The sequence below is a fragment of the Alcanivorax sp. HI0007 genome, assembly GCF_001635525.1.
GTDB lineage: Bacteria > Pseudomonadota > Gammaproteobacteria > Pseudomonadales > Alcanivoracaceae > Alcanivorax.
In genome coordinates this window covers 1-57671 of sequence record NZ_LWEJ01000117.1, presented here as the reverse complement: position 1 = coordinate 57671, position 57671 = coordinate 1, and the positions used below count along the sequence as shown (strand labels likewise).

At 59.9% G+C, this 57671-nt stretch carries 53 protein-coding genes, 1 other RNA gene and 1 pseudogene (1 of these 55 running past the window's edge); 26 read left to right on the top strand and 29 right to left on the bottom strand.

Annotation, left to right across the window (positions count from 1 at the left end; genetic code table 11):
• From glmM to rlmE, 4 genes are all read right to left on the bottom strand, one after another.
• Window positions 1-873, bottom strand: the 5' portion of a protein-coding gene (glmM, locus tag A3714_RS06820) for a phosphoglucosamine mutase (protein ID WP_063508986.1). 462 nt of this gene lie to the left of the window's left edge; the window shows 873 of its 1335 coding nt (coding positions 1-873); the start codon lies at window positions 871-873; its stop codon lies beyond the left edge, outside the window.
• Window positions 874-890: 17 nt separating this feature from the next.
• A complete protein-coding gene (gene folP / locus A3714_RS06815) occupies window positions 891-1688 on the bottom strand; it encodes a dihydropteroate synthase (RefSeq protein WP_082850714.1) in 798 nt (265 codons plus the stop codon).
• Window positions 1689-1748: 60 nt separating this feature from the next.
• Window positions 1749-3653 carry an ATP-dependent zinc metalloprotease FtsH gene (ftsH, locus tag A3714_RS06810; RefSeq protein WP_197461919.1) on the bottom strand — a complete coding sequence of 635 codons (1905 nt, stop codon included), beginning with the start codon at window positions 3651-3653 and terminating at the stop codon, window positions 1749-1751.
• Between the two features lie 125 nt (window positions 3654-3778).
• A complete protein-coding gene (rlmE, locus tag A3714_RS06805) occupies window positions 3779-4405 on the bottom strand; it encodes a 23S rRNA (uridine(2552)-2'-O)-methyltransferase RlmE (protein WP_062817082.1) in 627 nt (208 codons plus the stop codon).
• 159 nt (window positions 4406-4564) lie between these two features.
• Here rlmE and A3714_RS06800 point away from each other — a divergent pair, with 159 nt between their 5' ends.
• Window positions 4565-4879, top strand: a complete 315-nt coding sequence (locus A3714_RS06800) for a YhbY family RNA-binding protein (RefSeq protein ID WP_062817190.1) — start codon at window positions 4565-4567, stop codon at window positions 4877-4879.
• An 89-nt stretch (window positions 4880-4968) separates the two neighbouring features.
• Here the strand turns inward: A3714_RS06800 and greA are convergent, their stop codons facing one another.
• The 9 genes from greA to hrcA form a co-directional block, all read right to left on the bottom strand.
• Complete coding sequence (greA, locus tag A3714_RS06795; protein ID WP_082810870.1) at window positions 4969-5445, bottom strand: transcription elongation factor GreA; 477 nt, start codon at window positions 5443-5445, stop codon at window positions 4969-4971.
• A 65-nt stretch (window positions 5446-5510) separates the two neighbouring features.
• Window positions 5511-8729: a carbamoyl-phosphate synthase large subunit gene (carB, locus tag A3714_RS06790; protein ID WP_063509471.1), complete on the bottom strand. Its 3219-nt coding sequence runs from the start codon at window positions 8727-8729 to the stop codon at window positions 5511-5513.
• Between the two features lie 66 nt (window positions 8730-8795).
• Window positions 8796-9929 (bottom strand): glutamine-hydrolyzing carbamoyl-phosphate synthase small subunit, encoded by a 1134-nt coding sequence (carA, locus tag A3714_RS06785; RefSeq protein WP_062817085.1) that lies wholly within the window; start codon window positions 9927-9929, stop codon window positions 8796-8798.
• Between the two features lie 211 nt (window positions 9930-10140).
• Window positions 10141-10968 (bottom strand): 4-hydroxy-tetrahydrodipicolinate reductase, encoded by an 828-nt coding sequence (gene dapB / locus A3714_RS06780; RefSeq protein WP_062817086.1) that lies wholly within the window; start codon window positions 10966-10968, stop codon window positions 10141-10143.
• Between the two features lie 70 nt (window positions 10969-11038).
• A complete protein-coding gene (locus A3714_RS06775; protein WP_231866078.1) occupies window positions 11039-12124 on the bottom strand; it encodes a hypothetical protein in 1086 nt (361 codons plus the stop codon).
• A 227-nt stretch (window positions 12125-12351) separates the two neighbouring features.
• Window positions 12352-13479, bottom strand: a complete 1128-nt coding sequence (gene dnaJ / locus A3714_RS06770; protein WP_062817088.1) for a molecular chaperone DnaJ — start codon at window positions 13477-13479, stop codon at window positions 12352-12354.
• A 119-nt stretch (window positions 13480-13598) separates the two neighbouring features.
• On the bottom strand, window positions 13599-15527 hold the full coding sequence (gene dnaK, locus A3714_RS06765; protein ID WP_062817089.1) for a molecular chaperone DnaK: 1929 nt from the start codon (window positions 15525-15527) through the stop codon (window positions 13599-13601).
• A 125-nt stretch (window positions 15528-15652) separates the two neighbouring features.
• Window positions 15653-16255 (bottom strand): nucleotide exchange factor GrpE, encoded by a 603-nt coding sequence (gene grpE, locus A3714_RS06760; RefSeq protein ID WP_063509856.1) that lies wholly within the window; start codon window positions 16253-16255, stop codon window positions 15653-15655.
• A gap of 239 nt (window positions 16256-16494) precedes the next feature.
• Window positions 16495-17544, bottom strand: coding sequence for a heat-inducible transcriptional repressor HrcA (hrcA, locus tag A3714_RS06755; RefSeq protein WP_062817091.1), 1050 nt, complete (start codon window positions 17542-17544; stop codon window positions 16495-16497).
• Window positions 17545-17685: 141 nt separating this feature from the next.
• Between hrcA and A3714_RS06750 the strand changes: the two genes are divergently transcribed.
• Together A3714_RS06750 and recN are read left to right on the top strand one after the other, a co-directional pair.
• A complete protein-coding gene (locus A3714_RS06750; RefSeq protein WP_062817092.1) occupies window positions 17686-18204 on the top strand; it encodes an RDD family protein in 519 nt (172 codons plus the stop codon).
• 34 nt (window positions 18205-18238) lie between these two features.
• On the top strand, window positions 18239-19906 hold the full coding sequence (recN, locus tag A3714_RS06745) for a DNA repair protein RecN (RefSeq protein ID WP_062817093.1): 1668 nt from the start codon (window positions 18239-18241) through the stop codon (window positions 19904-19906).
• 160 nt (window positions 19907-20066) lie between these two features.
• Here recN and fur read toward each other — a convergent pair whose 3' ends face one another.
• On the bottom strand, window positions 20067-20468 hold the full coding sequence (gene fur / locus A3714_RS06740; RefSeq protein ID WP_035248394.1) for a ferric iron uptake transcriptional regulator: 402 nt from the start codon (window positions 20466-20468) through the stop codon (window positions 20067-20069).
• A gap of 175 nt (window positions 20469-20643) precedes the next feature.
• Between fur and bamE the strand changes: the two genes are divergently transcribed.
• Entirely contained in the window at window positions 20644-21141 is a 498-nt protein-coding gene (bamE, locus tag A3714_RS06735) for an outer membrane protein assembly factor BamE (protein WP_082844804.1), read from the top strand.
• A 9-nt stretch (window positions 21142-21150) separates the two neighbouring features.
• Here the strand turns inward: bamE and A3714_RS06730 are convergent, their stop codons facing one another.
• Both A3714_RS06730 and A3714_RS06725 read right to left on the bottom strand, forming a co-directional pair.
• A complete protein-coding gene (locus A3714_RS06730) occupies window positions 21151-21450 on the bottom strand; it encodes an RnfH family protein (RefSeq protein WP_062817095.1) in 300 nt (99 codons plus the stop codon).
• Window positions 21450-22988 (bottom strand): sodium-dependent transporter, encoded by a 1539-nt coding sequence (locus tag A3714_RS06725; protein ID WP_082844805.1) that lies wholly within the window; start codon window positions 22986-22988, stop codon window positions 21450-21452. Before A3714_RS06725 ends, A3714_RS06730 begins: the two co-directional genes overlap by 1 nt.
• 141 nt (window positions 22989-23129) lie before the next feature.
• Between A3714_RS06725 and smpB the strand changes: the two genes are divergently transcribed.
• Window positions 23130-23612 carry an SsrA-binding protein SmpB gene (gene smpB, locus A3714_RS06720; RefSeq protein WP_062817096.1) on the top strand — a complete coding sequence of 161 codons (483 nt, stop codon included), beginning with the start codon at window positions 23130-23132 and terminating at the stop codon, window positions 23610-23612.
• A gap of 63 nt (window positions 23613-23675) precedes the next feature.
• On the opposite strand, the gene A3714_RS06715 is transcribed toward smpB, so the two are convergent.
• Window positions 23676-23960 carry a hypothetical protein gene (locus A3714_RS06715; RefSeq protein WP_062817097.1) on the bottom strand — a complete coding sequence of 95 codons (285 nt, stop codon included), beginning with the start codon at window positions 23958-23960 and terminating at the stop codon, window positions 23676-23678.
• A gap of 398 nt (window positions 23961-24358) precedes the next feature.
• Here A3714_RS06715 and ssrA point away from each other — a divergent pair.
• The 7 genes from ssrA to A3714_RS06680 all read left to right on the top strand — a co-directional run bounded on the left by ssrA (window position 24359) and on the right by A3714_RS06680 (window position 28982).
• Window positions 24359-24715: a transfer-messenger RNA gene (gene ssrA, locus A3714_RS06710) on the top strand.
• Window positions 24716-24879: 164 nt separating this feature from the next.
• Entirely contained in the window at window positions 24880-26100 is a 1221-nt protein-coding gene (locus tag A3714_RS06705) for an integrase arm-type DNA-binding domain-containing protein (protein ID WP_063509249.1), read from the top strand.
• 25 nt (window positions 26101-26125) lie between these two features.
• Window positions 26126-26455, top strand: a complete 330-nt coding sequence (locus A3714_RS06700; protein ID WP_063509250.1) for a hypothetical protein — start codon at window positions 26126-26128, stop codon at window positions 26453-26455.
• Between the two features lie 91 nt (window positions 26456-26546).
• Entirely contained in the window at window positions 26547-27356 is an 810-nt protein-coding gene (locus tag A3714_RS06695; RefSeq protein WP_063509251.1) for a hypothetical protein, read from the top strand.
• Between the two features lie 107 nt (window positions 27357-27463).
• Window positions 27464-27751, top strand: coding sequence for a hypothetical protein (locus A3714_RS17515; protein ID WP_082844737.1), 288 nt, complete (start codon window positions 27464-27466; stop codon window positions 27749-27751).
• Window positions 27748-28092, top strand: a complete 345-nt coding sequence (locus A3714_RS06685) for a hypothetical protein (RefSeq protein ID WP_063509252.1) — start codon at window positions 27748-27750, stop codon at window positions 28090-28092. The genes A3714_RS17515 and A3714_RS06685 overlap by 4 nt, the downstream gene beginning before the upstream one ends.
• A 326-nt stretch (window positions 28093-28418) precedes the next feature.
• The gene (locus A3714_RS06680; RefSeq protein WP_197463382.1) at window positions 28419-28982 is read left to right on the top strand and encodes a hypothetical protein; all 564 of its coding nucleotides are present in this window, start codon (window positions 28419-28421) and stop codon (window positions 28980-28982) included.
• 878 nt (window positions 28983-29860) lie between these two features.
• On the opposite strand, the gene A3714_RS06675 is transcribed toward A3714_RS06680, so the two are convergent.
• Both A3714_RS06675 and A3714_RS06670 read right to left on the bottom strand, forming a co-directional pair.
• A complete protein-coding gene (locus A3714_RS06675; protein WP_063509254.1) occupies window positions 29861-30409 on the bottom strand; it encodes a hypothetical protein in 549 nt (182 codons plus the stop codon).
• 43 nt (window positions 30410-30452) lie between these two features.
• A pseudogene (locus A3714_RS06670) lies at window positions 30453-30680 on the bottom strand (tyrosine-type recombinase/integrase); the annotation flags it as partial.
• Between the two features lie 113 nt (window positions 30681-30793).
• On the opposite strand from A3714_RS06670, the gene A3714_RS06665 reads away from it, so the two are divergent.
• The 6 genes from A3714_RS06665 (at window position 30794) to A3714_RS06640 (ending at window position 36553) form a co-directional block, all read left to right on the top strand.
• Window positions 30794-31075 carry a hypothetical protein gene (locus A3714_RS06665; protein WP_063509256.1) on the top strand — a complete coding sequence of 94 codons (282 nt, stop codon included), beginning with the start codon at window positions 30794-30796 and terminating at the stop codon, window positions 31073-31075.
• Window positions 31076-31332: 257 nt separating this feature from the next.
• A complete protein-coding gene (locus tag A3714_RS06660) occupies window positions 31333-32301 on the top strand; it encodes a calcium/sodium antiporter (RefSeq protein WP_063509257.1) in 969 nt (322 codons plus the stop codon).
• A gap of 278 nt (window positions 32302-32579) precedes the next feature.
• Window positions 32580-32825, top strand: coding sequence for a type II toxin-antitoxin system Y4mF family antitoxin (locus A3714_RS06655; protein ID WP_063509258.1), 246 nt, complete (start codon window positions 32580-32582; stop codon window positions 32823-32825).
• On the top strand, window positions 32822-34075 hold the full coding sequence (locus A3714_RS06650; protein WP_063509259.1) for a HipA domain-containing protein: 1254 nt from the start codon (window positions 32822-32824) through the stop codon (window positions 34073-34075). Before A3714_RS06655 ends, A3714_RS06650 begins: the two co-directional genes overlap by 4 nt.
• Before the next feature lie 127 nt (window positions 34076-34202).
• Window positions 34203-34559: a roadblock/LC7 domain-containing protein gene (locus A3714_RS06645; protein ID WP_063509260.1), complete on the top strand. Its 357-nt coding sequence runs from the start codon at window positions 34203-34205 to the stop codon at window positions 34557-34559.
• A gap of 173 nt (window positions 34560-34732) precedes the next feature.
• The gene (locus A3714_RS06640) at window positions 34733-36553 is read left to right on the top strand and encodes a S8 family serine peptidase (protein ID WP_063509261.1); all 1821 of its coding nucleotides are present in this window, start codon (window positions 34733-34735) and stop codon (window positions 36551-36553) included.
• Window positions 36554-36627: 74 nt separating this feature from the next.
• Here A3714_RS06640 and ahpF read toward each other — a convergent pair whose 3' ends face one another.
• From ahpF to A3714_RS06615, 6 genes are all read right to left on the bottom strand, one after another.
• Window positions 36628-38250 carry an alkyl hydroperoxide reductase subunit F gene (gene ahpF / locus A3714_RS06635; protein WP_063509262.1) on the bottom strand — a complete coding sequence of 541 codons (1623 nt, stop codon included), beginning with the start codon at window positions 38248-38250 and terminating at the stop codon, window positions 36628-36630.
• Between the two features lie 99 nt (window positions 38251-38349).
• Window positions 38350-38913, bottom strand: coding sequence for an alkyl hydroperoxide reductase subunit C (gene ahpC / locus A3714_RS06630; protein WP_062817103.1), 564 nt, complete (start codon window positions 38911-38913; stop codon window positions 38350-38352).
• 133 nt (window positions 38914-39046) lie between these two features.
• Window positions 39047-40552, bottom strand: coding sequence for an FAD-binding domain-containing protein (locus tag A3714_RS06625; RefSeq protein WP_063509263.1), 1506 nt, complete (start codon window positions 40550-40552; stop codon window positions 39047-39049).
• Window positions 40549-41973 carry a DASH family cryptochrome gene (locus A3714_RS06620; RefSeq protein WP_197463381.1) on the bottom strand — a complete coding sequence of 475 codons (1425 nt, stop codon included), beginning with the start codon at window positions 41971-41973 and terminating at the stop codon, window positions 40549-40551. Before A3714_RS06620 ends, A3714_RS06625 begins: the two co-directional genes overlap by 4 nt.
• On the bottom strand, window positions 41970-42125 hold the full coding sequence (locus A3714_RS17510) for a DUF2256 domain-containing protein (protein WP_082844739.1): 156 nt from the start codon (window positions 42123-42125) through the stop codon (window positions 41970-41972). Before A3714_RS17510 ends, A3714_RS06620 begins: the two co-directional genes overlap by 4 nt.
• Window positions 42122-43642, bottom strand: a complete 1521-nt coding sequence (locus A3714_RS06615; protein ID WP_063509264.1) for a cryptochrome/photolyase family protein — start codon at window positions 43640-43642, stop codon at window positions 42122-42124. Before A3714_RS06615 ends, A3714_RS17510 begins: the two co-directional genes overlap by 4 nt.
• 118 nt (window positions 43643-43760) lie before the next feature.
• Between A3714_RS06615 and A3714_RS06610 the strand changes: the two genes are divergently transcribed.
• Complete coding sequence (locus tag A3714_RS06610; RefSeq protein WP_063509265.1) at window positions 43761-44069, top strand: hypothetical protein; 309 nt, start codon at window positions 43761-43763, stop codon at window positions 44067-44069.
• Window positions 44070-44118: 49 nt separating this feature from the next.
• Here A3714_RS06610 and A3714_RS06605 read toward each other — a convergent pair whose 3' ends face one another.
• Window positions 44119-46701, bottom strand: a complete 2583-nt coding sequence (locus A3714_RS06605; protein WP_063509266.1) for an EAL domain-containing protein — start codon at window positions 46699-46701, stop codon at window positions 44119-44121.
• A gap of 199 nt (window positions 46702-46900) precedes the next feature.
• On the opposite strand from A3714_RS06605, the gene mtgA reads away from it, so the two are divergent.
• Genes mtgA through A3714_RS06590 form a run of 3 tightly spaced genes read left to right on the top strand, consistent with a single transcriptional unit; the run spans window position 46901 to window position 49680 of the window.
• Window positions 46901-47635 (top strand): monofunctional biosynthetic peptidoglycan transglycosylase, encoded by a 735-nt coding sequence (gene mtgA, locus A3714_RS06600; RefSeq protein WP_063509267.1) that lies wholly within the window; start codon window positions 46901-46903, stop codon window positions 47633-47635.
• Window positions 47632-48960 (top strand): META domain-containing protein, encoded by a 1329-nt coding sequence (locus A3714_RS06595; RefSeq protein ID WP_063509268.1) that lies wholly within the window; start codon window positions 47632-47634, stop codon window positions 48958-48960. The genes mtgA and A3714_RS06595 overlap by 4 nt, the downstream gene beginning before the upstream one ends.
• A 30-nt stretch (window positions 48961-48990) precedes the next feature.
• Window positions 48991-49680, top strand: coding sequence for a type 1 glutamine amidotransferase (locus tag A3714_RS06590; protein ID WP_062817111.1), 690 nt, complete (start codon window positions 48991-48993; stop codon window positions 49678-49680).
• A gap of 171 nt (window positions 49681-49851) precedes the next feature.
• Here the strand turns inward: A3714_RS06590 and A3714_RS06585 are convergent, their stop codons facing one another.
• Window positions 49852-51531 (bottom strand): 2-isopropylmalate synthase, encoded by a 1680-nt coding sequence (locus tag A3714_RS06585; protein ID WP_063509269.1) that lies wholly within the window; start codon window positions 51529-51531, stop codon window positions 49852-49854.
• Between the two features lie 301 nt (window positions 51532-51832).
• On the opposite strand from A3714_RS06585, the gene A3714_RS06580 reads away from it, so the two are divergent.
• Together A3714_RS06580 and A3714_RS06575 are read left to right on the top strand one after the other, a co-directional pair.
• A complete protein-coding gene (locus tag A3714_RS06580) occupies window positions 51833-52327 on the top strand; it encodes an Lrp/AsnC family transcriptional regulator (RefSeq protein WP_062817113.1) in 495 nt (164 codons plus the stop codon).
• A gap of 311 nt (window positions 52328-52638) precedes the next feature.
• Complete coding sequence (locus A3714_RS06575) at window positions 52639-53100, top strand: flavodoxin family protein (protein ID WP_062817114.1); 462 nt, start codon at window positions 52639-52641, stop codon at window positions 53098-53100.
• 187 nt (window positions 53101-53287) lie between these two features.
• Here the strand turns inward: A3714_RS06575 and A3714_RS06570 are convergent, their stop codons facing one another.
• Window positions 53288-54055: an enoyl-CoA hydratase-related protein gene (locus tag A3714_RS06570; protein WP_231866177.1), complete on the bottom strand. Its 768-nt coding sequence runs from the start codon at window positions 54053-54055 to the stop codon at window positions 53288-53290.
• Window positions 54056-54192: 137 nt separating this feature from the next.
• Here A3714_RS06570 and A3714_RS06565 point away from each other — a divergent pair, with 137 nt between their 5' ends.
• On the top strand, window positions 54193-54990 hold the full coding sequence (locus A3714_RS06565; protein WP_063508995.1) for a RimK family alpha-L-glutamate ligase: 798 nt from the start codon (window positions 54193-54195) through the stop codon (window positions 54988-54990).
• Here A3714_RS06565 and A3714_RS06560 read toward each other — a convergent pair.
• The gene (locus A3714_RS06560) at window positions 54933-56126 is read right to left on the bottom strand and encodes a hypothetical protein (RefSeq protein ID WP_063525864.1); all 1194 of its coding nucleotides are present in this window, start codon (window positions 56124-56126) and stop codon (window positions 54933-54935) included. The two genes, A3714_RS06565 and A3714_RS06560, sit on opposite strands and share 58 nt — an antisense overlap.
• 249 nt (window positions 56127-56375) lie before the next feature.
• Here A3714_RS06560 and serB point away from each other — a divergent pair, with 249 nt between their 5' ends.
• The gene (gene serB / locus A3714_RS06555) at window positions 56376-57611 is read left to right on the top strand and encodes a phosphoserine phosphatase SerB (protein ID WP_063527110.1); all 1236 of its coding nucleotides are present in this window, start codon (window positions 56376-56378) and stop codon (window positions 57609-57611) included.
• Window positions 57612-57671 lie beyond the last annotated feature (60 nt).

Here is a 57671-nt window from a genome sequence, read left to right as displayed (position 1 = left end):
GGCCAGCTCAAGACCGAAATTGGACATCAGGGTACCGACTACGCCGGGCAGTTCCGCCCCGCTCTCCTTGCGATCGCGGGCCACTACGAACAATAGCTGATCGCCGTCCACCAGATTACCGCTGTGATCCACCATGATCAGCCGGTCCGCATCGCCATCCAGCGCCACCCCGAGGTCCGCTTTTTCCTCAATCACGCGCTGCTGCAGCTTTTCCGGATGCGTGGAGCCGCAATCGCGGTTGATATTGAAGCCGTCCGGCGTGTTGGCCAGGGCCACCACCTCAGCACCCAGCTCCTCGAACACATCCGGGGCAATGTGGTACGCCGCACCATTGGCGGTATCGACCACAATCTTCATGCCATTCAGGTTCAATCCGGGCACCGTGCTCTTGCAGAATTCAATGTACCGACCTCGGGCATCATCAATCCGGCGCACTTTGCCAAGCTGGTCAGTGGCCACGACCGACATCTCTTCATCCAGAAGCCGCTCAATTTCCAGCTCAATGTCATCACTGAGCTTGCGCCCGTCCGCGCCAAAGAACTTGATGCCGTTATCGGTGTAGGCGTTATGGGAGGCGGAAATGACAATACCTGCCTGGGCCGATAGCGTCCGGGTCAGATAGGCAATGCCCGGTGTCGGCAGAGGGCCGAGCAGACGCACATCAACACCCGCCGCAGAAATGCCCGCTTCCAGGGCCGACTCGAACATATACCCGGAAATACGGGTATCCTTGCCAATCAGAATCTTGCTGCCGCCGCGGGCAGCCAGCACTTTACCGGCCGCCCAACCCAGTTTGAGCACGAAATCCGGAGTAATGGGGAATTCCCCTACCGTGCCCCGCACGCCATCTGTCCCGAAATATTTACGCGCCATGACGACTCCTTGTGCAGTTATTTTGTGCGCTCACCGCCACTTGACTGTCGAACGGCATGTGCGAGACGCACCACATCCACGGTTTCCTTCACATCGTGTGCGCGAACGATCATTGCACCGCGCTCAACACACATCACGGCCGCTGCCAGACTGGCGGGCAACCGCTCATTCACGTCCCGACCGAGCAGTTTACCAAACAGAGACTTGCGTGAGATACCGATCAGAATTGGCAGTGCCAATTCCTGCAAAGCGGCCATTTCATGCATTAGCGTGAGGTTGTGTGCCACGGTTTTGGCAAAGCCAAAACCCGGATCGACAAGCAGTCGTTCGCGGGGAATGCCCACCTGCCCACAGGCGGCAATGCGTTGGCGCAGGAAATCAACCACCTCGGCGGTGACGTCCTGGTAACGGGGATCGTCCTGCATGTTGCCGGGCTCTCCTCGCATGTGCATCAGACACACAGGTAACCCGCTGGCAGCCGCAGCGTCCAGGGCCCCGGATCGGCGCAGGGCACGGACATCATTGATCATGCCTGCGCCTGCTGCCGCGGCACCATGAATCACTGCGGCAGTGCTGGTATCCACAGACACAAGGGCATCAAGCTCCGACGTCAGCGCCTCGACGACCGGCACCACCCTGTCCAGCTCCTGCTGTTCGGACACCGGTGCCGCACCGGGACGGGTGGACTCGCCGCCCACGTCAATAATGGCCGCACCATCCGCCAGCATTCGCTCCGCCTGACGCAGGGCAGCATCCCGCTCGGTAAAGCGGCCACCATCGGAAAAGGAATCCGGGGTTACATTCAGTATCCCCATAACGACAGGCGCGGACAGGTCTAGTGTCCGCGCCCCACAGGTCAGCGTTTCAATCATGGATCAGTGAGTATTGGCAGGCCCACCGATGGCATCGTCACCCGGCTCTTTATCCCCGGTGGCGGCACCATTGCCCGGCCCCTGATCGCGCCAGTCTTTCGGCGGACGAGGCTTGTGGCCAGCCATGATGTCGTCGATCTGACCGGCATCAATGGTTTCGTATTGCATCAAGGCTTCCGCCATCAGGTCCAGCTTGTCGCGGTTGTCCTCGAGAATCTGCTTGGCCCGGCCATAGCAGCTATCAATGATAGCCCTCACCTCGCGATCAATCTCTTCAGCGGTCTGCTCGGACATGCTCTTGCGCTGGGACATTTGCTTGCCCAGGAAGACCTCGCCCTCTTCTTCCTCGTAGGCCAGCGGGCCCAGCTTCTCGCTCAGCCCCCACTTGGTCACCATGGCACGGGCAAGCTTGGTAGCACGCTCAATGTCGTTGGAGGCACCGGTTGTGACACCGTCGAAGCCCAATGTCATTTCCTCGGCCAGACGACCGCCGTAGAGCGAACAGATGGAAGATTCCAGACCGCGCTTGGACTGGGAATACTTGTCTTCTTCCGGCAGGTACATGGTCACACCCAGAGCCCGGCCCCGGGGAATGATGCTGACCTTGTAGACAGGATCATGTTCCGGCACCAGACGCCCGACAATGGCGTGACCCGCCTCGTGATAGGCAGTATTCAGCTTTTCTTTCTCGCTCATCACCATGGAGCGGCGTTCGGCGCCCATCAGGATCTTGTCCTTTGCTTTCTCAAACTCCTCCATGGACACCATGCGCTTGTTGGCGCGGGCAGCGAACAGCGCAGCTTCATTGACCAGGTTGGCCAGGTCCGCGCCGGAGAAACCGGGAGTACCACGGGCAATCACACTGGGGTCCACATCTTCGGAGATAGGCACCTGACGCATGTGTACCTTGAGCACGTGTTCGCGGCCACGGATATCCGGCAGCGGCACCGTTACCTGACGGTCGAAACGGCCCGGGCGCAACAGCGCCGGGTCCAGCACGTCGGGACGGTTGGTGGCGGCGATCACGATAATGCCCTCATTGCCATCAAAGCCATCCATTTCCACCAGCAGCTGGTTCAACGTCTGCTCACGCTCATCGTGACCACCGCCCAGGCCGGCGCCACGGGAGCGCCCCACCGCATCAATTTCGTCGATGAAGATAATGCAGGGAGAATGCTTCTTGGCCTGCTCGAACATGTCGCGCACACGGCTGGCACCCACACCCACGAACATTTCCACGAAATCAGAGCCGGAAATACTGAAGAACGGCACCTTGGCCTCACCGGCAATCGCCTTGGCGAGCAGGGTCTTACCGGTACCCGGAGAGCCAACCATCAGCACACCGCGGGGAATCTTGCCGCCCAAGCGCTGGAATTTGGCCGGATCGCGCAGGAACTCCACAAGCTCCTGCACTTCTTCCTTGGCCTCTTCCACGCCCGCCACATCGGCGAAGGTGGTTTTGATCTGGTCTTCGCCCAGCAATTTCGCCTTGGATTTACCAAAGGTCATCGGGCCACTGCCACCTCGGCCCCCGCCCTGCATCTGGCGCATGAAAAAGATAAAAATAGCCAAGATGATCAGAATCGGCAGTACGGACAGGAACAGCTGCATCAGGAAACCCTGACGCTCCGGCTCCACACCCACCACATTCACCTTGTTCTGGATCAACGTGGGCATCAGGTTGGTGTCCAGAGTCGGCGGTTTGACCGTCTTGAACTGGCTGCCATCCTTGTAGGTGCCGGTAATCGCACTTTCGCCGATCTTGGCTTCCTGCACGTCACCACTCTCTACCCGCGAGATGAAGTCCGAGTAGGGAATACTGGTTGTTGCAGGCTGGGTGCTGATGCTGGACGCCACCACGTAAAGGACGCCGGCGATAACCAGCCACAGCACAATATTCTTGGTCATGTCGTTCAAGGGAGACCTCGATCAATTCCGGGCGCTTGACGCGCACAATAACGAACTTACACCTTACACCATTTGCCGAACCCTGAGTAATGCCGGTTCGGACAGCAAAACGGCCATTTTACGGCTTATTTCAGACCACTTGCCAGCTGGTACACCTCGGTGGATCGGGCCCGGCTGGCGGCCGGCTTGCGGCTGACAACCCGGTCAAAACGCTGCAGCAGCATTTGCCGGTACTCGTCAAACCCTTCGCCCTGGAATACCTTGACCAGAAACTGGCCATCCGGTTCCAGTACCCGCTCGGCCATATCCAGCGCCAACTCCGCCAGATACATGGCCCGCGGCTGATCCACGCCCTTGTTACCACTCATATTGGGGGCCATGTCGGACATTACAAGGTCTGCCTTGCGATCCCCGAGGGCCGCCAGGATTTGCTCATACACCGCATCTTCGCGGAAATCCCCTTCGATGAAGGTCACATCCGGCAAGGCGTCCATGGGAAGGATATCGCTGGCGATGACAGTGCCGTGTGAACCCATCAGCCGGCCCGCCACCTGGGACCAGCCACCCGGCGCGGCCCCCAGGTCCAGCACTGTCATACCGGGCCGGAACAGGCGGTCCTTCTCATGCATTTCCAGCAACTTGAAGCTGGCGCGGGAGCGGTAGCCCTCCGCCTGGGCCTTCGCCACCCACTGGTCGCTGAAATGCTCCTTGAGCCAGGCCTTGCTGGTTTTGGAACGGCTCGATTTCGCCATCAGAGATTACCTCACCCACCCGGTTTGCCGTTCCTGTGCGTAACGGCTGCTTTTCAATTTGCTAACCCGTAGAATACGCCCACTGTCGGGGCAACCCGGACATTCCCTTATTTCCGGTGTCGCCCCGCTGGTGACACCTTGCAGCTCTGGAGCCACACCGTGCCGCTATCGCAACAGGACATCAAACGGCTGCGCCGTATTGGCCACCACCTCAAGCCCGTGCTCATTTTCGGTGGCAAAGGCCTTACCGAAACCTTTATCGAAGAGCTGAACCTGCGCCTGGAAGACCACGAATTGATCAAGGTGAAGGTCAATGCGGAAACCCGTGACGACCGGGCCGCCATCGTCCAGGCCCTGAGCGAAAAGGGTAGCGCCGAGCTGATCCAGCGCATCGGCAACATTGCCCTGCTCTACCGGCCGGCACAGAAACCCAACCCGAAACTATCCAATATCCTGCGCTATCAGGACGCATAACTGCCGCCTGACTTCCTCGCAGGCCTTATGAAAAAGGCGACGTTAAACGTCGCCTTTTCCCTTGCAACTTGAACCTTTCAACTTGCAACTCAGATGTGCTCGACCTTGTCGACCTCATACTCGCGGGTGCCCCCGGGAGTATCGATCTGCACCACATCACCTTCTTCCCGGCCGATCAGGCCGCGGGCGATGGGAGAATTGACGCTCAACTTGCCCTGCTTGATGTTGGCTTCGTCGTCACCCACGATCTGGTAAACCTTCTCTTCGTCGGTATCCACATCAATGATGGTGACGGTCACGCCAAAGATCACCTTGCCGGTGTTTTCCAGCTCGGTGATATCGATGATCTGCGCGGCGCCCAGCTTTGACTCGATCTCGTTGATCCGCCCCTCGCAGAAACCCTGCTGCTCACGGGCCGCATGGTATTCCGCGTTTTCTTTCAGATCGCCATGCTCACGAGCCTCGGCAATGGCAGCCGTAATGCGCGGGCGATCTTCCCGCTTCAGCTTCTCCAGCTCCGCACGCAGGGCATCGGCCCCTTTGGCGGTCATTGGTATGCGTTGCATAGTTGTCCTCGTCTTTTTATGGAAACCGCCCGGAGCACTCGGCTCCGAGCGCTCCATGGGACGATTTACTGCATTTGGGCGTGCAAATCCTGCAAGCGGCGAACCGTCGGCTCGCCACTGATACCCAGCGCCTGACACACCGCATGGGCCGCCGTAATGGTGGTGGTATAGAACACCCGGTGCTGCAGGGCAGAACGACGGATGGCGAAGGAATCACGAATCGCCTGTTTGCCCTCGGTGGTGTTCACGATCAGGGCAATCTCGTCATTCTTGATCATGTCGACGATATGCGGACGCCCTTCCAGCACCTTGTTGACCACTTTCACTTCCAGACCAGCGTCGCTGATCACCTTGGCAGTGCCGCGTGTAGCCACCAGGTTGAATCCACGCTCGATCAGCATACGCGCCACATCAATGGCTGCCGGCTTGTCCACTTCCCGCACGGAAATAAAGGCGGTACCTTTTTCCGGCAGTTTTTCGCCAGCACCCAGGGACGCCTTGCCAAAGGCTTCCGCAAAGGTGGCACCCACACCCATCACTTCCCCGGTGGATTTCATTTCCGGGCCCAGGATCGGGTCTACCTTCGGGAACTTGGCAAACGGGAAGACCGCTTCCTTCACGAAGTAGTGCTGCGGTTTGACCTCTTCAGTGAAGCCCTGTTCCTTGAGGCTGGTACCGGCCATGCAACGGGCGGCCACCTTGGCCAGAGACACGCCGATGCACTTGGACACGTAGGGCACGGTCCGTGATGCACGGGGATTCACCTCCAGAACATACACCTCACCGCTCTTGACGGCGAACTGCACATTCATCAGGCCGATCACGCCCAGCTCCAGCGCCATATCGGCGGCCTGCTGGCGCATCACGTTCTGCACCTCTTCGTCCAGGGAGTACGGCGGCAGCGAACAGGCGGAGTCACCGGAGTGCACGCCAGCCTGCTCGATATGCTGCATGATGCCGCCGATTACCACGTCGGTACCATCACAGACCGCATCCACGTCCACCTCGATGGCGTCATCCAGGAAGCGATCCAGCAGCACCGGCGAGTCGTTGGACACGGAAACCGCGTTCATCATGTAGTTGCGTAGCTCGGCCTCGCTGTAGACGATTTCCATGGCACGACCACCCAGCACATAGGAAGGACGCACCACCAGCGGGTAACCGATTTCCTCCGCCAGACGCACCCCATCTTCCATGGAGCGGGCGGTACGGTTGGGCGGCTGCTTGAGGCCCAGCTTGTTGACCATCTGCTGGAAACGCTCCCGGTCTTCTGCCTCGTCAATGGCATCCGGCGGGGTACCGATAATGGGCACACCGGCGGCCTGCAGGGCACGGGCCAGCTTCAGCGGCGTCTGGCCGCCGTACTGCACGATCACACCCTTGGGTTTTTCCTTGGCGACGATGGCCAGCACGTCTTCCAGGGTCACCGGCTCAAAATACAGGCGATCGGAAGTGTCGTAATCCGTGGACACGGTCTCCGGGTTACAGTTGACCATGATGGTCTCGTAACCGTCATCCTTCATGGCGAAGGCGGCGTGCACACAGCAGTAATCGAACTCGATCCCCTGACCGATCCGGTTGGGGCCACCACCGATAACCATGATCTTGTCACGGTCGGACGGGTTCGCCTCGCACTCTTCGTCATAGCTGGAGTACATGTAGGCGGTGTCGGTGGAAAATTCCGCCGCACAGGTATCCACTCGCTTGTAGATGGGCTGCACACCCAGCTCTTCGCGTTTGCCGCGCACGTCCGCTTCCTTCACCCCCAGCAGCTGGGCTAGACGGGCATCGGAGAACCCCTTGCGCTTGAGTGCGTAAAGACTGTCACGGCTCAGGTCGCTGAAGGTAGTGGCTGCCAGCTGCTGCTCGGCGCGCACCAGATCTTCAATCTGCACCAGGTACCAGCGGTCGATCTTGGTGATATTGAACACATCATCCACGGTCATACCGACCCGGAAGGCATCACCGACGATCCAGATCCGCTCCGGTCCTGGCGTGGCCAGCAACTGGGCCACCTGCTCGCGGGCATCCGGCGCGGACGGATCCACGCTGGGATCAAAGCCCACGGACTCGGTTTCCAGACCGCGCAGGGCTTTCTGTACGGATTCCTGGAAGTTGCGGCCGATGGCCATCACTTCGCCCACGGACTTCATCTGGGTGGTCAGCACCGCGTCGGCTTCGGCGAACTTTTCAAAGTTGAAGCGCGGAATCTTGGTAACCACGTAATCGATGGACGGTTCGAAAGAGGCCGGAGTCTTGCCGCCGGTGATCTCGTTCTGCAGTTCGTCAAGGGTGTAACCAACCGCCAGCTTGGCGGCCACCTTGGCAATCGGGAAGCCGGTGGCCTTGGACGCCAGCGCTGAAGAACGGCTCACCCGCGGGTTCATTTCGATCACTACCATGCGGCCGTTGTCCGGGTTGACCCCGAACTGTACGTTGGAACCGCCGGTTTCCACACCGATCTCGCGCAGCACCGCCAGGGAGGCGTCGCGCATGATCTGGAACTCTTTATCGGTCAGGGTCTGCGCCGGTGCCACGGTGATCGAGTCACCGGTGTGCACGCCCATGGGGTCAAAGTTTTCGATGGAGCAAACGATGATGCAGTTGTCCTTTTTATCGCGGACCACTTCCATCTCGTACTCTTTCCAGCCCAGCAGGGACTCGTCGATCAACAGCTCGTTGGTGGGCGACAGGTCCAGACCACGCTGACAGATTTCCTCGAACTCTTCCCGGTTATAGGCAACACCGCCACCGGAGCCGCCCATGGTGAAACTGGGCCGGATAATGCAGGGAAAGCCCAGATCTTCCAGGGCCGCATTGGCCTCTTCCATGTTGTGGGCGATGGCAGAGCGCGGGCATTCCAGACCGATGGCTTTCATGGCCTGGTCGAAACGGTGCCGGTCTTCCGCCTTGTCGATGGCATCCTGGGTGGCGCCGATCATTTCCACACCGAACTCGGCCAGCACACCGTGCTTGTCCAGATCCAGGGCGCAATTCAGGGCAGTCTGCCCGCCCATGGTGGGCAGCAGGGCGTCCGGGCGCTCTTTTTCGATGATCTTGGCCACGGTTTGCCAGGTGATCGGCTCGATATAGGTGGCATCGGCCATGGCCGGGTCGGTCATGATGGTGGCCGGATTGGAGTTCACCAGGATGACCCGGAACCCTTCTTCACGCAGGGCCTTGCAGGCCTGGGCACCGGAGTAGTCAAACTCACAGGCCTGACCGATCACAATCGGGCCAGCGCCAATGATGAGAATGCTTTGTATGTCAGTTCTTTTCGGCATAGTTCACTAACCGTCAGACGTAAATGGCTGCATCAGGGACCCGGCGAAGCCGGGTCTGGCTCTGGCTTACTTTTGGCTGCTGGCTTCCATCAGTTCGATGAAATGATCGAACAGCGGCGCACAGTCTCGCGGCCCCGGGCTGGCTTCCGGGTGCCCCTGGAAACTGAAGGCCGGCACATCGGTGCGGTGAATACCCTGCAAGGTGCCATCGAAGAGGGACACATGCGTCACCTTCAGATTATCGGGCAGGGAGTCCATATCCACGGCAAAACCATGGTTCTGGCTGGTAATCATCACCGTGTCGTCGGCCAGGGTTTTCACCGGGTGGTTGGCACCGTGGTGGCCCGTGCCCATCTTCATGGTTTTCGCCCCGCTGGCCAGCGCCAGCAGCTGATGGCCCAAGCAGATACCGAACACCGGCTTGCCGGTGGCAACAATCTCCTTGATGGCCTCGATGGCGTAATCACAGGGCTCCGGATCACCGGGGCCGTTGGACAGAAAGATGCCATCAGGATTCATTGCCAGCACGTCAGCGGCCGGGGTCTGCGCCGGCACCACCGTGAGCTTGCAACCGCGCTCCACCAGCATGCGCAGGATGTTGCGTTTGACGCCGTAATCATAGGCCACCACATGGAAGCGGCTATCGACGCCCTCCGTGTGGCCCTTTTCCAGATCCCAGGTGGACTCGGTCCAGGTATAGGCATCACTGACGGTGACTTCCTTGGCCAGGTCCATGCCCTTGAGCCCCGGGAAGGCCTTGGCCGCTTCCAGTGCCTTGGACTCATCCAGGTTATCGCCGGCAAGGATGCAGCCGTTCTGGGCACCCTTGTCACGCAGGATACGGGTCAGGCGGCGGGTATCGATCTCCGCAATGGCCACGATATTGTTGTCGCGCAGGTAGTCCGGCAAGGACTGCTGGCTACGCCAGTTGCTGACCGTCATGGCCAGATCGCGAATCACCAGGCCGGACGCCCAGATCTGCGCGGACTCTTCGTCCTCGGGCGTCACACCGGTGTTGCCAATATGAGGATAGGTCAGGGTCACAATCTGTTTGGCGTAGGAGGGATCCGTAAGGATTTCCTGGTAGCCGGTCATAGCGGTGTTGAACACCACTTCACCCACGGTCTGACCCGTGGCACCGATAGCAACACCCCGAAAGATGCTTCCGTCTTCAAGAGCGAGAATGGCGGGAACCGTCAACGCAACCTCCAGGCTGGTAAGAATATAGGGAGATATGCGGCAGGGCACATTCGCAAAAAAGCGAGATGGATTGCTCCACCTCGCTTTTTCATGAAATTCGTCATCAGTGCCCCGCACGCCCATCACGGGCTGCGCGCTATTTTAGGGGCTCAGCCGGCAAATGTCACCCTTTGCCGGGCGCAACCGACCGCTGGCAGCCCCCGGGGCTTTCTCAGGCCTTGCCCCAGCCGGCGCTTTCACCCGCCAGACCAAGCACATCCTGCATGTCGAACAATCCCTTGTCGTGGCTGGCCAGCCAGGCTGCGGCCCGGACCGCCCCGCGACCAAAGGCCATGCGACTGGAGGCCTTGTGGGTGATTTCCACCCGCTCGCCGTCTGCGGCGAACATGACGGTGTGATCGCCAACAATGTCCCCGGCACGAATGGTCTCGAAACCGATGGTCTGGCGATCGCGCTCACCGGTACGACCTTCACGCCCATAGACGGCGCATTCGTTCAGGTCACGTCCCAGGGTCTGGGCCACCACCTCCCCCATACGCAGCGCCGTACCGGAGGGCGCGTCGATCTTGTGGCGGTGATGGGCCTCAATCACCTCAATATCGGCCTCTTCCGCCATCACCCGGGCGGCAGTTTCCAGCAGCTTGAAGCACAGATTCACACCAATGGAGTAGTTGGGCGCGAAGCAGATGGCGATCTCTTCACTGGCGGTCCGCAGGGCAGCCTTCTGGTTTTCATCCAGCCCGGTCGTCCCGATCACCAGCTTGGTGCCCGCCGCGCGGCAGATTTCCACATTGCGGGCAGTGGCTTCCGGCACGGTAAAGTCAATAAACACATCGGCATCCCTGACCACCTTGTTCAGGTCATCCGCCAGCCGCACGCCGCTGGCTTCCTGCCCCACCAGCTCACCGGCATCGGCGCCGATCAGACTGGAACCGGGCACATCCACCGCCGCTGCCAGCGTGGTATCCGGGTTGGCCAGAGTGGCCTCAATCAGAATCCGGCCCATGCGACCGGCCGCACCGATAATGCCTACTTTCATGCTACTTCCTTGGAAATTGCACTGCGGCAGACTCCTTCGAGCCCGGCCACAGCAAAACGACTGAAGGCCGCTAGTCTACCAGAAAGGGCGGGCGGGTCACCGCGTAGAGATTGATGTTCTCCTTGCGCATGAACTTGCGCCGCTTGCGGTCAAAACGCCGGAAACTCATACCGCTGTCACGCCAGGCCTGCACCTCCTGCAAGCGCTTGCGGGCATAGGCCCGATCCAGCCACTCCATGGAAAACCGTGCCGGCAAATCGGCGGCCTTCTGTAATTGTGCCAACGCCCGCCCCGCGGCCTCATCCTGGTAGGTATAAAGCAGGCTGTTGGCATACTCATACCGCACAATCGCCAGATCCGGCACTGCCGCCAGCGACAACTCAAAAGGCTGCGTGGCATCCTCGCTATCCGCCGCCAGTGTCAGCCTGCCCGCCGCTTTGCCCACCCGGCGCAGCACATTGGCCTCAAAGGCGGCGCTCAGCGACAGCGCCAACGGATGGGACGGCTCCACTGCCAGAATCTCGGTGGCTGCATTGATCACCATGGCCGCGTAATTACGCTGCAATGTGGCCGGCACCGACTCATCCTCCGCCAGCCGCGCCACCGCATAACCAAACCCCAGACGCAGCATGCAGTAATCCGCTGTCAGGGACTCTTCCCCTGGCAGGATCGCCACCTGCTCACCAAACCAGGCCATCTGATCAATGGCCTCCTGGAGCAGCTGCTGTTTCTCGGTGTGGCTCGGCGCCAGGTAGGTGGCATAGATAATCTGCGCCACCAGCCCCGGCACCCGGGCATACCCGCCATAGCGTTTGCCGAGCTCGCGGGCATGGCGGAAGTCGCCCCGGAAAAAGGCCTGCCAGACCTCAAGCACATTGCGGCTGTGCTGCTCCCAGTTGTCATCCTGGTAACGCAGGTCCCGATAGAGGGAAGGGAACCGCTGATAACGTGCCTTCAAGTAGTCCGGCGACGGGAACGGGATGCGCAGGCCCCGCATAAAGGTGGACCAGTGTTGACGAATTTCATCGAAGGTGTAGGTGTACGCGGAAGCCTCGAAGGGCGCCGACACCCAGGGCGCATCCAGCACCTGGTCATCCAGCGCCAGCGGCGCCTTCTGGGCAAAGGTAGCCCGTGCACGCTGGTGAGCCTGATCCACAGGCGCCGAATATAAAGAAAGGGGAAGACAACACAACATAGTCCCCAGCATCCCTGCCAGTCGCCGCGCAGCCATGATTACCTCTGTTATTGTTGTTTTTATGCACAATATCGCAGGGAAGGATAAAGCGGCAACGAAAGCGGTCAAATTTCAGACTATTGCCTGATCACCATAAAAAAAGCCCGGGCTTGGGGCACCGGGCTTTTTTATCAGGCTGGGAGAAAGGATTATTTGGCGTCGAAGAAACGCTTCACCCCTTCGAACCAGCTGCTCTTGCGCGGGTTATGGCGATTGCCCCCGCTTTCCAGGGATTCCTGGAATTTGCGCAACAGGTCTTTCTGCTCACCGGACAGTTTCACCGGTGTTTCGATTACTACCTTGCAGAGCAGATCCCCCGGGCCACCGCCGCGCACCGGAGTCACCCCCTTGCCGCGCAAACGGAACAGCTTGCCACTCTGGGTTTCCGCCGGGACTTTCAGTTTGACCTTGCCATTCAGGGTGGGCACATCGAGCTCGCCCCCCAGGGTGGCATCGACAAAACTGATCGGCACTTCGCAGAACAGGTTGGCCCCATCGCGCTGGAAGATATCGTGCTCGCGCACTGCCACCTGAACATACAGATCGCCGGCCGGAGCACCGTGCATACCCGCTTCGCCTTCCCCTGCCAGACGGATCCGGTCACCGGTGTCCACACCGGCAGGGATTTTCACCGACAGGGTCTTGGTGTTCTGCACCCGGCCCTGGCCACCACAATTAGTGCAGGGGTCCTTGATGATCTGCCCCTCACCCTTACAGGTTGGGCAGGTCTGCTGCACGGTAAAGAAACCCTGCTGCATGCGCACCTGGCCCATGCCACCACAGGTGTTACATGTAACTGGCTGGGACCCCTCTTTCGCACCACTGCCGTGACAGACCTCGCAGCTATCCCAGGTGGGGATGCGAATTTTCTCTTCGCAGCCGCGCACTGCCTGTTCCAGGGTTAGCTCCAGGGTATAACGCAGATCCGCACCCCGAGCCGGGCCACGACGACCACCGCCGCCGCCACCGAAGATGTCGCCGAAAATATCGCCGAAGATGTCACCAAAGCCACCCCCGCCGAAGCCGCCGGCTCCGCCAGCACCGGCCTGGCCATCCACACCGGCATGGCCGAACTGGTCATAGGCTGCCCGCTTCTGCTCATCGGCGAGCACCTCGTAGGCTTCCTTGGCTTCCTTGAACTTGGCCAACGCCTCCTGATCATCCGGGTTACGGTCCGGATGGTATTTCATGGCCAGACGTCGATAGGCCTTTTTCAAATCCTGCTGACTGGCATCCTTGGACGCCCCCAGCACTTCATAATAATCACGTTTGGACATAGTGGGCCTTTTTGAATCAGTCCCGTCACACAAAAACGCCGGCAGGTCGCCGGCAATAAAGAAGTTGCGCGGACCTCCCGGCTACCGCGCCTGGGCGCGGCACCGGGATGTCCGACGGCTTACTTCTTCTTGTCGTCGTCCACTTCTTCAAACTCGGCGTCGACCACGTCATCACCGGACGCTTTCTGCTGACCGGCTCCCGCATCGGCAGCGCCCTCGGCCTGCTGCGCCTGTTCGGCGTACAGCTTCTCGGCCAGCGGCGCAGAGACCTCGGACAGCGCCTTGATCTTGGCCTCGATGTCATCCTTGTCGCTACCTTTGGCGGCGGCTTCCAGCTCATCAGCGGCCTTGGTGATGGCTTCCTTCTCTTCGTCGGTGGCCTTGTCACCGGCCTCTTCCAGGGTCTTCTTGGTGGCGTGCACCAAGTGGTCCGCCTGGTTGCGGGTCTGCACCAGCTCTTCGAACTTCTTGTCTTCGTCCGCGTGGGCTTCGGCGTCCTTCACCATTTGATCTATTTCCTCATCGGTCAGACCGGAGGAGGCCTTGATCTGGATGGACTGCTCTTTGCCGGTCGCCTTGTCTTTCGCGCCCACGTGCAGAATACCGTTGGCGTCGATGTCGAAGGTCACTTCGATCTGCGGCATGCCGCGCGGTGCCGGCGGAATGTCTTCCAGGTTGAACTGGCCCAGCGACTTGTTCTGTGCCGCCTGCTTACGCTCACCCTGCAGCACATGCACGGTCACAGCGGTCTGGTTGTCATCCGCAGTGGAGAACACCTGGGACGCATTGGTCGGGATGGTGGTGTTCTTCTCGATCAGCGGTGTCATCACACCGCCCATGGTTTCGATACCCAGGGTCAGCGGGGTCACGTCCAGCAGCAACACGTCGGTGACATCACCACTCAATACCGCACCCTGAATGGCTGCGCCCATGGCAACGGCTTCATCCGGGTTCACGTCCTTGCGCGGCTCTTTGCCGAAGAACTCGGTCACTTTCTTCTGCACCAGCGGCATACGGGTCTGACCACCCACCAGAATCACGTCGGTAATATCGGCAGTTTTCACGCCCGCATCAGTCAGTGCCGTCTTGCACGGTTCCAGAGAACGGCTCACCAGGTCACCCACCAGGGATTCCAGCTTGGCACGGGTCACTTTCACCACCAGGTGCTTGGGACCAGTGCTGTCTGCGGTGATATACGGCAGGTTCACTTCGGTCTGCTCGGCGGAGGACAGCTCGATCTTGGCTTTCTCGGCCGCTTCCTTCAGACGCTGCATGGCCAGCGGATCACCGCCCAGGTCGATACCGGAATCTGCCTTGAACTGATCCGCCAGGAAGTTGATCAGCGCCAGGTCGAAATCCTCACCACCCAGGAAGGTGTCACCGTTGGTGGCCAGCACTTCAAACTGGTGCTCGCCGTCCACTTCGGCAATCTCGATGATGGAAATATCGAAGGTACCCCCACCCAGATCGTAGACCGCGATGGTGCGATCGCCGCCTTTCTTGTCCAGGCCATAGGCCAGGGCAGCCGCGGTGGGCTCGTTGATAATACGCTTCACGTCCAGGCCGGCGATGCGACCGGCATCCTTGGTGGCCTGACGCTGGGAATCGTTGAAGTACGCGGGCACGGTGATGACGGCCTCGGTAACGGCCTCACCCAGATAGTCTTCCGCGGTCTTCTTCATTTTCTTCAGCACCTGCGCAGAAATCTGCGGCGGCGCCATTTTCTCGCCCTTCACTTCCACCCAGGCGTCGCCATTGTCGGCCTTGGTGATCTTGTAGGGGACCATTTTGATGTCTTTCTGAACGACGCTGTCTTCAAAGCGACGGCCGATCAGACGCTTCACCGCGTACAGGGTATTTTCCGGGTTGGTCACCGCCTGACGCTTGGCAGACTGACCGACCAGGGTTTCCTTGTCGTCGGTGTAGGCGATGATGGACGGCGTGGTACGCGCGCCTTCAGCGTTTTCAATAACCTTGGCTTTATCCCCTTCCAGTACGGCCACACAGCTGTTGGTCGTACCCAGGTCAATACCGATAATCTTACCCATGTCTCTCTTTCTCCTTCACACCAGCCGGTTCCCTGACGGCAAACCGGGCAGTTGAATTGTCAACTCGTCTGGCCTCTATATGGCGGTGCTTCATGCCGTTTCAAGGGGCCAGAGTGCCTTTTTGCTTACTCGGCAGCCTTGCTGACCACCACCCTGGCCGGACGGATCAGGCGACCATTCAGCTGATAGCCTTTTTCCAGCACCTCAATCACGGTATTGGGCTCCACATCGGGCACCGGCACCATGGTCATGGCCTCATGCAACTCGGGATTGAACGGCTCGTCCGACGGACTGATCTGCTCCAGGTTGTACTTGGCAAAGGCATCCAGCAGGGATTTGAGGGTCAGCTCGATACCTTCACGGGCGCCTTGCAGGACATCGTCGTTGGCATCCAGGGCAGCCAGGCCACGCTCCAGGTTGTCCGCCACGCTCAGCAGATCGCCGGCAAATTTCTCCAGGGCGAACTTGTGGGCGTGCTGCACATCCCGCTCGGCGCGCTTGCGCACATTCTGGATTTCCGCCTGGGCACGGATATCCGCCTCACCCAGGGCTTTTTTCACCTTGGCCAGCTCAGCTTCCACTTCAGCCAGCTGTTCTTCAGCCGAGGGCTGCTCAGGCGCAGGGGCCTCGGCTTCCGCATTGGCAGCCTCAGCCTGGGCCGCCTGCTGCTCTTCGGCAGTCTCTACCTGCGGCTCGGCGTTTTTCGGGTCTTTTTCCTGCTCACTCATTGTTAACTCCACATCCCAATCCGGGCTTTTCCAGGAAAGCGGGCAAAGATATGGGAACAAACGGGCGGGATTCAAGGGGGCAAGAAAGGCAGTTAACCGTTAATAGTGAATAGTTAACAGCTGCGCGGAATGACAGAGGGTGGCTCTGAAGCGCTGATGGCCGCGCACAAACGCTCGGGAGAATGAGCTGGCGAACTGCTTAAATCGCAAATAATCCGTGGGAGCCAGCAGGCTGGCTCCTAAAGCTGGGTCAGGGCCGCCGAGAGGATTTTGGCGGTGATATCCACGGTGGGAATGACCTTTTCGTAATCCATCCGCGTGGGCCCCACCACGGCGAGGACACCCACCGGGCCGTTATCTGCCTTGTAGGGGGCGGAGATCAGCGAGTAATCCTCGAACGGCTGGAAGCCGGATTCCCGGCCGATGAAAATCTGCACCCCGTCCGCCTTCATGGAGCGCTCCAGCAGATGCAGGATATCGCGCTTGTGATTAAAGGCGTCGAACAGGTCCCGCAATTGATGCAGATTGTCCGCTTCCGCGGACTTGAGCAGGTTGGATTCGCCGGAGACCACATAATCCGAACTCTCCGGCTCACTGCGCAGGGCCTTGTCGGCCACCTCCATGGCGGTACGCATCAACACATCCATCTGCGCCCGGTCCGCGTTCATGGTGTTCAGCAGGCCATCGCAGATGCTGTTCAGATCGCAGCCGCCGTAAGTGTGATTGATATAGTTGGCGGCCTGGCGCAATTCCGCTTCGTCGTAGTCCCGATCGGTATGAATGATGCGGTTCTGCACCTCGGAGCGGTTGACCACCAGCACCACCAGAACCCGCTTGCCCGATAACGGCAAGAATTCCACCTGCCGAAGGGTGGTCACCTCCCGGCGTGGCACCGCCACCAACCCGGCCATGCGGGTCAGCTCCGCCAGGGTCCGTGACGCCTGGGCAATCAGCTCCTGGGGGGATTGCTCCGGGGCCAGCAGCTGGCGCAACTCCTTTTTCAGGGACTTGTGATCCGGGCGTTCCATGACACTGGAGGCCAGCAAGGAATCCACATACAGCCGGTAGCCCAGTTCCGTGGGGACACGACCGGCAGAGGTATGAGGGCTGGCCAGTACGCCCAGATCCTCCAGCTCCGCCATGATGTTACGGACAGTGGCCGGACTCACCGTCAGCCCGCTACCCGCTGCCAGCGTCTTGGAACCCACCGGCTGCCCATCGCGGATATGACGCTCCACCAGCGCCATCAGCAGTCGTTGTTTGCGTTCGTTGAGATCCAGCTTCGTCATAGCGGTATATGTAACAGAAAATCAGGACGACATTATATAGGGTTATCGTCAGGAGTTGAGCGGGGCTTACACTCACGCCCGGAATCCCCTACTATTAGAAACACTGACCAAACGAACAGTTGTCACCACAAGGATGTCACCATGACCGACAGCAACAACCCCTACCAGAGCCCCGCCGCCGAAGCGCCACCTCACCCGTCGGCGGACAATGCGGTGCTAGCCAGCCGCTGGCACCGATTTTTCGGCGCCCTCATTGATGGCCTGGTCCAGCTTGCCATTATTGCCCCCATCGTGTTTTTTTCCGGCGCCTGGGCCGACATGATGGCCAATAGCGGCGTGCTCGATCTGACCACCACCCTGGTCTGGTTTATCGTCGGCGAAGTGATCTTCCTGGCCGTGCAGGGCTGGCTGCTGTTCAATCGCCAGCAGACAATCGGCAAATGGCTGCTGGGCATGAAAATCGTCGGCATGGAGCAGAACGCGGTGCCTGTCGGTAAACTGTATGGCCTGCGCTACCTGCTGTTTCACGTGCTGGCTCAGGTGCCCGGCGTCAATCTGATCATGCTGATTGACCCGCTAATGATCTTCCGCGGTGATCGCCGCTGCCTGCATGACTTACTGGCCGGCACCCAGGTGATACAGGCCCCGGCCAACCGCTAGTCGCCACACTGTCTGCCCGTTTCGGAGAGATACCATGCTGACCCATTTGAGCGTTCGTCACTTTGCCACCGTGGACCAGTTGGAGCTGGAGCCGGAAAACGGTCTCACCGTGATCAGCGGGGAAACCGGGGCGGGCAAATCGGTAATCATTGATGCCCTGGGCCTGACCCTCGGCGACCGGGCCGACTCCAGCATTGTCCGTCACGGCCATGACCGGGCGGAAGTGCTCGCCACCTTTGATCTCAGCGACAACCCGGCCGCTCGCCAATGGCTGGCCGACCGGGAGCTGGACGATGATAACCAGTGTCTGCTGCGCCGCACCGTGCGTGCCGATGGACGCTCACGGGCCTACGTGAATGGCACCCCCACCCCCCTGGCGGAAGTGCGTGAGCTCGGCGAACGGCTGATCAGCATCCACAGCCAGCACGAGCACCAGGCACTGATGAAAAAGGACGCTCACCGGCAGCTTCTCGACAACTTCGCCGAGGCCCGGGAGCTGGCCAACACCGTCCGCGATCACTGGCGCACCTGGCAAAAAGCTCGCCGTGCCCACGACGACGCCCTGAATCAGGCCCGCGAGCAGAACGAAAAGGAGGAGCTGCTGCGCTTCCAGCTGGAAGAGCTGGATAGTCTGGCCCTGCAGGAAGGCGAACTGGAGCAGCTGGAACAGGAACAACAACGGCTTGGCAATGCGGAAAGTCTGATTCGTACTTGCCAGCAGTCCCTGAACGCGCTTTATGAGGGCGAGGACGGCACCTGCAACGACCATCTGAGCCAGGTCAGCCACTGGCTGGACGAGGCCCGCAATCAGGATGAAGGCCTGGCCACCATCGCCGATACCGTGGAGTCTGCCCGCCTGCAGGTGGAGGCCGCCGCCGACGACCTGCGGCATTACCTGGAACGGCTGGACCTGGATCCGGAACGCCTGGCCCAGGTGGAAGAACGGCTGAGCCAGAGCTACACCCTGGCACGCAAGCACCGCATCCGTCCGGAAGAGCTGGTGGAACACCATCGCCAACTGCTGGCGGAATCCGACGCCCTGGGCAATGTGGACGCGCACCTGCATGCCCTGTCTGAGCAAGAAGCTGCGGCCCAGCAGCAGTACATGGACAGCGCCCGCAAGCTCAGCAAGGCCCGCCGCACCGCCGCCCAGACTCTTACCCAGCAAGTTCAGAAACAGCTCACCGCCCTGGGCATGAAAGCGGCCAAACTGGACGCCCAGCTAGGCGAATGCGCCCCTGGCGCCGATGGCCTGGAAGAGGTGGAGTTCCTGTTCTCTGCCAACCCCGGCCAACCCCTGAAACCGCTTGGCAAGGTGGCCTCCGGCGGGGAACTGTCACGGGTAAGCCTGGCCATCCAGGTGATCTGCGCCCGCAACCTGACCGTGCCGAGCCTGGTGTTCGATGAGGTGGATGTGGGCGTGGGCGGCGGCGTGGCCGAGATCGTCGGCCGCCTGCTGCGCGAACTTGGCGGCCACGCCCAGGTGCTGTGCATCACCCACCAGCCCCAGGTAGCCAGCCAGGGGCACCAGCACTGGCAGGTGCACAAGATTCAGGGGGACGACACCACCCACACCCGTATCCAGGGACTGGACGACAACGCAAGAATCGAAGAGCTGGCGCGCATGCTGGGCGGTGTGGAAATCACCGAATCCACCCGCAACCACGCCAAAGAGATGCTGAGCAAGGCCCAGGCCGCGTAGAAAGGCAGTGGACCGCTAATAGTGAAAGCGGCGCCGAACTCACTGAGGAGCTTTCGCCATGCCAGCATGGCTCCAACGGCGTTGCGGGCGTGTCAGGGTGAGGCCCGCATCACACCACATGCAGGCATGCTCCCGCGTGTGGCATGAAACCGGCTCCCCGCTACTTCTTCGGCTTGACGTACAGCACCAGCGAATGGTCCATGATTTCGTAGCCGTGCTCCTCGGCAATGGCGTGCTGGCGCTTTTCGATCACGTCATCCATGAACTCAATGACCTGACCGGTTTCCATACACACCATATGGTCGTGATGGTCTTCGTCCGCCAGCTCGAAAACCGCAGAGCCGCCCTCGAAGTTGTGGCGCAGCACCATGCCCGCCTGCTCGAACTGGGTCAGTACCCGGTAGACGGTGGCCAGTCCCACATCCTCGCCGGCGTCCATCAGCGACTTGTAGATGTCTTCCGCGCTCAGGTGGCGCTCTTCGGACTTCTCCAGTTGCTGCAGGATTTTCACCCGCGGCAGGGTCACTTTAAGGCCCGCTTTTCTGAGATCCTGATTATCCAATGCGTATGCTCCAATATGCCAAAAGGTGGCGATGCCCCTGAATCCGTCACTTTAGCGCGGCGCCGGACCCAAGTCCGGGCCGCCCCAGATTCAGGGCGATGAAAAAAAGCGGGAAACTTGTACCGCTACTGCAAGTCTGTATTATCGCCCGAACACTTAGTGAAGTCGAAAAACCATGCCACGAATTCCAGTTGCCCTCATTCTGACAACCCTGCTGACCGTCACTGGCTGCAGCAGCCTGCGCTTTCCCGGTGTCTACCGGATCGATATCCCGCAGGGTAACTTTGTCACCGAGGAAATGCTCGGCGAGTTGCAGCCTGGCATGAGCCCGGAGCAGGTGCGCTATGTGCTGGGCGCCCCAACCCTGGTAGACCCTTTCACGCCTGACAAATGGTTTTATCTGATGACCTACCGCCCCGGCAAGGGCGACAACGTGAGTCAGCAGATTGTGTTGCACTTCGAAAACGGCAGTTATAGCCGGCACGAAGGCGAAGTCATCGACGACTTCCGCAAGAAAACCAGCTCGCAACAGGACCGGGAGTTGCAGCGCAAACTGGAAGAGCGCAAGCGGGAAGACGTCACCCCGGAGCCGGCCCCTGCCACCCAGCAACAGGCCCCGGATCCGGAAACCCAACCTCAGGAACCCAGCGACCCGGGCCAGCCTGCAGCCTGACAGCCTGGATCAACGGGCCTTTTCCGCCGCCCGCTTCTTGCGATTCAGCTTCGGATCCGCCTGCAGCGGGCGGTAAATCTCCACCCGCTCACCGGGTTTGAGCACCTGCCCAGCCGGATTGGCCACCACCTTGCCAAAAATCCCCATGGGCGCCTTGTCCAGTACCAGCCCCTCGAACTGCTCCTCAATACCGGACAGCTTGGCCGCTTCCAGCATGGTGGTACCCTCCGGCACATCCAGGCCAATCAGACGCTGCTTGTCCGGCAGGGCATAAGCCACTTCCACATGAATTCGCGCATCGTCCGCCATCAGGGAGACTCCTGCTCCACGGGCACGTCGCTGCCACCCTCTTCCGGCAAAGACGCAGCAGAGGCCTGTGCCGGCGCGTCCCCAGTGGTCGCCTCCATCTGCTCCTGAGCCGGAGGCTCTTCGGCCCGGGCCTCATCCTCCGGCGTAAAGGTCGCCCAGATGGAATAGACAAACAGCACTACAACCGCTGCCGGAGAGAAAATCCGTACCAGTGCCCGCCATACCAGATACAGCTTGAAGTTCTGCATGGCCAGCTCCTTGCGCGCCTGGGTCTCCTTCATCACCCAGCCGGCAAAGATGGCGATCAGCAGCCCACCCAGCGGCAACATCACCGTGGTGGACAGGAACTCCATATTGTCGAAGAAGGTACCTACCAGGAAGGTATGGTCTTTCCAGACATTGAAGGACAACACCGATCCCACACCCAGCAGCCAGGCTCCCAGGCCCACAACCAGCGCAGCCATTGACCGCTTCAGCCCCCGCTCCACCAGCCAGGCCACCACCGGCTCACCAAGACTGATGGACGAGCTCCAGGCGGCACACACCACCAGCACAAAGAACAGGGAACCGAACAGCAGACCGCCCGGCATCTGACCGAAGGCCAGCGGCAGGGTCACAAACATCATCCCCGGGCCCTGACTCACTTCCAGCCCGCTGGAGAATAACAGGGGGAACATGGCCACACCGGCACCCAGCGCCACAAGCGTATCCAGCAGGGCAATGATCGCCACCGTGGACATGATCGACACGGGTTTGCTGCGACCGGTCTTCTTGTCCTTCACCGCCTTGGGCATATAGGCCCCGTAGGCCATGATCGCGCCCATACCCAGACTCAGGGTAAAGAAGGCCTGCCCCACGGCCACGATGATCGCCTGCCCGGTGAGTTTGGAAAAATCAAAGGCGAACAGGAAGCTCACCCCTTCGTTGAACCCCGGTGTGGTGGCTGCGTACCCCACCAGCACCACCAGCAGCACGAACAGCAGCGGCATGAGAATCTGCACCGCCTTTTCCAGCCCGCCTTTCACGCCCCGGGCCACCACCACCATGGTCAGCACCATAAAGAGCGTGTGGTATCCCAACAGCAAACCCGGGTTGGCCAGCATATCGTTGAAATGGGCTTCCGACTGGGTGGCGGTAATGCCTTCAAACACACCCCGCGCGGCTTCCCAGGCGTAATACAGCGCCCAGCTTGCCACCGCGGAATAGAATGACAGGATCAGAAACGCCGACAGCGCGCCCAGGTAGCCAATGCCGGCCCAGCGCTGACTTACCTTGCTGTCCGCCGCCACCTTGCGCATGGAGTTGATCGGGCTCAGCCCGCCCTTGCGACCCAGCATTACCTCTGCCGCCATGATGGGAATCCCCACCACCGCAATACAAAGCAGGTAGAGCAACACAAAGGCACCACCGCCGTTCTCGCCGGTGATATACGGGAAACGCCAGATATTTCCCAGGCCCACGGCCGACCCGGTCGCCGCCAGAATAAACACCCAACGGCTGGCCCACATGCCATGGACCGGCTTGATCTCTTGCTTCATAACAGGATTACCCTCGATAGCGTGGCGCTATTGTCTTTTTTTTAACTGGGCGGCTCAAGTAAGGGGCTGTCACAACTCTCACCCGCTCAGACAGACAAAGCCCTGTCAGCCGCCAAACGCATGCTCTATAATCGCCCGCCTATGGGAAACGCCAAGAAAAAAGCCAAAGCGCCGTCGGCCACCATTGCGCAAAACCGCAAGGCACGCCACGAATATCATCTGGAAGAGCACTTCGAAGCCGGCCTGGTTCTGGAAGGCTGGGAGGTGAAGTCACTGCGTGCCGGTAAAGGCAACCTGACCGAAGCCTATGTGCTGTTAAAGGATGGAGAAGCCTTCCTGTTCGGCGCCCGCTTCGAGCCCCTGATCACCGCCAGCACCCACGTCAATCCGGATCCGGTACGCAGCCGCAAGCTGCTGCTGCACCGTCGCGAACTGGGGCGCATCTTTGGTGGCGTACAGAAAGAGGGCTACACCTGTGTACCGGTGAGCCTGTATTGGAAAAAAGGGTTCGCCAAGTGCGATATCGCACTGGCCAAGGGTAAGCAGAAGTTTGACAAGCGCGCCACCGAAAAGGAGCGCGACTGGAACCGTCAGAAGCAGCGTCTGATGCGGCAGGGTGGCTGACCCGGGTTAACGGGCCGCCCCCTGCACGCGTGACACTGTCTTCAGACTGTACCGGTTACGGCGTTACACCGACTGGTGGGGGTTTACACCCTGAGCCCGGCTGTCGCCGCGCAGCTGCCAGTAAAACTGCAGCCAGGCGCGGAGCACCGCAGGCAGGAAGTAAACGGCGAACAGTACAACCGGAAGACGGGCTTCCGGCGTCGCCATTTCCACCAGGTACACACCGCCAGCATACGCAGCCAGCGCGAATACCAGTTGCAACGCTCTGTAGAGCAGCGGCTGAGCCTTCAAAGGCGACAGTGCCTTCTCGGAAACTTGCCCTGCTGACCGAAAGATCGTGTTCATCATCTTTCTCCTTTAATGAACGACAATGCTTTGATCAGCGGCCTTCATATAACGTCTATTTCAAGGCTCGCTGTAAAGCCATTGTGTGGTACACAATTTTGAGCAGGATGTTTCGTGGTGGCTTATGGCTACCTGAGCATCGCTTGCTCAACCTCACCATCGGACAATGACACAATGCCGCGGTGACACTCGTATAGTGCGCCTGAAAAATGACAAAACAAGCATTCCGGGTCTGATTGTCAGACAAGATATGTGTATTCGGGTAACACTTTTCACAATCTGATTACACTTCGAACCTTATTCATGCCGTTTACCCCCACAACATGGTCGATCCGGAACGGCTCTGCCCCCACTTGTTAATCGACTTCCCCGCCCCCATCACCTACAATGAATCCATCACAGGGGCCGACCTGGATTCGACGCCGGTACTGAATTCTGTGGTGCATGCCGAGAAGGTCACGAGTCTCGTAAAACATTTGTGGCACACTAAAGTAATCGCAAACGACGATTCTTACGCACTAGCAGCTTAAACCCTGCTTATCGCCAATCGACCCTGCCTGTGGGGAAGAGCGGCGAGCATCGCAACACAGGCTCGCAGCAAAGTCCGCCCCGGATGGCGCTGTTAAAACCCTTAGGGGCTCGGCTTTCACGTCCTGCCAGTTGGGCTGTGAAGGCTTAAATCAATAAACATGGCTAAGCATGTAGATCTGCAGATGGATTGCTGACGGACGCGGGTTCGATTCCCGCCGGCTCCACCAAATCCAACTCTAAAGCCGCCTAGCGCGGCTTTTTTGTTGCCTGAAATCCGCATATTTACTGGCCTCACCTCATCATCCCGCTATAATCAACTCTATTGCCATCCGGGGGCACATGGGGGCATATTTGGGGGCACACATGATGTCCGCAGCGGAGATGCCCCCAAATGCCCCTCACTGATACCAAGATCCGGGCCGCCAAACCGGCGGACAAAACCTACCGCCTCAGTGACGAGAAGGGCATGTACCTGGAAGTCACCAAGGCCGGCGGGCGCTACTGGCGGATGAAGTATCGGTATCAGGGCAGAGAGAAGCGTCTAGCCCTTGGCGTTTACCCTGACGTATCGCTGGCCGATGCCCGCGCCAGACGGGATGAAGCCCGCGCCCTGCTGGCCGCCGGCACCGACCCAGGGCAAGCCCGGAAGGCGGCCAAACACGAGAAAGCCAAGACTGCAGCCAACAGCTTTGAAGTCATCGCCCGAGAGTGGCACGGAATACAGGCGGCAGGCCGCTGGACAAAGGGACACGCCACCAAGACCCTGCAAGGCTTGGAAAAGCATATCTTCCCCGAACTGGGACACCGCCCCATATCCGAAATCACCGCCGGGGAGCTGCTGGCGGTACTGAAAGCCATGCAGGCAGGGGGCACCATCGACCGGGCCAACCGCCTACGGCAGACCTGCGGCGAGGTTTTCCGCTATGGGATCGCTACAGGCACCAACGAGGGCAATCCCGCTGCCGACCTAGTGCGCACCCTGCAAGCAAGCCCACAACGCCACTTTGCCGCCCTGACCAAGGAACAGCTACCGGACTTCCTGCAAGCCCTCAAGAAGGAACACCGAGCCTCACCGGTGACCTGTCTTGGCCTCAAGCTGCTGGCTCTCACCTTCGTGCGCCCCGGCGAGCTACGGCAGGCCAAGTGGGAGGAATTCGATATTGAGGCCGGCATGTGGGAGGTGCCCGCCGAACGCATGAAAATGCGGGTTTCCCATCTGGTGCCCCTCTCCCCGCAAACTATCGCCACCCTTGAGCAACTGCGAGAGCTGACCGGCAATACCGACCTGCTATTCCCTGGCCGCTCCAATATCCGCAAGCCCATCAGTGACAACACTTGGCGGCAGGCTCTTCACGCCATGGGCTACAAGGTCACCGCCCACGGTTTCCGCGCCACCGCCAGCACCCTGCTCAACGAAATGGGCTACCGGGCCGACGCCATCGAGCGCCAGCTTTCCCACGGGGAGCGCAACAAGGTGAGGGCCGCTTACAACCGGGCCGAGTACCTGGAGGAACGCCGGGAAATGATGAATTACTGGGGAGGCTATCTCGCCGCCCTGGAGAACGGGCAAAAGGTTGTGCCCATCCACCACAAGAAGCAGCAAGCCTCTTGAAATTAACCGGCAAAGGAAGGCGACCATGGGACTCAATAACCGCGCGTATACCGTTGAAGTGCTAGAAAACGGCAAAGTGGCAAAGTCATACGGGCCATTCATCGGCAGCCAGCAAACCCGAGATATGGCGGAATCTATCGCTCTTGCAAATCCCTACTCTGATATTGCAATGCGCAAGTGCCGGCGCGCATCACCTCAGCCCCCTATCTCAGCCCCTAGATACAAGGTTATGTATCTTGTAGACGGGAAAGAACGGCAAAGCGCCTGGCTCTACAATGAAGCACATGCACAGAAAGGACTTGCGATTATGAGAGCCAAGTACGGCGAGAAGAACGCCATCATTTACGTCGATTAACCGAGTTTCGTCAGTCTAGGGTAGCTCCCGAAAGGCCGGTAACCCCACCGGCTTGGCTGGCGGATTTATTGGGGTGTCATAGGGGTATGACATGAAAAACAGGGAATACCTCCCTTCCAAGATAGAGCTACTCTCATTGGACTGTGTGAACAGTTTTTCTTCAGGCTCGAATGGAGAGAAAGAGCAAAAAATCATCAGCCAAAATTCTCCGGAAACGCAGCTAAATTCCCTGTGGCCAATGGGGAAAAAAGCCTTCGACTACCTTCTGGAAAATATGGAAATTGAGGGCGTAGACACCAAGTCAAACGAATTCATCTATTACGCCCTTTCAGGGTTACATACATTCGTTCTCACACCACTCGCATTTGCCTTGGTAATCGAAATTTATCAAGGAAAGGCGAACTTTGTCGTTGAGGGAAGCGGCGCATCCGATTGGGAAGAGTTTAGGAAAATTTGGTGGACACATGACTACGTTGGCCAAGCACACTTTTTCACTCAGAACGGATTTCGGGATATAGCACTTGATGAAGAGTCCAGGCTTCCTTTGGTCTTTGCCGCAGCCATCCTATGGGGCTTGGATACCGCTATGGTTTGCACAGATTTCGGCGGCTCCTTCCCTGCTGATTTGATTTTGGAAATGAATGAGCTTTTTCGCTTTATCAATGGGGAATACAAACAGATTCGCTCCCTATCGGCGCAGAAAGCGGCCAGGGGCTACCATGCAAAGAATACTGCTCCAGAAAAAAACAGGGCTAGAGAGCTATTTATACACTACCGGGAATTACCAAATTTCCAGGCAGTTAGCCGCTCAGAAATGGCTAGAAAAATAAGCGAAGACCCATCTATAACCAAAACCATAAGAACAATTACTGATTGGGTTAAAGAGTTTGAGTCAATGTGATTACGGTTTGCGCGCAAACCGTACAGTCCGCGCGCACACTGATCTTTTGCACAGTACCAACAGCAAGCAGCATGAAGGCACTCCAAACGACACTGAGAGCCTAAGACATGCAAACCGAACTACCCGCCACAGGCTACCTTCGCCTCTCCCAAATCATCGGCCAAGCCGAAGTCACCGAGGAGCAGGCCGCCAGCAACCGCAAGACCGGCAAGGGCATCAAACGCGCCCGCCCCGGCATTCCCGCTTTAATCCCAGTTAGCGCGGCAACATGGTTCGCTGGCTGCAAATCTGGCCGCTTCCCCAAAGGAGAAAAGCCCTTTGGGGGTAATGTCACCATGTGGCGGGCCGAAAGCATACGCACCTTGCTGGAAGATTCACGGGAGGATGCGGCATGACAGAAAAACTAAAAGCCCCCGCCCCGGTTACCGCCGGGAGCGAGGGACAAGGCATAGCCAAACACTGTCCCCAGCATCTTACCATAGGCCCCCGCCATCGCCGGTTGCTGGCGGCTCTGGAGCGCAGAACCGCCGTTACCCGTGAACAGGCCGACCGGATCGCCCACGCCAGCAACTCGCCCCACTATGTTGGGGAGCTGCGAAAGCGATACGGCATCCCGGTACAGCTACTCATGGCCTCAGGCACCGACTATGACGGCCAGAAGATCCAATACGGGGTGTACTGGCTGGACGGTGACGGCAAGGCCGCCGCCCGTAAGCTACTCAGGGAGGCCAGCTAATGCGCTTCCTCATCGAGCTAGAGCTAACCACGGTTGTGCCCCTGGTTATCGACGCTGATAGCAAGGAGGACGCACTAGACGCCCTCAGAACCGCCACAGCGGACGAATTGCCATCCGGCGACCCGATCCCACAGCCTACGACCGTGAAACGCATCACCGCACTGGGAGAGTGAATACCCGTGCCCACCCTTACCCAGCTACTCGCCCGTGGCGATGCCGTGGCGGTCGAACAAGGCCGCCTCACGCTCACCCCAGCCAGTGGCCGCCCTGTTCCCGCTGATTGGCTAGCCGCCCACAGCACTAACCTGATTACTCAGGCCGCCAGCATGGCGGAAGTGACAGCCCTGGAATATACCGGCTACTCATTGGGCCACTATTCCCCCAAGCTGGCAGGAGGCGTCACCCTGCAATTTCGCTGCCTGGCTAGTGGTCAAGAGCTATTCGCTATATTCAACGTCTACACAGCGCGCGCCCGCAACACAGGAAAAGGGCGAGCTGGCGACCCATTGCCCTCCGGGAAATTTAGGGTAGGTGAGCGCAGCGGCTTCCTACGCTTCTGGCGTAGCACCGGGCTGCCTGTGCGGCGCCTGAGTGACTTCCACGACTACATGGGCAAACTGCGCGGACTGACCTTCACCGGCACCCTGAGCAAAGGGGAAAAGCTGGACGCAAAAACACTCCAGCCTCTGACCATTTCCGGGGAGACCATGAGGGCGCTTGTCGGGCCAAGTCTTCCCGACAACTCCCCGACAACTCCCCGACAAGATCCCGACAACGTCCCGACAAGGCCCCGACAAGCATTCCCGACAAGGAAATCCAGCAACGCCAGCAACCACGGGGCATACAGCCGAACCCAACTACGGGTGAACCAAACCACGGTAATAAGGTAATAAGGGAGTACGGGTACACGGGTAAGCCCTCCTCTCCTTTAGAGCAGTCAGTAGATGATTGGTTGGCTGATTATGAGGGGGCGGGCTGAATTCATCTGCGGGCCGGATCGCCACAGCCTGGAGAAGGGAATTTCTTTAGTCCTAAAAAAGGGGCGAAGTTTTCGGAGCAGTACGCGGGCGAGATGCAGGCGCAGAGTTTTGAGACAAGTACGCGCGCATAAGGGGTGCGAACCAAAGTGCGAAGTTTTGGCCGACCACTTGAAAAGGTATCAACATTTTTCAACCGGGCACCAAAGCGTTACAGCAAGGTTATAGCAAGGTTGCGGCGATACAGAACCGTAAGGTTACCGTAAGGGTCGCCGCCCCCAGGGGGAGGGGTGGGCGCAATCTCTCCAGCCAACCCCACAGGAAACCGCGCCCTCTCCTGTTCACAGATTATTTCCCTGTTAACCCCCGTGTTAACTCTCGCACCACCGCACAGAGCGCAACACAGCGCCGCCAGCACCAACATGAGGGGGTATGCGAAAACTCCAAGGGATTCACCCACCAGACCGCCCGCCCAATCGTTTTCTATTGCTAACCCACCTCTACCAGCCGGCCAAATGTAAAACCTTGATGTTGATAAATGGCAAGGTCAGAACCTTACAAAACCTGACATGGGAAACAGAGCACTTTGCCCTGCTGGGGGCACATTTGGGGGCACATTTGAAAATCGAATCCTAGATAGTCTTTGCATTTCAGTTATTTATACCACCATTTCAATTGACGCCGGCCCACCAAACAAAGAAGGCGCAAGCCCTTGATAGCTAAATTTTTTTGCTATCCTGGACTTGCGCTTTTTTTTATGGACGTCGAGAAAGTGTCGAACTTTACTGTTGCTAAGATAGCTTCTGATCCCGCACCAGCTTATAGGCACGATAATCCAAGTACTGATCCCTAAAATGAAAAAGAAACCCCACGAAGAGAATAGACGCCAAAACGATCAATACGACAGCTTCAGGGCCCTCATAGAATAATGCGGCTATAAAGCTGACTATCACCCACCCACCAAGCGCAAAGCCTATAACTGCTCCGAAGATATACGAAACCCTACGAAACCAAACAAAGCGGCTCAAATCACGAAACTGGAAAACACCAGAGCTATATTCGACAGCCCCCTTTCTCTTCCTCAGGACAAAGATAGCGAAGGCGGAGTCATCTCTGGCGATCAAAGACGCAACATCTGAAGCTCTTAACCTGAAGCCGTGCAGGAGATAGAACAATTGAGCAGCAGTGTAATGCTCATTATTTTTAACCGCCTCCTCCAGCTTCTGCAGAAGTTCTGCTTGAACCCCCTTTCCCTTCCATCTATGTAGATGCGTAACGAACAGCGCCCCCAAGATAGCTACAAGTCCCGAAGAGACCTTAACAAGGATATCCATTTCCATATCAACTCCAATTAGAGATCAGCAACCAATACAGCCATGGACTTTAAACAATGCGTAAAGGGTTGAGGAGTTTTACTTCTACCAAATGGTCAGGAGACAGATGCGCATAACGCATAGTCATATTAATGGTGGAATGGCCTAGAACCTTCTGCAGGGTCAGGATGTTTCCACCATTCATGACGAAGTGACTGGCGAAGGTATGGCGGAGGGCATGGGCTGCCTGGCCTTTGGGTAGCTCGATACCGGTTCTGGCGAGAGCCCTACGGAATGCAGTTATGCTGGACGTCATATGACGGCGCATAATAGGGGACAGGCACACCTTCCCTCCCCGTAATCCATAACCCACAATAAAAACCAACAATCTCCCACGGGAAGGGAAGACAAATGCCTACAGTCAGCCTGAAAGCCGTATTGCTATTCGTCCTCGTATTCGCCGCGTCTGCTCTCTTTGCCAACGACCCGGCCAAGGAGCAGCCAGACGCCCACATCGACCCTTCGGTGATCGAAAACCTGCTAACTCCGGATCATTCCCTGCTGGATATGATCGATACGGATATGGCGGCGGGCTGCTGCAAGGTGTGCCGTAAAGGCAAAGCCTGTGGCGATTCCTGCATTAGCCGGAAATACAGCTGCACCCGGGGCAAGGGGTGCGCTTGCGACGGCTGACTGTGTTGCAATCAATACGGTCTCGACACCGGGCGCCCCTCCTCCTCTGGAGGCTCGCAGACCCCGCCTTCGCCTCCGAAGAAACTCCATTAATCGCTTTAATTCCGGCGCCTCTCAGCCTTAAGCTAGCGGGCAGACTGACAGCTTTGGAGCGCACTTCGGTTTCTGCCCTTTGCGCAGCAAGCGGTGAACGCTTACCCATCCAATGACTGACACAACCCGTCTGTCCACCAACGCTTAAAGGAGCGCCTGCCCCCATGCTTCTGGCCACTGCCGCTATCGCTGTTGGTTTGCTGCTCTTGGTATGGAGCGCTAACCGCTTTGTGGAAGGCTCCGCCTCCACCGCTTCCCATTTCGGTATGCCACCGTTGTTGATCGGCATGGTGGTGGTCGGTTTTGGTACCTCCGCGCCGGAGATGGTGGTGTCCGCGCTGGCGGCTTCCCAGGGCAACCCGGGCATCGCTTTGGGTAACGCCTACGGCTCGAACATCACCAACATTGCCCTGATCCTTGGGATTACCGCGCTGATCAGTCCCATCGCGGTGCATTCGCAAGTGCTGCGCAAGGAGCTTCCCATCCTTGCGCTGGTGACCGGCCTGGCCGCGTGGCAGCTGCTGGACGGCGAAATCACACGGCTTGATGCGCTGGTGCTGCTCGGTGTGTTTGGTGCGCTGATGGTCTGGACGGTCTGGCAGGGGATGAAGAAGAAAGAGGATGCGCTGGCCAGCGAGATAGAACAGGAACTGGACGTGCGGGCCATGCCCCTGCGACAGGCCATTTTCTGGCTGGTGGCGGGACTGGTGCTGCTGATTGTCAGCTCCCGCGTGCTGGTCTGGGGCGCGGTAGAGATCGCTCATGGTTTCGGGGTGAGCGATCTGATTATCGGCCTGACCATTATCGCGGTGGGCACCTCGCTACCGGAGCTGGCGTCGTCGATCATTGCCGCCAGGAAAGGCGAGCACGACATCGCCCTGGGCAACATCCTGGGTTCCAATCTGTTTAACACGCTCGCCGTGGTGGGGATCGCCGGGACTATTCATCCATTGTCTGTCGGCCCGGAAGTCTTCAATCGGGACATGCTGGTCATGGCGGCGCTGACCCTGTCACTGTTCGTCATCGGTTACGGGTTCCGGGGGCAAGGCCGTATCAACCGTATGGAAGGCGCCTTGCTGCTGGCGGCTTATGTGGGGTACACGGCTTACCTGATCAGTACCGTTTTCGGGTAGCCGTCATTCAGGATGTCGTCCCGGTGGCCAAGCCAGCCTCTGAAACAGAAAGCGAAGGCAGAGAGCCTTCGCTTCCCACGTCAGGCTCTCCCCCATCTGGCCGCTATGCAGCCCTTATGCATGCCCTCTCTCCCGTCCTCTTTCCTTCATTCCCGATCGGGATTATTTCTGGGGCAAGTCAGTTAATTCGCCAATTTATTACCGATCGGTAATAAAGCATGGAAAATTCCCACAATTCATGTAAATGTTACCGCTCGGGATTATTTCAGGTCATTCACATGAAACCGGATCAAGACCACTCTCTGGTACGCTCACCCGCCGATTTCGGCCAGCAGATTCGCCAGGCCCGCAAAGCCCAGGGACTGACCCAGGCGGAGCTGGCCGCCATTGCCGGTGTGGGCCCCCGGTTTGTGTCCGAGCTGGAGCGCGGCAAGGACACCGCCCGCCTGGGACTGGCGCTGGAACTGGCCCGGCTAGTGGGTGTGGATCTACTTGCCCGGCCACGCAGGAGCCCGGCGTCATGAGTCAGGCATTGACCGTATGGTATGACCAGCAGCGGGTGGGCCGGCTTATTGCGACGCCGTCGCGGCAGATGGCCTTTGTCTATGACGAGGCCTGGCTTGCCAGCGGCTGGGCGATTTCCTGCTCACTGCCATTGAATGAAACCGGCGATTTTCTGCCTCCCGACCTGCGTGGGCATCATTTTTTTGCCAACCTGCTACCGGAAGGGGGAGCCAGGGATCGTCTGGTCCGCCGCCTGGGTGTGGCGGATGATGACTTTCTGCTGCTCGAGAAACTGGGGGGCGATTGTGCTGGCGCCCTGCAGTTGCTTCCGGAAAATCAGGCGCCTGCTGCCGATGCAGAGACACTGCAGCCCCTTGAAGACAACCTGCTGGAAGAGGCTATCCACTCCGGTCGTGGACAATGGGTTACTGGCGATACACCGCCACGCCTGTCGCTGGCCGGCGCTCAGGACAAGCTGGCGGTCAGAGCAAAGCGGGTGAACGGAAAGTGGCTGTTCTCTCTGCCAACATCCGGAACGCCCTCCACGCATATCCTCAAACTGCCCGTTCAGGATCTGAAAAACGTGCCGCTCTATGAAGCCTATACAACGTACCTGGCGACACGGCTCGAACTCCCCGCTGCACCGGTGGAACTGGTTACCCTGGGTGACCACCTGCTCTCGGTCAGCCAGCGTTTTGATCGAAGCCATCAAAGCGATCTTGTTGTTCGGACACACCAGGAAGACCTTTGCCAGGCACAAGGACTCTCCCGCGCCGACAAGTACACCACGTCCCCCCAGGTCTTTACGAAAGTCGGCGATCTGCTGCGCGAACATTCGGTACAGCCTGCAAAAGATCTAAGGGCACTGGCGAACTGGCAGGTCTTTAATGCCCTGACCGGCAATGCGGACGGCCACCTGAAGAATCTGTCACTGCTTGCTGTGGACGGTGGCTGGCAACTGGCACCCTACTATGACCTTGTCTGCACGCTGGCCATTCCCCGCGTGAGTCATCGCCTGGCGTTGCCGGTGGGCACCCTCGATGATCCGCAAAACCTGCACAACAATCACTGGGAGGCCTTTGCCGGGCAGCTTGCTGTATCCCCCAGACTCATAAAAAACCTAGTGCAGCAACAGGCCGGCAGGCTCCACGATGAAGTGGACAACTGGCTCAGTGACTTCCGCGATCAGTACGGTCAGCTGCCTGCTCTGGAGGGAGTACAAAAGGTGGTTACGCGACAAACCAGAAAGGCACTGCGCGACTGGACCTAGGGGCGCCGCGAATCAGGATGGTATACCCATTGTTCTGTCATGCCTGACGAAATCGCCCGAACAACCTTGATTCCCGCCACTCCATCGCTAAGCTGATTCTTTAGGTCATCACGGATAGATAACAATAATGAAACTCAGCACCCTCACTCCCCCCCTGCAGGCGCTTCACGATTCCTCCGATGACATCCTGCTGGTGTCGCTGATCAGCAGTGACGGCATGCCGGTGCTGCATATCGGTGAGGGGCTGGATTACGACGAGCAAAGCGCCCTGTTCTTCGAGATGAAAAAGGCCTGCGACCGGGTGCTGGACGGGCTACGCCAGGGACACAGCGAGGAAATCTTTATCCGCTGCCGGGAAGGCTGCATCTGCATCTGGCCGGTGGGAGATATGGTTTTTGCCTGCCTGGCTCGCCCCTCGGTGAACTCCCAACGGATGCAGATGCTGGCCTGGAAAACCGTATCCGCACTGAGAAGTCTGCTTTAACCTGCCGCTCACTCCGCCTTCACACCCAGATCACAAAACGGGCCCGCGTCAGCTATCACGCGGGCTTCGCCTTCCTGAACCCGTTTCAACGCAACAAAAAAATACAGCGGCACCATAGAGAGATACCTGCGTTCTGATTAGCGTCAGGGCACGACTTTCTGGAGGGATATTTTATGCATAGAAAAACAGGTCTTGGCGCCCTGTTGGCCACGCTGTTGGGTGGCAGTGTGCTTAACCCGGTATGGGCCGACGACACACCATCATATGCTGCGCAAACGCAGAACCAGGTCATTGATAATCAATATATTGTGACCCTGGCCCCGAACATCATAGAGCAGCTGGGGGTGACCGATCTGACCACCGCCATCCGCACCCTGCTGGCCACCGTGGGTGGCGGCGAAGTGATTTATACCTACCAGCATGCACTCACAGGCATGACCGTGCGGCTGACGGATCTACAGGCAAGCTTGCTGGGCCTGGTGCCCGGAGTGATCGGACTGGAACCGGACCGTCGGGTGCAGGCCATCGCCACCCAGGCAAATGCCACCTGGGGCCTGGACCGGGTGGATCAGCCCGCACTGCCCCTGGACGGCAGCTATCAGTATCCCAACAGCGCCGGCAACGATGTCACCGTTTATGTGATCGACACCGGCCTGCGCGCCAGCCACACCGAATTCAGCGGGCGGGTCAGCCCGGGTCGTAACTTCGTCAGCAGCGGCGGCGGCTTCCTGTTTGGCGGCGGCAGCGTGGACCCGGCCAACACCAACGACTGTAATGGCCACGGCACCCATGTGGCCGGCACCGCCGTGGGCACCGTTTACGGGGTGGCCAAGCAGGCAAAGATTGCCCCCGTGCGTGTCCTGGGCTGTAACGGTAGCGGTAGCAACTCCGGCGTGATCGCCGGGGTGGACTGGGTGGCCGGTAATCACCGCAAACCCGCGGTGGCCAATATGTCCCTGGGCGGCGGCGCGTCCAGCGCCCTGGACACTGCGGTGCGTAACGCCGTGGCCGCCGGTGTCAGCATGGTGGTGGCCGCCGGTAACGACAACACCAACGCCTGTAACGGCTCTCCCAACCGGGTGGCCGAGGCTCTGACCGTGGGGTCCACCACCCGCACGGACCAACGCTCCTCGTTTTCCAATTTCGGCGCCTGTGTGGATCTGTTTGCGCCGGGTAGCGACATCACCTCGGCCTGGTATCAGTCCGATAGCCAGACCGCACGTCTGAACGGCACCTCCATGGCAGCGCCCCACGCCGCCGGTGCCGCCGCCCTGTATCTGGCCGCCAACCCCAGTGCCAGTCCACAGCAGGTTTTCACCGCGCTGGTGGATGGCAGTGCGACCGGCATGATCAGTAATGCGGGCAACCAGTCCCCCAATCGCCTGTTGCAGGTGGATGAAGACGATGGCGGCACCGTGACGGACCGCCTGCCCACGGCCGCGTTCACCGCCCAGTGCAGCGGCACGGTGTGCCAGTTCGATGCCAGCGGCAGCAGCGATGACAATGGCGTGGCCGCCTGGGACTGGACCCTGGGTGATGGCAACGTGGCCAGTGGCGAGCAAATCAGTCACGACTACGGCACTGCCGGCAGCTTTACCGTGACCCTGACCGTCACCGACACCGCCAACCAGACTGCCAGCATTGATAAAGGCGTGATCAGCGAGGACACCAGCAACCCCTGCCCAAGCTGCACCCGCTATGAGGGCAGCCTGGGGAATGGCAGCTCGGTCACCTTGCCTTCCGGTGGCTTCAGTTTCGGTGGCGGCAATGTAGAGGCCTACTTGTACAGCCCTGCCGGTGGCGCCTTCTCACTGGCCCTGGAGCAACGTAGCTGCTTCCTCTTTTTCGGCTGTAGCTGGTCCCAGGTGGGCAGCGCCCAGCCGCAGAACGGCGTGGCGACCCTGAACGGCTCGGTGGGCAGCGGTACCTACCGCTGGCGCGTCACAGCGCAAAGCGGCTCCGGCGCTTATACGCTGTTGGCGAACCCGCGCTAAACACGCCTCTCCCTTAAACGAAAAAACCACCGCTTGCGGTGGTTTTTTCGTTCTACCGGTAAGCGTCAGCAGGATCAGGCCACGGCAGCATCCTGTTGCTCATCATGATTCTGCTCACCCTCATACAGGTCTTCCAGACGGTCACCCTGAGTCATCAGGTATTCGAAGGCAGCCAGCGATGCCTTGGAACCTTCACCCATGGCAATGACGATCTGCTTGTAGGGCACCGTGGTCACATCGCCGCAGGCATAGATGCCTTCCTGTGAGGTCTGGCATTTCTCATTGATCACAATCTCGCCGAAGCGGGAGCGTTCCACTACCCCGTCCAGGAAATCACTGTTAGGCACCAGTCCGATCTGCACGAACACCCCTTCCAGCGGCAATTCATGGACGGTTTCCGTGGCCCGGTCCTGATACTCAATGGCACTGACCTTGCCGTTGCTGGCCTTGATTTCACGGGTGGCCGCGTTGCGGTGAATGGTGATATTGGCCTTCTGCTCGGCCTTGTCCACCAGCACCTTGTCCGCCTTCAGTTCGGGCATGAATTCAAACACGGTGACGGATTTGACGATGCCGGCCAGATCCAGTGCCGCTTCAATACCGGAGTTACCGCCGCCGATTACCGCCACGTCCTTGCCCTTGAAGAAGGGACCGTCGCAATGCGGGCAGTAGGCCACACCGTTACCGATGTTCTCTTTCTCGCCGGGCACACCCAGCTCACGCCATTTGGCACCGGTGGCCACGATCACGGTCTTGGTGTCGATTTCCTCGCCGGAGGACAGCACCACGGTCTTGATCTGGCCGTTGCGCACCTCGGCCACTTTCAGGTGTTCCTTCACGGTCACATCGTATTCGTTCATGTGGGCGTGCAGGGCACCGGACAGTTCCGGGCCGGTGGTTTTCTTCACCGAGATCAGGTTCTCGATATCCATGGTGTCTTTCACCTGGCCGCCAATACGGTCGGCAATCAGGGTGACTTTCAGACCCTTGCGGGCACTGTAGATGGCCGACGCCACGCCGGCGGGGCCGCCGCCGATCACGGTCACGTCCTGCAGCGGCAGTTTTTCCCCGGCGCTTGCCTGGGCGATGGCCGGATCAAACGCCAGCAGTTTGTCGATCAGCTCGGCGGCGGTGACCTTGCCATTGGCGAACAGCTCGCCATTCAGGTACACGCTGGGAACACCCTGGATGTCGCGGGCCTTCACGGTGTCCTGGAACAGGCCGCCGTCGATCATTTCCGTCTTGATGCGCGGATTGAGCAAGGCGAACTGATTGAGCGCCTGCACCACGTCCGGACAGTTGTGACAGCTCAGGCTGATGAACACCTCGAAATGCAGGTCGTCTTTCACGTTGGCGACCATGCGCTGCAGGCTGTCATCCAGCTTGATGTCGGTACCTGATGCATGCAGAAACGCCAGCACCAGGGAGTTGAATTCGTGGCCGGCCGGAATACCGGAAAAACGAATACCGGTGTCCTCGCCGTCCGCCTCCAGCAGGAAGGAAAGGGGGCTGCGCAGGGCATCACCCAGGTCCCGTTCCTCGAAGGCCAGGTTGTCACTGACACCGGCGATGTCGGAGAGAAACGTCACCAGTTCATCGCGCTTATCGTGCGCACCGGTCTGCAGCACGAAGGTGATTTTTTTCTGCATGTTGGCTGCATAGCCTTTCAGGGCCTGCAGGATGTCATTCGTGAGCATGTCTGTTCCTTTCCTTGTTCATGGGTGACAGTGCAAAGGGATGGGCGCCCCCAACCCTTCTCCCGGTGAGGGAGAAGGACAGGGAGGCAACGGACTGGTTTAGATCTTGCCGACCAGGTCCAGGGAAGGCGCCAGGGTCTGTTCGCCTTCTTTCCACTTGGCCGGGCACACTTCACCGGGGTGGTTGCGAACGTATTGGGCGGCTTTCACCTTGCGCATCAGGTCGTCGGCGTCACGGCCGATGCCTTCGGCGGTGATTTCCATGGCCTGGATCACGCCATCCGGATCGATCAGGAAGGTGGCACGATCTGCCAGGCCCTGACCTTCACGCATCACACCGAAATTGTTGGTGATGGTGCCGGTCTGGTCGCCGACCATGTAGTAGTTGATCTTGCCGATGGTCTCGGAGGTGTCGTGCCAGGCCTTGTGGGTGAAGTGGGTATCGGTGGAGACGGAGAACACTTCCACGCCCAGCTTCTGCAGCTCGTCATATTTGTCAGCCACATCCCCCAGTTCGGTGGGGCACACAAAGGTAAAGTCGGCGGGATAGAAGAAAAAGATGGCCCACTTGCCTTTCACATCCGCTTCGGAGATGTCGACAAACTCGCCCTGCTTGAAGGCGGTGGCGTTGAACGGTTGGATTTCGCTGTTGATCAGTGCCATGTGGTTAAGACTCCCTAGGTTGGCTTATCGATTCGTTTCGACGAGCAATAGAATGGGGAATCTGCCCTGATAGTTAAATTTGAAACTTCTTATCATGGCGATAGGGAATATCTAACGAACTACCAGTACCTCCTCAGAACAGGGACAGCTGGGAATCATCCGCCTTGCGGCCGCGGCGAGGGCGACGCCGGCGGCTGCCATGGCGTTGATTGACGGCCCGGCTCTCGTCCCGGAAACCGGCCTGCTGTCGGGCCTGGGCCAGTCGTTGACGGGCCTCGCGCACGGCCGTGTCGAAACACACCAGCGGTGCCGGGTAATCCTGCCCGATCACCACGCCGGCGTCCCGTTGCTGGCGCGGCCCCATCTGCCAGGGCTGATGAATCCAGGTGGACGAGACCTTGCCAAGCTCCGGCACCCAACGGCGAATAAAGGTGCCCTCCGGGTCCAGTTTGCGGGCCTGCAAGGTGGGGTTGTACATGCGTAGCGCATTGATGCCGGTGACACCGGCCTGCATCTGTACCTGGGGAAAATGGATGCCCGGCTCGTAATCCACAAACAGGCGCGCCAGATGCAACGCCGGTTGCCGCCAGTGCAGCCAGAGCGGGTAACAGGCCATGGACACCAGCATGGCGCGCATGCGGAAGTTGATCCAGCCATGGTGGTGCAGATAACGCATGGCCGCATCCACCAGCGGCCAGCCGGTATGGCCGCTCTGCCAGGCCGCCAACCACTGCGGGTTGCCCGGTTCATCGCGCAGGTTGCGCAACAGCGGGTGCACGCTGCAGGTCTCCATGGACACCTGGTCTTCCAGTTTCTGGATAAAGTGGCAGTGCCACCACAGGCGTGACTCGAAGGCGGACAGACCGGCTCGCAGGGCCGGATCCTCCTCCTGCTCCAGCGCTTCCCAGGTCTCCTGCACCACCCGGCGCAGGCTCAGACAGCCCCAGGCCAGATAGGGGCTGATACGCGCGCCGCAGTGCTCCGCTTTCTGCGGGGCACTGATGCCACCGCGATAACCCCGTGCCCGCCGCTCCAGAAAACTCTGCCAGACCGGTTCCGCCGTATCGGTGCCACCATGCTGACGCCCCGGGCAGTCGGAACGGTCTGCACCTCGGGCGGTGCGCAAATCCGGCCAGGGATCGGCGGAGGCTGCCGCCTGGATACGGGACGGCAGCGTGGCCAGGGGACGGGTCATGAATTGCTGCCAGTGGGCGCCCCAGTGATCCCGGTCCAGACAGGGGCGCTGGACGCCAAAAGGCGCCTCCTCATGCCAGGGCACCCGCTGCTCCCGACACCACTGCTTCACGGCCCGGTCGCGGGCGTAGGTCCAGGCGCCGCCGTATTCCTCATGACTGTGCAGCACCATGTCACCAAGCCGGTGTTGCAGACCCGCCAGCACGGAGACGGCCTCCCCTTCCACCACCCACAGCGGCAACCCCAGCCGGGCCAGTTGCCCGCGCAGATCCCGCAGGCTTTCCGCCACAAAACGCCATTGCCGCAGGCTGGTGTCCGGCTGCTGCCAGTACGCGGGCTCCAGGATATACAGCGGCAACACCGGGCCTTCCCGGCAGGCTCGGGCCAGCGGGCCGTGATCGTGTGCGCGCAGGTCGCGCTTGAACCAGACCACTTGCACCGTCATGCCAGTTTCCGGTCCGCAGCGGGGAGCGGCAGCATGGCCGCCGGGTAATCGGGCAGCGGATCCGCCTGGCCAAAGGTGAAATGCAGTGACAAACACTGACGCGCAGAGAGTCCCCGCAGGGCGGGCAACCAGTAATGCAGATGCTCGCCCCGGGGATCGTACTGCTGGCACTGGCGAGTGGGGCTGAAACGTCGACCGCCACGGGCGTCGTGCCCCACGCCGGCGATGTAGGCCCAGTTGCCCCAGTTGGAAGCCACATCATCGTCCACCAGGTAATGCTGAAACCAGCGGGCGCCCCGACGCCAATCCAGCCCCATATCGTTCACCCAGAAGCTGGCCAGGTTCTGCCGCCCCCGGTTGGAGGCATAGCCTGTGGCCATCAGTTCGCGCAGGTTGGCATCGATAAAGGGCAGCCCGGTCTCGGCCTGACACCAACGCTGCCAGTATTCCCGGGCCAATAGCGATGCCGGTTCTGGCTGTCCCGGTCCCTCGTCATTGAGACCGGCATAGTGAAACACCCGCGCGCCATGCTCGCGCAGGGACCAGTGGTAAAACTCCCGCCACAGCAATTCCACCCGCAGCCATTCACTGCCCGGGTTGGCACCCTGAACGGCCTCATAGTCGAGAATGCGCTGCCAGACCCGCCTCACTGACACATTGCCCCAGGCCAGGTAGGCGCTCAGACGGCTGGAGTAATGTTCGCCGATCAGTTGATTCCGGGTCTGCTTGTAGTGGTCCACGCTGCGGGTTTCAAACAGATAATGTTCCAGCCACTGCAGACCAGCCTGCTCTCCCCCGCTCAGGGAAAAGTAGTCCCGGGAGTTTCGCTGCCAATGCCGGCAGCGTAACGCCAATCGTTCGCGGGCCGGTTCGGCGAAGGCTGGAGGCGGCAGGGGTTGGGCGGCACGAAGAGATGGCGCAGGGCCGTCCGGGGCCGTGACCGGCACGCCGTCCCGGGTCTCCACCTTGCGCCGGAAACGGCTGAAGGTGGCCGGGAACGATCCCTCCCAGGGCAAGGCCTCGGCGGCAAGCAAGGTCTGGGTCTCTTCCTCGATAACCCGGATGCCGGCCTGTCGCAGTGCGGCAATCATGGCGGCTTCTTCCGGGGCCTGGGCCACCGCGGTCACCACCTGCAAAGACTGGCTGGCATGCCAGTGGCCAAACAGGGTCACCGGGTCCGCCCGCAGACACTGCAGCGCCACCCCCAATTGGGCCAGCCTCGCCTGCAAATCGTCGAGGCTTTCCAGCAGAAAGGCGGACTTGGCCGCCCCCAGCCGATCCATGCCGTCCGCGTCCGCTTGCAACCAATGATCGGGCAACAGGTACAGGCCCAGCACCGGCTGCGACAGGCTGGCCGCCCGCTGCAGCAGCGGCTGGTCTGTCACGCGTAAATCCTGCCGGAACCAGACCACGGTAATCATTGCGGCCTCCCCTCACGGCGACAGCGTTCACTGCAGTACACTACCTGCTCCCAGTGCCGCGCCCATTTGCGACGCCAACTGAAAGGTCGCTGGCAGACCGGGCAGGTTTTCTCCGGCAACGCTGCCTTGTTGCCCTTCCAGCCGCGGCTCACAGAGCCTCCGGGTCTGCCAGCAACTGCTCTGCGCGATCCAGCATGGCGTTCACCTTGGCAGGATCCATGCGATCCAGGTTGCGATAGATCATCCGCATGCGGTGGTTATGCTGGAACTGGCCGCGATGACGATGAATGAAATGCCAGTAGAGGGAGTTGAACGGGCAGCTGTCCGATTCGCTGGCGGTCTTGACGTTGTACTGGCAGTGCTTGCAATAGTCGGACATGCGATTGATGTAACTGCCGGACGCTGCGTAGGGTTTGCTACCCAGATAACCGCCATCCGCATGCATCACCATTCCCAGGGTGTTGGGCAACTCCACCCAGTCGTAGGCATCCGCATACACCTCCAGGTACCACTGACAAATGGCCTCCGGCAGCACCCCCAGCAGCAGGGCAAAATTGCCGGTGACCATCAGCCTCTGGATGTGATGGGCATAGGCATGGTCCAGGGTGTTGCGCAGTGATTCCGACATGCAGTGCATGCGCGTGTCGCCGCTCCAGTAATAACCGGGCAGTGGACGCTGATTGTTGAGCCGGTTTTCTGCGGCGTAATCCGGCATCAGCAGCCAGTAGATTCCCCGCACATATTCCCGCCAGCCCAGTATCTGGCGAATAAACCCCTCCACCGCATTGAGCGGCGCCAGGCCATCCCACCAGGCCTGCTCGGCGGCCTGGCAGACCGCCAGCGGGTCCAGCAGGCCAATGTTCAGATACGGCGACAGCAGGCTGTGGAACAGGGTGTCTTCCCCGGTGACCATGGCATCCTGGAAATCACCGAAGTGCGGCAGGCGCTGTTGGATAAAGTGCGCCAGCGCCTGTTGCGCCTGGGCGGCGGTGGTGCCCCAGCGAAAATCCGTCAGGTTGCCGAGGTGTTCCGGAAACGCCTGCTCCACCAGCGCCAGCACCTCCCTGTCGATGGCATCGCGGGGGAAGGAAAGGTCCACGGGCAAGGGGACCTCCCCCTTGTAGGCCTTGCGGTTGCTGGCATCGAAATTCCATTGGCCACCCACCGGTTCATCCCCTTCCATGAGCAGGCCGGTGTGGCGACGCATTTCCCGGTAGAAAAACTCCATGCGCAGCTGTTTCTTGCCACTGGCCCAGCGCTGGAAGAACGCCGGCGAGCAGAGAAACCGACTGTCCTGCAGGCAGGTGACCGGACAGGGCAACTGGCGGGGCCACTGCACCTCGATCTGCTGCTGCAAACGGTATTCGCCGCAGTGGGTCACCACCAGCTCTTCGGCGGATTCACAGACCGGCACCAGCACATCGAGCAGGCTGGTGTGGTCATGCTCGCCATAGGCAAGGTAGTCCAGTTGCCAGCCCGCCTCGCGCAGGTCCGCGGCAAAGTGGCGCATGGCACTGAAGATAAAGGCAATCTTCTGCTTGTGGTGACCCACGTAGGTGGCCTCGGCGGGCACCTCCGCCATCACCAGCCGGTCGCGGGTTTTGTCCAGCGCCTGCAACGTGGGCAGGGACAGGCTGAGCTGGTCACCCAGAATGATTCCGACTTTCACGACCTCTCCCGCAACATCTGAAAGCTCAAGAATGCCGTGATGGGAGTGGCCGCCGGGTGAAGGAACCCGGCCCGGGTCAATCTGTCCCACCCGGTAAGGACAGACAGGGAGAAAACCCATGGTGCGAATCGTATTGATGGCTGCCAGTCTGCTGGTCGGCATGGTCCATGCCGAAGGTTACGACTACATCCGTGGTGATGATGTTTATGAGGAGGACTATCACTACGGGATAGATTATGACGGCCTGAGCAGTGTGCCGCAGACCCGGCTTGGCGGCAGCAGCAGTGGCGATGATGCCGGCGGGCGGCTCAAGCAACAGGCCCGGGACCTGCAGAAAGAGACCACCCAGCCCTCCATGACGCGGGAGCTGGAAAAGTGGCAGCCGGATGACCGCCTGACACCGCCCACCCCGGTCGAGAAGCCATAAAGGATTGCTGGCGCCTTGCTCACAAGGTGCCAACGGCTTCTTCGCCGTATCAGGCGTCCCGATTGACCAGCCGCAGTTGCCGGTGGCGCGACAGGGACAACCCTTCAAGCTGCTCGAACAACAGAGACAGGGGCTGGGGCCGGCCAATGGCGTAGCCCTGCACGAAATCCACCCCCGCCTCCTGCAGCACCGGAATCATGGCGATGTCCTCCACGTACTCCGCCACGGTTTTCACCCCGAGCCGATGCGCCACCTCGCTGATGGATTCAACGATGGTGCGGTCAACGCTGGAATACAGCAGGTTGCGGACGAAACTGCCGTCGATCTTGATGAAATCCACCTGGAAGTGCTTGAGGTAATTGAAGGAACTGAAACCACTGCCAAAGTCATCCAGGGCCACCTTGCTGCCCTTCTCACGAATCCGCGCCAGTAATTCGCTGGCACTGGAAAGCTGGTTGACCACGGTGGTTTCGGTGATCTCGAAGGTCAGCCGCTCCGGCGCCACCGTGCTGCGGTCGAGTAGCTCCTCCAGAAACGGGATAAAGGTGGGGTCATCCAGGGAAGTGGCTGACAGATTCACCGCCAGATGCAAATTGGGCAGCGCAGCCAGCTCGTCACTGAGCGTCACCAGCAGCTGGGTGAGCACCCAACGGTCGATGTGCGTCATCATCTGGTAACGCTCTGCCGCCGGGATAAAGGCCCCCGGGTTGAGAATGTCGCCGTTGCGATCGCGCAGGCGCAGGAGAATCTCATAATGAGAGGCAGCGGTTTCGCCCCCGATGGGACGGATTTCCTGGGCATAGAGCAGAAAACGGTCTGACTCCAGGGACTCGCGCAGCCCGGCGGCCATCTGCAGCTCCAGGTGCCGGCGAGAGGCCTCACTGTCATCCGGGGTGTACACGGATACCTGGTTACGACCCCGGTGTTTGGCCGCATAGCAGGCCACATCCGCCCGGCTCATGGCCTCTTCCACGCTGATCAGGTTGCCGTCCAGTTGCACCAGCCCCACGCTGGCACCGATATCGTAGAGAGAATCCTTCCAGGCAAAGCGGATCTCACCCAGGGCGGCAATCAAGCGTTCGGCAATCTGGACCGCCCGGTCTGCCGGGCAGTTGTGCAGCAGCAGGCCAAACTCGTCGCCCCCCAGCCGGGCCACCACATCCTCATCCCGTATCTGCCGGCCAATCACCCGGGCGCACTCTCGCAACAGGGCATCGCCGGCCACATGGCCGGCGGTGTCGTTGACGACCTTGAAGCGGTCCAGATCGATAAAGCACAGGACGCTCTGTTCCACCCCCCCTTCATCCAGGGTCTGTTGCAGGGTGTTTTCGAATTCCCGCCGGTTAGTCAGGCCGGTAAGGGCGTCATGGGTGGCGTGGTAACGGAGCTTTTTCTGCATGGCCCGGCGGGCGCTCACATCACGGAACACCATCACCGCGCCTTTCACTTCGCCGTCGCCGGTTTTCACCGGGGCCGCGGAGTCCTGGATTTCATAGCGGCTGCCATCGCGGCTCAGCAGAAAGCAATCCTCGCGCAGAAAGCACATGTCACCGCCGCGCAGGGCCACGGCGATGGGGTTGGTCCGCGTCGGTCGCCCCTCTTCATCGGTGAGCTGCAACACGGTATCCACGGGAGCCCCTTCCGCCTCCCTTTCCCGCCAGCCGGTAAGCGATTCCGCCACCGGGTTCATGAAGGTAATCCGCCCATCATGATCCGTGGCAATGACCCCATCGGCGATGGAATTCAGGGTCACCCGCAGGCTTTCCTTTTCATGGGCCAGGGAATGTTGCATGGCCCGTTCGGCGGTCACATCCCAGTTGGTGCCCACCATCAGCGGGATTTTGTCCGGGCCGATCAGGGTGGTTTCCGCCCGGGCGCGGATATAACGTTCTTCCCCGGCAGGGGTGAGGATGCGAAATTCGCCGTCCAGCTCGCCCGGGGCCTGCATCACCTGTTGCAGCCGGGGGCGCAGCAGGGCCAGATCATCCGGATGAATGCGGTCGTACCAGATTTTCAGGGTGCCATCCCCCTCCTGCCCGGGTTTGACGCCATACATCTCGTAGATGCGCTCATCCCAGTCCAGTCGGCCGGTGACGGTGTTGTACTGCCATATGCCCACACCGCCGGCGGAAAGAGCCAGTTGCAGCTGACGACGGCTTTCAGCCAGGGCATGCTCCGCCTCTTTGGCGGCCTGGATATCCTCGCATTGAACGATCAGATAGCGAACACGCCCGTCCTCTGATACTCCGGCAATAGACAGGCGAACCCAGACCAGCTCACCGGTCCGGGTGATATAGCGCTTTTCCAGCCGCAGGCTGTCGACCCGGCCGGACAGCAACGATCCCAGTTGCTGCAGATCATTCTGCAGGTCATCCGGATAGATCAACTGCTGGAAAGAGCTCTGCAGCAGTTCCTCCTCCCGATATCCGCTCAGCTGGCAAAGCGCCCGGTTTACCGCCAACCAGCGGCCATCCGGCCCCATCAACGCCATGGGAATGGCCGAATGCTCCATGGTCAGACGGTAGCGTTTTTCCCGTGCCGCCAGCACAGTTCGGGCGGCCCGCTCGCGGCGGAATAAAATGGCCACCAGGGCCAGCACCCCCATGGCTGCCCCAATCAGCAAAGCCTGCATGGTTCACGTCCGTTGTCGGTTATTGTTATCCCCTGCTCACTTTTTGAACTGGCCACTACGGACTTGCCAGCATCACCTGACAAAGCCGGAACTTTCACCGACAATTGGGTGACTATCAGTGAGCCTCTGACCCGAACATTTGTCCGGCTTGCTACTTGCTGGCCCGCTAAGGAGTATCGCCGACCCGGCTTTGCAGACCATGACGCTCCGCTACCGCGCCCTACAATGCCTGGCCCTGCTGTTCGTGGCCTTTGCCCTGTCCCAGCTCTGGTATCTGGGACAGGTCCTGCGCCTGCAGCACCACAACCCGCAAGGCAGTGCCTATATGGAGCGGGCCAAGGCCCAGGGGCAGGTACAGCAATACTGGCGGGACTACGACCAGATCAGCGATTACCTGAAGCGCTCGGTACTGATTTCCGAGGATGCCCAGTTCACCAGCCACAGCGGCTTTGACTGGCAGGGCATCCGTTACGCCCTGCAACGCAATCTGGAAGCCGGCAAGCCGGTGGCAGGCGGCTCCACCATCACCCAGCAGCTTGCCAAGAATCTGTATCTCTCCGGCAAGCGCAGCTATGTGCGCAAGGTTCAGGAAGCCCTGATCGCCATGATGCTGGAAATGGGCCTGAGCAAACGCCGCATTCTGGAGCTCTATCTGAATGTGGCCCAGTGGGGCCACCAGATATACGGAGCGGAAGCCGCTGCCCGACATTATTTTCAGGTCAGCGCCGCCGACCTGAGCATGGTCCAGGCAGCACAACTGGCAGCCATGCTGCCGCGCCCCAACTACTACGATTTCAAGGGCCCCACCGATTACGTCCAACAACGGGCCCAATGGATTCAGGAGCAAATGGCGATAGTGCGCATTCCCGACCCGGGCAATCTGCCACTGCCCCCCGCCTCAGACCCGGAACACCGCCAAGGAACCTCGCAATGAAGCAGTTTGCAGTACTTTGTCTGACCAGCCTGACCCTGCTGGCTTGCAGCGACAACGACAGCACTCCGGTCTCACCGCCGGCCACCCAGGAAACCGGCAATCCGCTGGTGGGGGCCTGGCAAAACGGTGAACAGATACTGGTGCTGGAAGAAAACGGTGACTTTTATCTTCCCGCCGACGAGCAACGCCAGGGCCTGACCTGGGAAAACAACGATGGCACCTTCACCTTCCGCTATCTGGATAACAGTCGACTGGCCGTAGAGACCCAGAGTGCCAGCGGCGAACAGCAACAGAATACTCTCAGCCTGACCTCATCCACTCCTTCCAGCGAAGAGCAGGATCCCGATGCCCTCCCCCTGTTCAGCGGTGACTACCAACGGGCCAACAACGCTGTGGGCCACCTGAGTGGCAAGGTGGAACTGCCTGTGGAGAGCGAGCTCCCCGACAAGGCCGTGCTGACCGTGTCCCTGCTCTCCAGCGACAACAACACCGTGATCCGTCGGCTGATGCCCCTTACCAGCGACGCAGACAGCGTGCCTTTTCGCCTCTATTACCCGGCCACCGCAGTGAACGCGAACAACACCTATCAGGTGAGCAGTCAGATCCTCTCCGATGGCGGCCTGTTCTTCCAGTCGGAGCCCACCCCCCTGACCGTTAACCAGAACCAGTTTGCGGATATCACCCTGCCGCTCAGTGCGGTGATGACCGCCAGCGAAACCCTGCGCGGCGCTCTGGTATACCAGTACGGCACCACCAGCCTGATGCTCTGCAATACCGATCGCCGCCTGCAGCTGGCTGGCCCCCAACGCGAGGACCTGATCGACGCCTACCGGGCTGCCCGCAACTACCCCCTGCAACCCCGCGTGGTCACTGTCAGCGGCCTGCTACGCAAGGTGCCCGGCGAACAGGAAGACAGCACCCAGAATGGCATCATTGTGGAAAGCTTTTCCCTGGAAAGCCGCAATGACAACTGCCGCCTGCCCGGCGCAGATCTGATCAACACCCGCTGGCAGCTCAGCGCTCTGGGTAACGAGATCCTGGACCCGGCCTCGCAGCAAGCGCCCTATCTGACCCTGGACAGCGAAGGCAAGGTCCGCGGCCATGCCGGCTGCAATGGTCTCAACGGGAGCTACCAGCACGACGACGACAGCCTGTCCTTCGGCGCCATTGCCACCACCCGCAAGGCGTGTCCTGACATGGAGGGAGAGCAGGCCTTCCTGCAGGCCCTGAAAGCCTCCCGCCAGTTCCGTATCGACGGCGAGTTGCTCACCCTGTTCGATGCCAACAACCAGCCCCTGGCCGGGTTCCAGGCCATCGCACTGTAACCGCCCGCTGGCGTGTCGGAGGGAACGATCATGCGTGTCCATTACCTGTCCCATGTGCCTTTCGAGCAACTGGGCGCCATGGAAACCTGGTTCCGGGAGCGTGACGTCAGTATCAGCCGGTCACTGCTGTTTCAGGGTGACCCACTCCCTGACATCAGCGAGTTTGACGCACTGGTCGTCATGGGCGGCCCCATGGGAGCGGATGATGATTGCGACCATACCTGGATGGCGCCGGAAAAGGCCCTGATCCGCCACAGCATCGCCGCGGGCAAGAAAGTGCTGGGAATCTGTCTGGGCGCGCAACTGATAGCGCGCGTGCTGGGCGCCCCGGTAACCGCCAACCCGGACAAGGAAATCGGCTGGTTTCCGGTCTACCCCACCAGCGCCGGCCAGTCTGACAGCATCGGCAAACTGTTTGCCGGTGCCCCGCCGGTGCTGCACTGGCACGGCGACACCTTTGCCATTCCTGACGGCGCCGTACACCTGCTGGAAAGCAAAGGCTGCGCCAATCAGGCATTTCGTTACGGGGATAACGTGCTGGGCTTGCAGTTTCACCTGGAGCTGCAGACCGACAATGCCGCCGCCCTGTGCGATGCCTGCCCGGAGGATCTGGCCGACGGCCCCTGGGTGGAACCCCGCGCCAGCATGCTGGCGGACGGACAACGGTTTGAGGATGCCCGACAGTTGCTGGGGCGGGTGTTGAACGCCTTTCTGGGCTAGGCCGCCAAGTCTCACTAACCGCCCACCGTTGAAGCCTTGCTTGCAAGGCGAACGCCACAGGTTGGCACCATTCGCCTTGCAAGCAAGGCTCCACCGGCATTGGAAGCCGCACCCCAACCCGGAGCGCGCCCTCTTCGCTTTCAGCTCACTCGACGCGAGCCCGCGCCGCTGTTAACTATTCACCAGTAACTGTTCACTGCCTTCCTGCACCCTGCCCACAGCCGACAGGATCGCCTGCAAGGCAGCCGCAGTGGTATCCGCCGCGGTGGCCACGGCACTCTGCACCGTGTCCCCCACCTGCACCCGCACACAGGCCATGGCGTTGGCTTCGGTGTTGTCACCCAATGAATACTCATCGAAGGACACTACCTTCACCTCGCCACCGATACGCCGGTTGAGCGCATCCACCAATGCCGACATGGCCCCATCTCCGCGGCCGGACAACAGGGTCACCGGCTGGCTGGCATCGCCAATGCTGATCTGGGCCTGCACCTGGTCGTTGCTGCGGTTCAGGTCATAGGAGCGCAACATCCACCCCATGGGCACGTTCAGGTAATCACTGTTGAAGCGACGATGTACCCGCTCGCTGGTGATCTCGCCCCCGTCTTCCTCCGCATCTTTCTGCACCACCCCGGCCAGTTCCTGCTGCAACCAGCGCGGCAGGTCGATACCGAAATCCCGCTCCAGCACGTGGGCGACACCGCCCTTGCCGGACTGGGAATTGATCCGCACCACTTCCTCGTAGCGACGGCCCACATCCGCCGGGTCGATGGGCAGATAGGCCACCTGCCAGATATCGCCTTCCTGGTAGCGGGCCAGGCACTTGCGGATAGCATCCTGATGACTGCCGGAGAAAGCGCTGAAGACCAGATCGCCCGCATAGGGATGGCGCGGGTGGGTCTGGATATCCGTGATCTCCTCCACCAGGGCAACAATCTCCTTCATCCGCGAAAAGTCGATTTGCGGATCGATGCCCTGGCTATACAGGTTCATCCCGGCGGTGACCAGATCCATGTTGCCGGTCCGTTCGCCGTTGCCCAGCAAGGTGCCTTCCACTCGATCCGCACCGGCCATGACAGCCATTTCCGCCGCCGCCACACCACAGCCTCGGTCATCGTGGGTATGCACGCTGATGATCACGTGCTCACGATGCTGAATGTTCTCATGTATAAGCTCTACCTGGTCGGCAAACACATTGGGCGTGCTCACCTCCACCGTGGCCGGCAAGTTGATGATCACCCGCTGACCCTGGTCCGGGCGCCATACCGCATTCACCGCATCGATCACTTCGATGGCGAAATCGGTTTCCGTGGCACTGAAGGTTTCCGGGGAATACTGGAAGCTCCAGTGGGTTTCCGGCTGCTTCTCGGCACAGGCTTTCACCCAGCCGGCAGCGCGCTCGGCAATGGCCTTGCAGCCGGCCTTGTCCACATTGAACACCTGCTCGCGGAAGGTGGGCGAGGTGGCATTGTAGATATGCACGATGGCATTTTTTGCGCCCTTGAGTGACTCAAAGGTACGGGCAATCAATTCTTCCCGGGCCTGGGTGAGCACCTGAATGTGCACGTCATCCGGCACCAGGTCTTCCTCAATCAGGGCCCGGCAAAAATCAAAATCAATCTGGCTGGCCGAGGGGAAGCCCACCTCGATTTCCTTGAAACCCAGCTCCACCAGCATCTGGAAGAAGCGGCGCTTCTGCGCCACGGACATGGGCTTGATCAGCGCCTGGTTGCCATCACGCAGATCCACCGCCGCCCACAGCGGCGCTTTCTCGATACGCTGACTGGGCCAGCGACGGTCGGGTTTGTCGATGACCGGAAAGGGCTGGTATTTGCGATGATCAAAGCTCATGTCGAATCCTCAAACGAAAAAGGGGCATGGCCTGCCCCCCGGGTGAACTCCTAATCCAATCCGAAGGGTGTCGGCAGGATTGAACTAACAACTCGTTGTCTGTGATCTCGGGTATCGATCAGCGCGCCGGTAGGCACGGATGGCAGCGAAGAGTGGCGGCCCGCTTTTGACGGTTCGCATCATCGCCCCACGAGAGATACTTTACGGCAGCAAACCGGCAATGTGCTTGCTTTTTTCACCCATAATCGGCTTTATTGGCAATTATATTGCGCAAAAAATGCAAAACAGGACGGATATAATCATGAGCAAGCAGGCATTGGCAAAACTGGACCGCACCGACCTGCGCATCCTGGAAGCGCTGCAGCACAACGGCGGGCTGACCAACCAGCAGCTGGCGGAAACCGTGGGGCTGTCCCCTTCCCCCTGTTCCCGGCGGGTACAGAAGCTGGAAGCTGCTGGCATTATTCTCAAGAGAGAGACCGTGCTGGACGCACGCAAACTGGGCTTGGACCTGACCGTGATCATCCAGATCAGCATGGACCGCCATACCCCGGAACGCTTTGCGAATTTTGAGGAAAAGGTCGCCAGTTACCCGGAAGTGCAGCAGTGCTACCTGGTCACCGGCCAGGAGGCCGACTATCTACTGAAAGTGGTGGTGCCGGATATTGATGGCTACCAGCATTTCCTGCTCAACAAGATCACCCGCATCGAAGGGGTCAGTGGTGTGCATTCCAGCTTTGTCATGCGGCGGGTGGTGGATACGGCGGCGTTGCCGTTGAATTATGTTGAAACGTAGCTCTCGCACTCGCAAACCATGGTTCCCTTGTAGTAGCACCTCTCTCTGTGCTCTGCGAGTATGAGGTGCGAACAAGACGTGATGCAAAGAACCAGCATGAAACGGCAGCACGCCCAAGAATGAATTGCCATCGACATACCGCCTCCTTCGCCAAGGCTCGGATTCGCACCTCATACTCGCAGAGCACAGAGAGAGGTGCTCCTACCGTTGCTTCGTGGCCAGGCCGTTGTCATGCGTCAAGCGACGCGCCTACAGATAGCCCGGCCCAAACTGATATGCTGGCATCATCGACCGCGTTGAATTGCGAGACCATGAAAAACCTGCTGATCGTCGCCCACGCCCCCTCACCGAACACGCTGAAGCTCCGTGACGCTGCCGCCCGAGGCGCTGGTCATGAGGATATCGAGAACGTGTCCGTGACCGTAAAGGCACCGCTGGAAGCAGGGCCCGAGGATGTGATGGCCTGTGATGCCATCCTGCTCGGCACCACCGAAAACCTGGGCTACATGAGTGGCGCCCTGAAGGATTTTTTCGACCGCAGCTACTATCCGGTTCTGGAAGAAAAGCAGGGCCTGCCCTGCGCCCTCTATATCCGCGCCGGCCAGGACGGCACCGGCACTCGCCGGGCGGTGGAAAGCATCGTTACCGGCCTGCGCTGGAACTGGGTGCAGGACCCGATGGTGCTGCGCGGTGACTGGCAGGATGATTTCGAGCAACAAGCGGAAGAGTTGGGGATGTATCTGGCGGCAGGGCTGGATGCGGGAATTTTTTGAGTTCAAAGTTCAAAGTTGAAAAGCGCAGGCAGGATCATTGGTAACTCAACGGCCCGGCCCGCGCCCAAAGCAAGCGAAAAGCCGCCCCGTCCTTGTCGGCCAGCCCCGGAATCGCGGGCACGGAGGACAAACTCCCTGCCACGCCAATCCGCGTTTCAACTTTAAACTTTCAACTTGTAACTGCTTTTTACCCTTTGCTCTTGTTCACCATGGCCGCCAACACTGCCTTGGCCTCATCCCCCTGCAGCATCTCGCCAAACAGCGCCAGATCTTCCTCCAGCACATCCTGCAACGGCTTGCTGATCGCCTGGCGCATCAGGCGCTTGCTCTCTCGCAGGGCCCGGGGCGGTTTCTTTGCCAAGGTGGCCGCCCAGCCGCGAGCGGTGGCTTGCAGTTCGTCACGGCTCACGACCTTGGCGATCAGGCCGGCCTCGAAGGCTTCCTGTGCCAGCATGGGCTCGCCCAGTAGCAACATGCGGGCAGCCCGCTGGTAGCCCAGCCAATCCGGCAACAGCTTGGCAGAACCGGCTTCCGGCACCGCGCCAAGATCCGCAAAGGGCGTAATAAACTTGGCATCTTCGGATGCCACCACCATATCCATGTGCAGCAACATGGTGGTGCCGACCCCCACCGCATTACCCTGCACAGCGGCCATCACCACTTTCGGGAAGGCATAGATGGCCTTGATGAAATTGGCTGCCTCGCCCACTTCACCGGGCTTGGCATTGAGGAAGTCCACCAGGTCGTTACCGGCGCTGAAGGATTTGCCTTCGGCGGCAAACAGCACCACGCGGATATCGTCGCTTTCCTCTGCCACGTTCAGCAGGGCAATCAGATCCCGGTACATGGCGCCGGTGAGGGCGTTCAGTTTGTCCGGGCGGTTCAGGGTAATTTCCATCACCGATTCGGTGTGAGTCACCAGAATCAGATCACTTTCCAGTGTCGGCAAGATCACGACAGCTCTCCCAATCATTATTTGTCGGGCAAGGCTAGCCGCCCGCACCGTCCATGCCAAGGACGAATCCCGACAAAGGGTATTGACCGGCTGGTCAAAGCACCTTAAAAAAGCGCACCTCTTCTGAGATCGTCTCCGTGAAACTGATCACTTTCGATCCTTTCCGCACCCTGGGTCTGCCCGGCGTGCGGTATATCAAGCCGGAACACATGAACCAGCATCGCGACGCCTTGGCGGAAGCGGACTGGTTGCTGTTCCCTGGCTACTGGCAGATCAACAGCCTGCATTACGTGCTCAAGCGGCCGATCTTCCCCAGCCTGAGTAGCTACCACCTCGGTCATGACAAGGTGGAGATGACCCGCGCCCTGCAGACTGCCTGCCCGGAGCATGTGCCGGAGACGCTGATTCTGGCATCCGACAAGTACGGCATTGCCCAGGTCCTGGACCAGTGGCGTTTTCCGTTTGTGGCCAAGTCGGTCCGGTCCAGCCAGGGCATGGGGGTCTATCTCATCGAGAACCGTCAGCAACTACTGGACTACGCTGAGCGAGAATCCGTGCTGTATATCCAGAAGCTGCTACCGATCGTACGCGACCTTCGTGTGGTGGTGGTCGGCGAACAAGTGGTGGCCAGCTACTGGCGTGAGGGAGTGGGCTTCCTGAATAACGTGAGCCAGGGAGGGCGTGTACGCACCGACCTGACAGTGCCGGACAATGCGATTTCACTGGTGGAAGGCATGGCTCGCTATCTGGGCATCAACCATGCCGGGTTCGACGTGGCCATGGTGGATGGCCACCCCTACATCCTGGAATTCAATCGCCTGTTCGGCAATACCGGTATCCCGGATCTCAACCAGCGGGTGCAGCGTGCCATGAGCCACTACCTGCTGGGGGATCCGTCTTCGCCGCCCTCTTCGGACAACAAGGTCTCCGCCTGAGTCCGAAGCAGGTTCTGGTAGCGGTGGGCCAGCTGTTCCACCGGCTGTAATCGCACCTTGTGGTCACCGGCGGTGACCACCTGGGCCTTCTCGGGTTGATACAGGGCTTTCACATCCAGCTCGGTGGCGGCCAACTGCCCTTCCGGGACATTGAGCCGACCAGGCACCCCGGCCACACACAGGGACCAGGCTTCCTGCTGGTCTCCATCAGTGGTCACCAGCGCCTTGAACTCCAGTGCCGGCTTGCCCTGCTGCTTGCGCAACGGGGCCAGCAGGCGCACCACCCGCAGAAACAGAAGACCGGCACAGAGTGCCGAAAAGGCACAACGAGACGCCGGCTCCTGGTAGAAAAACAGCCCGGCCTGGTCCCCCACCTTCTGGCCAACCCGGCCACCGTAGATACCTGCCACCTTGTCGAGAATCCGCTGATAATCCGCCAGCACCTCGACCATGGCCGCCTGGGTATATCGCTGACGAATGTGTTCGAAATTGACGATGCTCAGGCGCAGCTGGGCCAGCGGCTCAGCCCCTTCCGGCAGGGGCTCGGTCAGTGCCTGTCTTGATGCCGGCGTGGCCAGCGGAGACGGTGCCGGCGGCTCTGCCGGAGCCGCTTCTGCAGGTTCCGGCGGCGCTGGCACCAGGCGTTGCTGGATCAGCGCTGCCGCCACTCGCAACAGCAACAGACACAATACCGCCAGCACAAATCCGGCCTCCAGGCGCTGGCGCGGCAGGGCACTGGTATCCCCCAGCAAGGTCAGCGTGCCTGCGAGCTCACCATCGGGCAGCGCCACCGGCACCGAGATAACCAGATCGGAACGAGACACCCCGGTCAGACCCACCTGGATATCGGCCGCATCCTGAAAGCGCACACCGGCCACCGGGGCCAGCTGCACGGTTTCCCGGCCGATCAGGTTAATGCTGATGGAATCGTCGCTGGCCAGGGCCTCGGCCGCCCGGCGGGCGGTCTGCTCGGCCAGCGCCTGCAGCTGTATCTTGCGCTCCTGCTCCAGACGCGCGGAGAAGTGCTCAAGAAAATAGACACCGACCACCAGCATGGCCAGCAGCATCAGGATCAGCTCGCGCAGCAGGCTGCGCTGTTGCCGAATCCATGGCCGCCATTGTTCCCACAGGGTCATAGAGTTGCATTCCGTAGTATTGCGCTCGCGCGCAGTATAGCGTGACAAACCAACAGGGCGTTGACCGAATCGGCGAACCTTAGCAGCGATGGTGCATCAGCGGACGATTGGCAATGTAAAACATCGCCAATTCCTGATCCCCCAAGACACTGCCGCATGCGGTACCATTTCTGCTACCCTTACGCGGTTTTCGCGGGAGCCACAGCTTCCGCGCTCCGCTTGTCCAGACTTGCCCCCGGGAGCCCATGCGTGCGCGAGATCATTCTGATTCAGGTATCCGGCAGTGACCGCCCCGGTCTGACCGCCGCTTTCACCCGGATTCTGGCCCGTTATCGGCTCAATATCCTGGATATCGGCCAGGCCGTGATCCACGACACCCTGTCGCTGGGTATCCTGGTGGAAACTCCTCCGGACGCGGAATCCTCAGCGGTGCTCAAGGATCTGTTATTTGAAGCCCACAAGCTGAACATCAATGTGCGCTTCCGTCCCATCGATGAGGACCGCTATGAAGAATGGGTGGCCGGCCAGGGCAAGGACCGGCACATTATCACCCTGTTGGCGCGCAAGATTACCGCTGAGCAACTGTCCGACGTGACCGCCACGGTGGCAGACAACGGCCTCAACATCGACAGCATCGCCCGCCTCTCCGGCCGGGTGCATCTGGAGGGAGAATCCCTCAACGAGGACAGCCGCGCCTGTATCGAGATATCCGTGCGCGGAGAACCGAAGGACGGCGAAGCCATGCGTGCAGCCTTCCTCAACATTGCCAACGAACGCAACCTGGACATCGCCTTCCAGCGGGACAGCGCCTTCCGCCGCAACCGGCGTCTGGTGGTGTTTGATATGGATTCCACCCTGATCCGTTCCGAAGTGATCGACGAGCTGGCCATGGAGGCCGGGGTGGGCGAAGAAGTGGCGGAAATCACCGAGCGCGCCATGCGCGGCGAACTGGATTTCAATGAGAGCTTCAAGGCCCGGGTGGCCCTGCTCAAGGGGCTGGATGAAGGCGCCCTGGAGCGGGTACGCGAACGCATCCAGCTCACCGAAGGGGCGCAACGGCTGATCAGCACCCTGCGCGCCCTGGGCTACCGCACGGCCATCCTGTCCGGCGGTTTCACCTGGTTCGGGCAATGGCTGCAACAGTTGCTGGGCATCGACTATGTCTACGCCAACGAGCTGGAAATCGAGAACGGCCAGGTCACTGGCCGGGTGGTCGGCCAGATCGTCAATGGCCAGCGCAAAGCCGACCTGCTCAAGCAGATCGCCACCCAGGAAGGCATCAGCCTGGAACAGGTGATCGCCGTGGGCGACGGCGCCAACGACCTGCCCATGCTCGGCGAAGCCGGCCTGGGCATCGCCTTCCGCGCCAAACCCCTGGTAAAACAAAACGCCGAACAGGCCATCTCGACCCTGGGCCTGGACGGGATTCTCTATCTGATCGGGGTCAGGGACAAGGACCAGGCGGAGCTGCTTAAGAGCAATTAATAGTTAATAATGAATAATTAATAATTCGCGGTTTTGGTCTGTCTTTCCTGAAACGCAAGA

Bases quoted from the DNA above. Each gene is read 5' to 3' on its own strand.
- folP (WP_082850714.1), bottom strand. From the start codon at position 1,688: ATGGGGATACTGAATGTAACCCCGGATTCCTTTTCCGATGGTGGCCGC.
- ftsH (WP_197461919.1), bottom strand. From the start codon at position 3,653: ATGACCAAGAATATTGTGCTGTGGCTGGTTATCGCCGGCGTCCTTTAC.
- rlmE (WP_062817082.1), bottom strand. From the start codon at position 4,405: ATGGCGAAATCGAGCCGTTCCAAAACCAGCAAGGCCTGGCTCAAGGAG.
- greA (WP_082810870.1), bottom strand. From the start codon at position 5,445: ATGCAACGCATACCAATGACCGCCAAAGGGGCCGATGCCCTGCGTGCG.
- carB (WP_063509471.1), bottom strand. From the start codon at position 8,729: ATGCCGAAAAGAACTGACATACAAAGCATTCTCATCATTGGCGCTGGC.
- dapB (WP_062817086.1), bottom strand. From the start codon at position 10,968: ATGAAAGTAGGCATTATCGGTGCGGCCGGTCGCATGGGCCGGATTCTG.
- dnaJ (WP_062817088.1), bottom strand. From the start codon at position 13,479: ATGTCCAAACGTGATTATTATGAAGTGCTGGGGGCGTCCAAGGATGCC.
- dnaK (WP_062817089.1), bottom strand. From the start codon at position 15,527: ATGGGTAAGATTATCGGTATTGACCTGGGTACGACCAACAGCTGTGTG.
- grpE (WP_063509856.1), bottom strand. From the start codon at position 16,255: ATGAGTGAGCAGGAAAAAGACCCGAAAAACGCCGAGCCGCAGGTAGAG.
- hrcA (WP_062817091.1), bottom strand. From the start codon at position 17,544: ATGACGAAGCTGGATCTCAACGAACGCAAACAACGACTGCTGATGGCG.
- A3714_RS06750 (WP_062817092.1), top strand. From the start codon at position 17,686: ATGACCGACAGCAACAACCCCTACCAGAGCCCCGCCGCCGAAGCGCCA.
- recN (WP_062817093.1), top strand. From the start codon at position 18,239: ATGCTGACCCATTTGAGCGTTCGTCACTTTGCCACCGTGGACCAGTTG.
- bamE (WP_082844804.1), top strand. From the start codon at position 20,644: ATGCCACGAATTCCAGTTGCCCTCATTCTGACAACCCTGCTGACCGTC.
- A3714_RS06730 (WP_062817095.1), bottom strand. From the start codon at position 21,450: ATGGCGGACGATGCGCGAATTCATGTGGAAGTGGCTTATGCCCTGCCG.
- A3714_RS06725 (WP_082844805.1), bottom strand. From the start codon at position 22,988: ATGAAGCAAGAGATCAAGCCGGTCCATGGCATGTGGGCCAGCCGTTGG.
- smpB (WP_062817096.1), top strand. From the start codon at position 23,130: ATGGGAAACGCCAAGAAAAAAGCCAAAGCGCCGTCGGCCACCATTGCG.
- A3714_RS06715 (WP_062817097.1), bottom strand. From the start codon at position 23,960: ATGATGAACACGATCTTTCGGTCAGCAGGGCAAGTTTCCGAGAAGGCA.
- A3714_RS06705 (WP_063509249.1), top strand. From the start codon at position 24,880: ATGCCCCTCACTGATACCAAGATCCGGGCCGCCAAACCGGCGGACAAA.
- A3714_RS06700 (WP_063509250.1), top strand. From the start codon at position 26,126: ATGGGACTCAATAACCGCGCGTATACCGTTGAAGTGCTAGAAAACGGC.
- A3714_RS06695 (WP_063509251.1), top strand. From the start codon at position 26,547: ATGAAAAACAGGGAATACCTCCCTTCCAAGATAGAGCTACTCTCATTG.
- A3714_RS17515 (WP_082844737.1), top strand. From the start codon at position 27,464: ATGCAAACCGAACTACCCGCCACAGGCTACCTTCGCCTCTCCCAAATC.
- A3714_RS06685 (WP_063509252.1), top strand. From the start codon at position 27,748: ATGACAGAAAAACTAAAAGCCCCCGCCCCGGTTACCGCCGGGAGCGAG.
- A3714_RS06680 (WP_197463382.1), top strand. From the start codon at position 28,419: ATGGCGGAAGTGACAGCCCTGGAATATACCGGCTACTCATTGGGCCAC.
- A3714_RS06675 (WP_063509254.1), bottom strand. From the start codon at position 30,409: ATGGAAATGGATATCCTTGTTAAGGTCTCTTCGGGACTTGTAGCTATC.
- A3714_RS06665 (WP_063509256.1), top strand. From the start codon at position 30,794: ATGCCTACAGTCAGCCTGAAAGCCGTATTGCTATTCGTCCTCGTATTC.
- A3714_RS06660 (WP_063509257.1), top strand. From the start codon at position 31,333: ATGCTTCTGGCCACTGCCGCTATCGCTGTTGGTTTGCTGCTCTTGGTA.
- A3714_RS06655 (WP_063509258.1), top strand. From the start codon at position 32,580: ATGAAACCGGATCAAGACCACTCTCTGGTACGCTCACCCGCCGATTTC.
- A3714_RS06650 (WP_063509259.1), top strand. From the start codon at position 32,822: ATGAGTCAGGCATTGACCGTATGGTATGACCAGCAGCGGGTGGGCCGG.
- A3714_RS06645 (WP_063509260.1), top strand. From the start codon at position 34,203: ATGAAACTCAGCACCCTCACTCCCCCCCTGCAGGCGCTTCACGATTCC.
- A3714_RS06640 (WP_063509261.1), top strand. From the start codon at position 34,733: ATGCATAGAAAAACAGGTCTTGGCGCCCTGTTGGCCACGCTGTTGGGT.
- ahpF (WP_063509262.1), bottom strand. From the start codon at position 38,250: ATGCTCACGAATGACATCCTGCAGGCCCTGAAAGGCTATGCAGCCAAC.
- ahpC (WP_062817103.1), bottom strand. From the start codon at position 38,913: ATGGCACTGATCAACAGCGAAATCCAACCGTTCAACGCCACCGCCTTC.
- A3714_RS06625 (WP_063509263.1), bottom strand. From the start codon at position 40,552: ATGACGGTGCAAGTGGTCTGGTTCAAGCGCGACCTGCGCGCACACGAT.
- A3714_RS06620 (WP_197463381.1), bottom strand. From the start codon at position 41,973: ATGATTACCGTGGTCTGGTTCCGGCAGGATTTACGCGTGACAGACCAG.
- A3714_RS06610 (WP_063509265.1), top strand. From the start codon at position 43,761: ATGGTGCGAATCGTATTGATGGCTGCCAGTCTGCTGGTCGGCATGGTC.
- A3714_RS06605 (WP_063509266.1), bottom strand. From the start codon at position 46,701: ATGCAGGCTTTGCTGATTGGGGCAGCCATGGGGGTGCTGGCCCTGGTG.
- mtgA (WP_063509267.1), top strand. From the start codon at position 46,901: ATGACGCTCCGCTACCGCGCCCTACAATGCCTGGCCCTGCTGTTCGTG.
- A3714_RS06595 (WP_063509268.1), top strand. From the start codon at position 47,632: ATGAAGCAGTTTGCAGTACTTTGTCTGACCAGCCTGACCCTGCTGGCT.
- A3714_RS06590 (WP_062817111.1), top strand. From the start codon at position 48,991: ATGCGTGTCCATTACCTGTCCCATGTGCCTTTCGAGCAACTGGGCGCC.
- A3714_RS06585 (WP_063509269.1), bottom strand. From the start codon at position 51,531: ATGAGCTTTGATCATCGCAAATACCAGCCCTTTCCGGTCATCGACAAA.
- A3714_RS06580 (WP_062817113.1), top strand. From the start codon at position 51,833: ATGAGCAAGCAGGCATTGGCAAAACTGGACCGCACCGACCTGCGCATC.
- A3714_RS06575 (WP_062817114.1), top strand. From the start codon at position 52,639: ATGAAAAACCTGCTGATCGTCGCCCACGCCCCCTCACCGAACACGCTG.
- A3714_RS06560 (WP_063525864.1), bottom strand. From the start codon at position 56,126: ATGACCCTGTGGGAACAATGGCGGCCATGGATTCGGCAACAGCGCAGC.